Here is a 41,596-nt window from a genome sequence, read left to right as displayed (position 1 = left end):
ACTCAACGAGTGATCACGCCATTAGAAACGGTGTCTAAGTGAGCATGGTAACCGAATGGGCGGCAGCCCGGCTTTGTGGCAGGCGGCACAGCCGCTGCAGCCCGCCGAGACCCTGATCGCGTGCGTCGTGTCGCCGGGTTTCGACAACGCCGACTACCGCATCCTGTGACCGATGGCCCCGCCCGCTCACTCGGGCACCGGCGGCCCGTCGACATGAGGAACACCGCGTGAGACGACACCCCGCTCCGGCCGACAGCCGCGAAGCGGGGTGTATTCGATTCACACCGGTGTACTGGGCCACACAGGGGCGTGCGCATTCGGGTCAGTGTGCGCGCTGACCCAAGTTGGCTATGGCGCTTCCCATTTCGCGGGGTGAGTCTTTCGGTATCGCTTCCGTATTCGAAGGGGTCCGGCGCCCCACACGCCTTGGAGCGCACATGTCCAGCACACCTGAAACAGGAGAAGACCCCGAGGCGGCACCCCCCGGTTATCGGACCGCCGAAAGCATGGCGGGTGAAGAGGCGGTCACCGGGTTCGTCGACTCGCTCGATCCGGTCGGAGGCCACCTCGCCGACCTCGTGATCGAGACGGTTTTCGACAAGCTGTACCGCCGTCCCGGCCTGAGTCACCCCGAACGGGAGATGGTGACCCTGGCCGTGCTCGCCGCGCTCGGCGACACGGAGAGCCAGTTGACGCTCCATCTCGGCATCGCTCACCGCCTGGGGATCGCCCCGTCGAAGGTGATCGAGATCTTCGCGCACACCAGCGCCTACGCGGGATTTCCGCGGGCCCTGAACGCCGTCGAAACGGCGAAACAATTCTACGGGGAGCTAGGCGTTCTGCCCTTGGCGCAGAACCAGCAGGCACGGTGAATTCTCCCGCTCCCCCGGCACCGTTCCCAGCCGCAGCGGCATTTCCCACCTCGGCACCATTTCCCACCTCAGCACCATTTCCCACCTCAGCGGCATTTCCAGCCCCAGCCAAAGCCCCAGCACTGAAAGGTGCCTTCATGTCCGTACGGACCGCAATCCTCTTCCCCGGGCAGGGCGCCTATCTGCCAGGCGTCCTCGCCGAACGGGCGAATCGTTTCCCCAGGGCCGTCGAGGTGCTGGAGACGATCGACGAGGTGGTGACCGCCCGGGGCCACGAACCGGTCTCCGCGCTGCTCCTCGACCGGGACGCGCCCTCCCTCCAGGACCTCCTGGAGGGCGACAGCGACCGGCTGGACCTGGCGATCTACGCCACCAACGCGGTGGCGGCCGAACTGCTGGCCGGGCTCGGGGTGCGGGCCGACGTCCTGATGGGGCACAGCTTCGGCGAGTTCGCCGCGCTGTCCGCGGCGGGAGCGATCTCCGTCGCCGACGTCGCGAGCATGGCCTGCGCACGGATCGAGGCCTTCCGCCGGGCCGCGCCGGAGGAAGGCGGCCTGGTGGCACTGGACATCGCCGCGTGGCGGGCCGACCACCTGGTGGGTCTGCTGGACGAACCCGGGCTGCGCACAGCGATCGACAACGGTCCGGGCCAGACCGTCCTCTCCGGACCGCTGCCCTCCCTGAAGACGGTGGAGAAGACCGCGACGGAACTGGGCATCCGGGCCACCCGGCTGCGCGCCGGGTACGCCTTCCACAATCCCCTGCTGAACGACGCCGCGGACCTGTTCCGGCAGGCCACGGCGGACGTGGTGATCAGCGCTCCCCGCACGCCCGTGTTCTCCCCGATCCTCGGACGTCACGTCGTCGGCGCCGAGGACGCCCGCGAGGTCGTCGAACGGAACATGATCGCCCCGGTGCCGTTCTACGACGCGCTGCTCACCCTGTTCCGGCAGGGCACGCGGCTCTTCGTCGAGGCGGGTGCGCGGCAGGCGCTCAGCGGGATCGTCCGCTCCTCGCTTCCCACCGCGGCCGTCGCCGTCCCGCTGCTGCCGAGCCGCGGTGACCTGGACGGCATCGCGGCGGCCCTCGACGAAGCCGGTGTCCGCACCCGGTGGCAACCGGACGACCACCACGCACCGGGCGAGGCGGCAGACCCGCCGGAAACCGAACCGGCCCTCGCCGCCGAGGACGCGCAGTCCGGCGGACGGCCCGAGCTGCTGGGCGAACTGGCCGCGCTGTACGCCGACGACCTCGGATTCCCGGCCGAGATGCTCACCGCGGACATCGACCTGGAGGCGGACCTGGGCGTGGACTCGGCGAAGCAGACCGCGCTCTTCGAACGGGTCCGCCGCCAGTACCGCCTGCCGGACGTCCAGGGCGAACGCCGTGCCGAGGCGACCACGCTGGAGCGAATAGCGGAACTGGTCGAGGAACTGCGCCGATGACGGCCGCCGACGAATCCGACGAACTGATCGCCGTGGTGGGCATCGGAGTGGCCGTACCGGGCGCCGGCAGCCCCGCGGAACTGTGGCGGACGCTGAACGGAACGCGCGACGCCTTCAGCGAACCGGGTGACCGCTTCGACCTGCGCCACTTCTGGTCCGACGATCCGCACGAGGAGGACAAGACCTACGCGCGCCGGGCGGGGTACCTGCACGACCTGCGGCCGCACCCCGATCTGGAGAAGCTGGAGAAGGAGGAGGGCGACGGACCCGGCCGGGACGACGCGGAGCGGTGGCTGTGGCACGCGCTGTTCCAGGCCCGCGAACACGTCCGTACCGGCCCGGACCGCCCGTGCGCCGCGTACGTCGGCGCCTGGCCGGGCGGCAGTCAGAGTCTCGTCGAATCCGCGTTCGTGGACGCCGTCACCCGCCCGGTCGAGGACAGCGGGCAGGCCGAGCGGGTCCGGGCGGCGCTGCTCGCGCACTACCGGCACGCCCTGCCGCTGGCCGACGCGGCCACACCGGACGCGGTGGTGCGCAAGGTGTTCGCCCGGTTGCCCGAGCCGGTGACCGAGTCGTGCGTCGTGGACACCGCGTGCGCGTCCTCGCTCTACGCGGTCGATCTGGGAGCCAAGGCGCTCCTCGCCGGCGAGTGCGAGATCGCCTACTGCGGCGGCATCACCGTGGTGGATCCCACGATGGCGGTGATGTTCGCGAAGTTGAGCGGCCTGTCGCCGCGCGGCCGGGTGCGGGCCTTCACCGAGGCGGCGGACGGCACCCTGTTCAGCGACGGCGCGGGCATCGTCGCGCTGAAGACCCTGCGGCGGGCGCGGCAGGACCACGACACCGTGCACGGCGTGCTGCTCGGTTTCGGAGCGGCGGCGGACGGCCGCGGGAAGTCGATCTCCGCACCCAATCCGTCCGGTCAGCGCCGGGCGATCGAGCGCGCCCGGTCCGTCAACTCGCTCTCGTCCGGCCAGGTCGACTGGGTCATCGCGCACGGAACCGGCACCGCTGCCGGCGACCGGGTGGAGTCGCAGGTGCTGTCCGCTCTCGGACCGGCGTCGGGCCAGCTCTGCACCAGCAACAAACCCGTCTTCGGCCACACGGGCTGGACCGCCGGCGTCGTCTCCCTGATCCACGCGCTGCTGGGACTGCGGCACGGCTGGGTGCCGGCCCAGCTCGGCCGGTCCGAGGCCGTGGACGAACCCCCCGCCGGCCTGGACGTACCCGCGGGACCGGTGCGGTTCGGCCCCCGTCCCGGAGGGCGCCGCACGGTCGGGATCTCGGCGTTCGGCTTCGGCGGCACCAACGCCCACCTGCTGGTCGCCGACCGCGGCGAGGAGGCCGGCCTGCGCTCCGGGCCGCCGTCCCGGCCGGCCGGGACGGACCTGGTCCTGGTGGCGTGGGCGGCCCACCTGCCCGGCGACCCCGCCCCCGACGCCGTCCGCGACTGGCTGCGCGGCGCCGCGGCCGCTCCCCCGGCGTCGTTCCCGGACCCCTATCCCGCCGCGCGACCGTCCGAGGTGCGGCTGTCCGCCCGGACCCTGCCCGTCGTCGACCCCGCTCAACTGATGGGGTTGCAGGCCGCGGCGCGCCTCGTCGGGGAACACGGCGAACTCTGGTCGGACCTGCGCGAGACGACCGGGGTGATAGCCGCCCACACCGGCCTGCCGCGCGGACTCGTCGGCACCGCGGTGCGCTGCTACGCCCACGACGCGGCCGTGCTCCTGGGCCGGCCCGGCGCCGGGCCGGACTTCGCCGACGCCGCCGGACGGCTGGAGGCGACGCGCCGGCACTTCCCCGCCTGCACGGAGGACTCCCAGGCAGGCGTGCTGCCCAACGTCATCGCTTCGCGCATCGCCGCCCGGTACGACCTGCACGGTCCCACCCTCGCGGTGGACGCCGGCGTGGACAGCACCCTCACCGCGCTCCGGGTGGCCCGGAGATATCTGCGGACGGGTGAACTGGACCTCGCCCTGGTACTGGCGGTCAACGGCAACGCCACCCCGGCGAACGCGGCCGTGGCCGGAACCGGTACGACACCCCTCGCCGAAGGCGCCTTCCTCCTCGCGGTGACCACCGCGGACCTGGCCGAACGCCGGGGATGGCGGACACTGGCCCGGCTGTCCCTCACCGGGCCGATCGCCGGGGCCGGTACCGCGGCCGTACGGGCCGAGCCCGCACGCAGTTATCTCGCCGCGGAACACGCGGTCGCCCTGCTGCGGGCCGTGGAGTCGGGCGGGCCCGCGGTCCGGTTGCCCGGCCGCCACGACGACACGGTGCTGACCGTCTCGCCCGCCGGGACCCCGCGTCCGCCCGCTCCGCCCCCGGCCTCGCACCTGACGACGCGGTACACGCGAGGCTTCGTCCGCGCGGCGCCGCCCCCACCGGCGCCGTCGGCCCCCGGCCGGTCCACCGAGGCGTCCCTGCCGCCGCGAGGACTGCTGCTCGCGGAGTCCGCCGAAGCCGCGGCCCGGATCGAGGCCGAGGCGCGGGAGAGCGGCACCACGGTGTTCGTCCTGCCGGCCGGCGCCGGCGGGCGGGTGGCCGACCACGACCACGCCGCACTGCTCACGGCCGCCGATCGTGCCGCGCCGCACCTCACCGTGGTCGGTGACCTGCCCGGCCTGTCCCTGCACCGCGTCCTCGCCCTGCACGAGGCGACGTTCGTGGCGGTGCGGCGGCTGTGGCCGCGCTGGCGGCCGGACAGCTCCCTGACCGTCCTGCTGGGCGGCGCGACGCGGGCGAGGGCGGCCGTACCGGCCGCTCTGTTCGAAGGGCTGGTCAAGAGCGCGCGCTGGGAGCGGCCCGACGCCGTCGCGGTCGCCGTGACCACGGACGAGGCGGTGGACGGCGCGCTGCTGCACCGGGTGGCGGCGGAGCGTACCGGCGCGGCCATGCCCCCGCCGGTCGTCCGCCACCTGCGCGGCGAACGCTGGACCGAGGTCCTGCACCCCGCGCCGCTCCCGGACGCGGTACCGGAGTTCGACCTGCTTCCCGACGACTGCGTCGGCATCGTCACGGGCGGGACCAGCGGGCTGGCGCGGGAACTGCTCCGCGCGCTGCCGCCACGGTTGCGGCCACGCCTGTGGCTGCTGGGCCGCACCCCGATCGACGGCCCCGCACCGCGGGACGGCGGCACGGCCACCGGCGAACCGTACGCCACGACGCGGACCGACCTCGTCCGGCAGCTCCGGGAGGAACTGCCGGACCTGTCCACGCGGGAGGTCGTGGAGCACGCGGACGAGATCCTGCGCCACCGCGAGGTGCACCGTGCGCTGCGCGCCCTCGGAGCACGGTTCGGTGACGACCAGGTGCGGTACGCCACCTGCGACATGACCGACGAAGACCGGGTCCGGAACGTCGTCGGCCGGGTGCTGCGCGACGAGGGGCGGGTCGACTTCGTCCTGCACGCCGCCGGACAGGTGGCCTCGACACTGCTGCGGAACAAGTCACTCGACGCGTTCCGCGCGGTACGGGACACGAAGGTCCTGGGACATCACCACCTCGAAACCGCCCTCGCGTCCCATCCGCCGCGCCTGTGGTGCAACATCGGCTCCTACTCCGGGACGGCCGGTGCGCCCGGGGACACGGACTACGCGTCCGCCAACGCCTACCTGGCGGCCGCGGCCGAGGCCGCGACCGGGCCGGCGCAGGTGACCATCGGGTTCACCATGTGGCGGCAGACCGGTATGGGAGCCGACGACCTGTTCCAGGAACACGTCGCCCGCCAGGGGCAGTTCACTCCGATCTCCAGCGAGGAGGGCGCCGCGCAGTTCCTGGCGGAGCTGCGCGCGGCGCCGCTGGCCAGCGGTGCCGCGGTCTACCTCGGACCGGCCGAACGCGACCGGCTGCGGGAGCACCGGCCCGGCCTGGTCCGGGACGAACAGCCGCCGTGTCCCGCGGGCAGGCAGCGGCCCGCCTGGTGGAAGCGGCGCCCGGCGGACACCGGTGACGTGGAGTGGACCCACCTGGTGGACCCGGACCCGGAGCGCCACCTCCTCGACCACCTGGTCGGCGGGAAGCCGACCGTGCCGGCGACCTTCGTCCTGGACCTCGCCGCGCACGCCGCCGAGGCGCTCGTACCCGGCGCCGTCACGACGGGGTTCCGCGACGCCCGCTTCGACACCTTCATCCGTCCGTTCAGCCGCAAGGTGCCGGCCCCGCTGCGCATCCGCGCACGCGTCCTGCCGGACCGGCCGGGCGAGAGTGGCCCGCCGCGGACCGCGGTCGCGGTGAGCGTCCACTCCGACACCCTCGACCCGAGCGGCGCGCTGCGGCCGGGAGCGCTACGGCACTTCCAGGCCGTCGTACTGCTGGACCGGGACCGGCGGGAGAAACTCCCGCGACATCCCGCCCCCCGCCCGCGCTCGCCGGTTGCGGCGCGGGACGCGTACGCCGCGCCGGGCGCTCCGGTGTCCCTGCGCGGTCCCTTCCGCAACCTGTCGCACTGTCAGGTGGACGGCACGACGGCGTACGGCACCTGGACCCCCTCGCTGGCCGGACACCCCTGGCTGCGCACCCTGACCACGCCGGCGCTCTTCCTGTGCGCCGCCCTGCGGACGCTCGCCCTCAGGCCGGCGACCGCCGGTCACCAGCCGTTCTTCGTACCCCGGTCGATCGGGCACATCGAGCTGTCCACGGAGGGCGCCAACGACCACGACCTGCTGCTGCGGTACGGACACGGGCTCACGGTGTCGTCCGACGACGGCGGGACCTGCCGGGGCACCACGCCGGACGGGCAGGTGCTGACCCTGCTGACGGGGATCGAACTGGCCGACCTCGCCGGCCGGAGGGCGTCATGAGGGACTGGCGCTGTGTCGTCACCGGGGCGACCTCCGGTATCGGCAGGGAGATCGCCCACGGGCTCGCGGCCGCCGGCGCCGCGCTGGCTCTGGTCTGCCGCGACCGGGGCAGGGGCGAGGCCGTGGCGGCCGAGCTGGCCGGCTCCTGGCCGGACCCGGAGATCCGCCTGTTCGTCGCGGACCTCGCCGTCCTCGACGACGTACGCTCCGTCGCGCGGGAGATCCGCCGGCACTGGGACCGCGTGGACGTGCTGGTCAACAACGCCGGGACGCACGACGTCCACCCCTCGGTGAGCCCGGACGGGTTCGACCGGATGATCGCCACCAACCATCTCGGCCCGTTCCTGCTGACCCACCTCCTGCTCGACCCGCTCCGCGAGGGCGCCCCGTCCCGGGTCGTCACGGTGGCGTCCGAGGCACACCGCAGCGTCCTGCGCCTCGACCCGTACTCCTTCGCCGATCCCCGGCCGTACGGACCGCTCGGCTCATGGCACGTGTACGCGCGGTCCAAGCTGCTGAACGTGCTCACCACCCAGGAGGCGGCGCGGCGGTGGGCGCGGTACGGGGTCACCGCCCACGCCCTGTGCCCCGGCCTGGTGTCCACCGGGCTCGTCCGGAACATCCCCCTGGTGCCCGGGCTCCTCGCCCTCGCCGAACACACACCGCTGGTCCGCAGCCCCGCGCAGGGCGCACGGCCCGCCCTGCGGCTGGCGGGCGATCCGGAGTTCGCCCGCCGCGGCGGCGGGTTCCACTCCTGGATGCCGGTCGCCCGCCTGCTCCCGCCCGCGCCCCTGCGGCTCCGGCCGGCCTTGCGGCGCGCGGTCTGGGAACGCTCGGCGGAACTGGTCGGACTGCGCGACACCGACGCGTCCCCCGCGCACCGCCGTCCCGGCCGCCCTCCGGACCGCGGTCCGGACCGTACGGAGGTCACCGCTCATGAATGAGACACGTCCGGACGGCGGTTGGACCTCGCCCGGCCCCATGAACGGCACCGACACGCTGTTCTGGAGGCTCAGCAAGGACCCCCTGACACGTCCCCACGTCGCCTGGCTGTGGTTCCTGGAGAGCGCCCCCGAAGGGGACGCCTTTCTGCGGGCCTGCGCCGGGGCGACCCGCCGGCTGCCCCGGCTGACGCACCGCGTGGCGGAGGCACCGCTGCGCACGGGCCTGCCCGCGTGGACCCCGGACCCGGACTTCCGGCTGGCCCGGCACGCGCACCGCATGCGCCTGCCCGCTCGCGGAGGCCGGCGCGAGCTGCTGGACCTGGTCGAATGGAGGATGTCGGCGGCTTTCGACCCCCTCCACCCGCCGTGGGAGATCACCCTGGTCGAAGGCTATGAGACGGACCGGGCCGCCATCGTCCTGAAGTGGCACCACAGTCTCGGCGACGCGGTCACCATGGTGGCCGCGGTCCGTCGCCTGATGGCCGCCGACCCGCCCGGNCGGCCCGCCGCGCCGCCGCCCGGCTGCGGCCGGCCCGGCGCGGCGCTCGGCACCCCTGCCGCCCTGTCCCGTGCCGCGCACGGTCTGGCGCGGGACACCCGCACGGTGCTGCGGGAGGGGGTGCACGCCCTGTCGGTGCCGGGCGCCGCCGGTGGGGCGGCCCGGCTCGCCGGCCGTGTCGCCGCCCAACTGCTCCAGCCGGTGTCCCCGTCACCGCTGCTCGCCGAGCGCAGCTCCGCGATCCACTGCGACACGGTCACCGTCCCGCTCGCCGGGCTGAAGGCGGCCGGCCGGGCGGCGGGGGTGTCGGTGACCTCCGCGTACGTCTCGGCGGTGCTGGGGGCGTTCCACCGGTACCACGACCACCACGGGCTGGTCCGCGCCACCCTGCCGGTACTCGTCCCCATCAGTTTCCGGGAGCGGCACGAGACGGGCGCCGGCAACCTGGTGGCCGGCCTGCTGATCCCGGGGCCGATCGGCGACATGTCCGCGCGGACCCGCATGCTCCGCGTGCACCACGCGGTCACCGAGGCGCGCGGCACGGTGTCCAGAGGGGTCTTCGCGGTAATGGCCGACCTGGGCGCGCTCGTGCCCGGACCGCTGTACGCGCCACTGGCCCCGGCGCTGCTGCGCGCGGTCGACGTGGTGGTCACCAGCGTCCCCGGGCTGCCGGGCACCGCGCGGGCGGCGGGCGCACGGGTGGTGAACGCCGTGCCCTGGGCGCCGCGCGGCGGTGCGGCGGCCAACATCTCCATGGCCTCGCACGGCGACCTGTGCGGCATCGGCACGAACCTGGACCCGGCGGCCGTCACCGACCCGCGGCTCTTCCTGCGCTTCCTGGAGGAGAGCTTCGAGGAGACACTCGCCCACGCGTGACGCCCTCGGGGGCGGTCTTCGGCGTACGGCCGGAAGAACCCCGCGCACGGTACACACCATCCCGCCACCGGCGGCGCGCGACGCCGCGACGCCGGACGACGGCGGGGCGAACACTAGGAGAAACGGTGCGGCTCCCTCTGGAAACGGAACTGCCGGCGGAACGGATACGCCTGCTGCACACCCTGTCCACCCTGTCCGACGAGGTCTTCGAGTCGGGACCCACCCTCTGCGCGGGATGGTCGCCGCGAGACGTGCTCGGGCACCTGCTCGGGGTGGACCGCCTCCTCACCTTCTACCGTCCGTGGCGCCACCTCGCGGAAGTCAACCGGCGGCAGGTGCGGCGAGCCCGCGGGCTGTCCCGGGACCGGCTCATGGCCGAGGCCCGCGCCTGGGCCCGAAGGCCCGCCTGGAGCAGCAGGCTGGCCGCTCTGACCGCCCTGGGAGACCTGGCGGTCCACCATCAGGACATCGTGCGCGGCCTGGGCGTGGACCGCGACCTGCCGCTCTCCGTGCCGTCGTACATCCTCTGGGACGGAGCCATGCTCAGTAGCTGGTCCAACCTGCGCATCCTCAGGTACCGCGTGATCCCCACCGACGGACACCCCCCGCTCGGTCCGCCGGAAGCCCTGCGCCTGCCCGAAGTGCTGGGCGGCAGCGAGGCGTTGGGCATGTGGCTGGCGGGACGTGACAGCGTGGCCGGGGAGCTGCGCTTCACCTCGTCCGAGCCGGTGCGCCCCGGTCACCGGGCCGGCCGGCCGGTTGGGAGGGCGAGCCGGTGAGCCCCGAACCGATCGCCGCCCGGCGGGTCCTGGTCGACGGCGTCTCCACGCTCTACTACGAACACGGTGCGGGCACCCCGGTGCTTCTGGTGCCCGGCGTCGCGTCGAGCGCGCGCGACTGGTTCCCGGTGATGCGGGAACTGGGCGACACCTGCCGCGTACTGGCGCCGGCGCTTCCCGGGCTGGGCGGCACCGGCCCGCTGCCCGGCGTGGAACCGCCGCGGGTGGCGTCCTTCCTCGCCGGCTTCCTCAAGGCGCTGGGCGTCGACGGCGTCACGGCCGTCGGACACTCCTACGGCGGCCTCCTCGTCGCCGAACTCGCGCTCTCCCACCCCGAACTGGTGGACCGGCTGGTGCTGGTCGACGCCAGCGGTCTCGGCCGGGCGGCCCATCCGGCGGCCCTCGCGCTCGGAGTGCTGCCCGCCCGCGCGGCGGACCTGGTGTCGTGGCTCACGGCCGTACCCGGATTCGAGGCCGCCATGGCCCTCTCCAGCCTGCTGCTGCTCCGGCAGCCTTGGCGGGTCCCCCCGCAGACCTGGCTGGCCCAGGCGCGGCTGTCCGGTTCGCGGCAGGCCGTGCGGACCTCCTTGGAGGTCTTCCGGGAGGGCGCGAACCTCACCGGGCAGCGCCCCGGCATCCTCGTGGTGGACCGGCTCGCCGACATCCGGGTTCCGACCCTGGTCGTGTGGGGCGCCACCGACTGCCTGTTCCCGCTCTGGCAGGCACGGTCGGCGGTCCGTGAGCTGCCGAACGGCAGACTCGTGGTGCTCATGGGCGCCGGTCACGTCGCCCACCTGGACCGGCACACCGACTTCATGGACGCCGTCGGGCCGTTCGTGCGCGACCGCCTCGACCGGGTCCCCTGACGGCCACCGACGCACGGCGCGGAAGCCGCGGTGGAGAAACACGGACGAGAGGGAGGAACGCACATGACCGGTCCGGGCACGGGCGGCTCGGAGGAGCCGCCGCGACACCTCACCACCGGGGCCCGCGACGCCCCGTCCCGTGAGGAACGGCACGACGTCGTGATCGTGGGTTCGGGAGTGGGCGGCAGCATCGCCGCCTTCCGGCTGTCCCAGGCCGGCGTACGCAACGTGGTGCTGGAACGCGGGCGGCGCTGGCCCCTCACTCCGGCGGGCACGACGTTCCCCGCCTTTCCCTCGGTGGACCGGCGGCTCATCTGGCTGGACCGCGACTCCGCCCCCTTCACCGCGCCGCGCGCCTCGCCGTGGGCGCACCTCTTCAAAGCGGTCAGGTCGGCCCTGCCGCGGTCCACCGGGCTGCTCGACGTGATCGCCGAGGAGAACGCGATCCTGGTGTGCGGCGCCGGTGTCGGGGGCGGCACCCTGGTGTACGGGGGAGTGCTGGCGCAGCCCCGGCCGGAGGCTTTCCACCGGGTCTTCCCGGCGGAACTGGACTACGAGCGACTCGACCGGGTCCACTACCCCCGGGCGCGGCGCCGGCTGGGCGGGGCGGCGTTCCCCGAGGACCTGCTGGCCGAAGCGCCCTACCGGGCCCACCAGGTCTTCGACCGGGCGGCGCGCGCCTGCGGGCTGCCGACCACGAGAATCACCAGCACCTTCGACTTCGACGTCGTACGGGACGAACTGCGCGGTGTGCGGCCTCCGGCCGCGGTGATCGGCCAGTACCACTTCACCGGATGCGACAGCGGAGCCAAGCTGAGCGTGGACCGCACCTACCTGGCGCGGGCGGAGGCCACCGGCCGGACCCTGCTGCGTCCGCTGCACCGGGTGACCGGCCTGTCGCTGGACCGGTCGGACCGCTACCGGGTGGTCACCGAGCACCTGGCCGAGGACGGCACCGTGCGCGAACGCGTCGTCTTCCGCTGCGACCGGCTGATCCTCGCCGCCGGGGTGCACACTCCCCGTCTGCTGACCGCGGCCCGGGAGACCGGCGCGCTGCCGCGGCTGTCCGCCCGCGTCGGGGAGGGCTGGGGCGCGAACGGGGACCACGTCGCCGCGCTGCGGACCGCGGCCCTGCCGGCCGGTACGGTCCAGGGCGGCCCCTCCGCCACCATGGTGCACGACGCCGCCGGCACGGTCGGGGTGATGCACTCGCCGCTCACCACGCCGTTCGGCCTGGGTGGACTGGTCTGCCTGGGGATGGGCCTGTCGGACCGCTTCGGCACCTGGGTGGCGGCCCCGGACGGCCGCACCCGGCTCGTCTGGGACCCGGCCCACGAGGCCGGTGCGAGGGCACAGGTCGAGGACGTGGTGCGGCAGGTGGCCCGGCACCTGCCGGACGCGAAGGTGACCCCGTTGCGGACGTCGCGGCCGGTCACCGCCCACGCGGTGGGCGGCGTCCGGCTGGGCCGGGCCACCGACGCCCACGGCAGGCTGCACGGGTATCCGGGGCTGTACTGCCTGGACGGTGCGCTCATGCCGGGAAGCACCGGCGCCGTCAACCCCGCCCTGACGATAGCCGCGGTCGTGGAGTACTGCCTCGACCACCTCGTCACGGACTTCCTTCAGTGACCGGGGCGGCCGGCGGCGTCCTCCGGCCGTCGCCGGACCGCGGGGGTCGTCACGCGGTCCGGCGGTCGCCTCTCGTGTCGGAGCCCGCGTCCGTGTGGCGGCCGTCCGCGTGCGGGCCGTACCAGTCGAGGCACAGCACGGTGGCGTCGTCCTTCACCTCGCCGTGGCAGGCGTCGCTGACCGCGGCGACCAGGGCGCGCACCGCCTCCCGGGGGTGCTCGTCGGCGGTGGCGCGGATCAGGGCGGGCAGGTCCACGGACGCCGCCTCGCGTTCCTGCATGCCGTCGGTGTAGAGCACGAGGCGGTCGCCGGGGCGCAGGTCGATGTCCTGCACCAGGTAGGCGCCCTGGGTGACGACGCCGAAGGGCAGGTTGATGCGGAGCGGGACCTCCTCGACCTCGCCGTCGCGCAGCCGCAGCGGCCAGAGGTGTCCGGCGTTGACGAGCTGGGCGCCGGACCCGTCCAGGGCGACGCGCAGCAACTGGCCGGTGGCGAAGGTGCGCCGGCCGTGGTCGAGGAGGGCCTTGTGGGTCTGGCGGGCCTGTTCGGCGAGGTCCGCTCCGGCGCGGCGGGCGCCGCGGGAGGCGTTGACCACGAGGGTGGCCATCAGTGAGGCGTCGACGTCGTGGCCCATGGCGTCGGTGATGGACAGGTGCAGTATGTCCTGGTCGAGGCTGTAGTCGTAGGTGTCGCCGGCGATGTCGGAGGCCGGGACCAGGGCGCCGGCGAGGGCGAACTCGGCGGCTTCGCAGGAGGGTGCCGAGGGCAGGAGCTGACGCTGGATCTCGGCGGCCAGTGTGACCGTGGCGGTGCGGTTGCCCCAGTGGTAGAGGTCGGTGAACCGGCGGTCGGTGACGATGATGTACGCCAGCGCGTGCGCCGCCTCCGCGATCTCGTCCAGCGCGTCCGGTGCGACGTCGTCGAGGAACAGCTCCAGCACGCCTATGGCGTCGCCGCGGTTGGTGACCGGCGCGAGCACCCGCTCGCCCCGGTCGCGGCTCGGGGCCCGCACCAGCTTCTGGGTGCGCAGGACCTGGTCGTAGAGGCTGCCGTCGAGGGGGATACGGCTCCCGTGGCGGTCCTGGCGCGCCGCCGTCTCCTCGGTGACCCGGAGCAGTCGCCGGCCGACGACGTCGACGAAGAGGAACGACACGGACCGTGCGCCGAACCGGTCGCGCAGGTTGCGCGCCACCACGTCGAGGGAGTGCACGGGCGCGGCCGCCTCCGCCGCCGCCAGTACCTCGGCCAGTCCGGTCCGGTCACGCGTCACATCGGCCTCCACGGGCTCCACGGGTCTCCGACCCTCTTTCCCGCTGTCGCCTGAGCAATCGCGGCGGACCGTAGGGGACTCCGCCTCTCCTCCACCCGGGCGCGGGTCTGTGTGGCGTGAAGGGCCGGGCGGAGTGGTACCGGCTGGCGGGATAGATCGTACCCGGACGGCCCGGACGGTCGACGGCCCGTTCGGTCGACGCCCACTCCTTCGAGTGAGGCGGGAGCCCGGAGTGCGGGTACGCGCTCCGCCTCTCCGGGGTCCCGTTCCGCCCCCGCCCGGTGGCCCGGCGGGCGCGTGCGGCGACGCGCTCAGCGGGCGGTCAGGCCGACGCAGGCGCCCAGGCCACCGGCCCCGGCCAGGACGGCGCAGGCCCAGGCCGCGTGGCCCTTGAGGAGGGCGCGGCGGAGGTCCGCGTAGTGCCGCTCGTACTCCTGGCGCAGGTCGTCGGCGCGGGCGACCGTGTCGAGGAGCATCCGGCGGGTGAGGGCGGCGCGCCGGCGCACGTACTGCCGGGTGACGTCCTGTGCCTGTGCGCCGGTGAGCCAGGGCAGGCGCGCGCACAGTTCCTCGGCCTCGCGGCACGCCTCCTCGTGCTGGGCCCGCGCCAGCAGGTACCCCTCGGCCTCGGCGGCGACCGACGGGGGCCGGCCGCCGTGCGGGGGGCCGCCGTGCGGCTGTCCGCTCCGGCCCGTGATCAAGAGGGGTCCTGCTTGTGTCCGACGGGGTCGATCACGTCGCGCTGCCCGGTGTTCTCCTCCTGGTCCCGTTGTGCCAGGGCCGGGTGGTGGAGGTCGAAGGCCGGGGATTCGGAGCGGATCTTCGGCAGGGCGTGGAAGTTGTGGCGCGGCGGCGGGCAGGACGTGGCCCACTCCAGGGAGCGGCCGTACCCCCACGGGTCGTCGACCTTGACGCGCTCGCCGCGCTGCGCGGTCTTCCACACGTTGTAGAGGAACGGCAGGGTGGACAGGCCGAGCAGGAAGGCGCCGATGGAGGAGACGGTGTTCAGGGCGGTGAAGCCGTCGGCGGCCAGGTAGTCGGCGTACCGGCGGGGCATGCCCTCGGCGCCGAGCCAGTGCTGTACCAGGAAGGTGCAGTGGAAGCCGGTGAACAGCGTCCAGAAGTGCACCTTCTCCAGGCGCATGTCGAGCATGGTGCCGGTCATCTTCGGCCACCAGAAGCTGAAGCCGCCGAACATCGCGAAGACGATCGTGCCGAAGAGCACGTAATGGAAGTGGGCCACCACGAAGTAGCTGTCGGTGACGTGGAAGTCCAGCGGCGGCGAGGCGAGCAGGACCCCGGTCAGGCCGCCGAAGAGGAAGGTGACCAGGAAGCCGGCCGCCCACAGCATCGGTGGCTCGAACGACAGTGAGCCCTTCCACATGGTGCCGATCCAGTTGAAGAACTTCACGCCGGTCGGGACCGCGATGAGGAAGCTCATGAACGAGAAGAACGGCAGGAGGACGGCGCCGGTGGCGAACATGTGGTGCGCCCACACCGTCACGGACAGGCCGGTGATGGCGATGGTCGCGCCGATCAGGCCCGTGTAGCCGAAGATCGGCTTACGGGCGAAGACCGGGATGATCTCGCTGACGACGCCGAAGAACGGCAGCGCGAGGATGTACACCTCCGGGTGGCCGAAGAACCAGAACAGGTGCTGCCACAGGACGGCCCCGCCGTTCTCGGCGGCGAACACCTGCGCCCCGAAGCGCCGGTCGGCCTCCAGTACCAGCAGGGCCGCCGCCAGGACCGGGAAGGCGAGCAGCACCAGCACCGAGGTGAGCAGCACGTTCCAGGTGAAGATCGGCATCCGGAACATGGTCATGCCGGGCGCGCGCATGCAGATGATGGTGGTGATGAAGTTGACCCCGCCGAGGATGGTGCCGAAGCCGGACAGGGCCAGTCCCATGATCCACAGGTCGCCGCCGACGTAGGCGGTGCGCGTCGGACCGCTCAGCGGGGTGTACGCGGTCCAGCCGAAGTCGGCCGCGCCCTGCGGGGTGAGGAAGCTCCCCAGCACGATCAGCCCGCCGAAGAGGAACAGCCAGTACGAGAGCATGTTCAGCCGGGGGAACGCGACGTCCGGGGAGCCGATCTGCAAGGGCATGATCGCGTTGGCGAACCCGGCGAAGGTCGGGGTGGCGAAGAGCAGCAGCATGATCGTGCCGTGCATCGTGAACGCCTGGTTGTACTGCTCGCTGGAGACGATCTGCAGACCCGGCCGGGCCAGCTCCGCCCGGATCACCATCGCCAGCACGCCCGCGAACAGGAAGAACGCGAACGAGGTGATCAGGTAGAGGTGACCGATCTTCTTGTGATCGGTCGTGGTGAGCCAGGAGATGACCATCCGGCCCCTGCCGCGTCGCCCCTCCGCCGCGGGTACCGGAGAGAGTGGCTCGGTCGTTTGTGTCGCCATTGGTGTCCTCGATCACGGTGTGGTCGGGCGTGGCCCGGGCGGCCGCACGGCGCCTCGTGGCGGCGCCGGGCAGTGCGTGTCCGAACGCGAGGAAGTTAGTCCACGGTCCTGGCTCACGGCCCCGGCGCACGGCGCACGCGGGACCGAATGGCTGAGCGATGCATCCGTTCGGGCGCCTGGCCGGGACCGGCGAAACGTTTGGCCGCGCGGAACGGACGCCGGCGGGCGGGGACCGGGGACGCCGCGGACCGGAGCGGCTGTTTGTCCGCCGCTTCCGGGGGGACCCTGCGCCCATGAGCGAAAAGCCAGGCCGTCGCCGTGCGGGGCAGAACCGGATGCTGTGGCTGCTGGACGCCCTGGAGCGGGATCCCAGGGCGGACGCGGCGATCGACGTACTGACCCGGAGGGTACGGGCGCTGCCGCTCGGCCGGGCCCGGGACGGGCTGCACGGCAGATGGCTCGGCCATCCCGTGCACCCGCTGATGGTGCAGGTGCCGGTCGGTAGCTGGATGTCCGCCGCGGTCCTCGACCTGCTGCCCGGCCGGTCCCGGGAGGCCGGCGTCCTGGTGGGCGTCGGGCTGGCGGCGGCCGGTCCCGCCGCGCTGGCGGGGGCGGTCGACTGGGCCGAGCTGCACCGGGAGCAGACCCGGGTGGGGCTGGTGCACGCGGTGGCCAACACGGCGGCCGTGGGTCTGTACGGCGCCTCCCTCCTGTGCCGCCTCACCGGGCGGACCGGCGCGGGCCGGGCGTACGGCTTCCTCGGACTGACCGCGGTCGGTCTGGGCGGGATGCTCGGCGGTCACCTGGCCTACCGGCAGGCGTCCGGTGCCAACCACGTCGAGGAGGTGCCGCACGTCGTCGGGGAGGGCTGGCACCGCATCGGCACCGTGGACGAGTTCCCCGCCGGGCAGCCGGTGCGGCGCTCCGTGGACGACGTACCGGTCCTGGTGGTGCGCGAGATCGGCGGGACCTTCCACGCCCTTGCCGAGCGGTGCAGCCACCTGGCGGGACCGCTGTCGGAGGGCACGGTCGCCGACGGGTGTGTCCGGTGTCCCTGGCACGGCAGCGTCTTCCGGCTCTCGGACGGCTGGAACGTCGCGGGCCCGGCCACCGCGCCCCAGCCGGCCTTCGACACCCGCGTCGTCGACGGACGGGTGGAGGTCGCCCTGCGCCGCGCGGACGGGACCGGCATGGGCACGGGTCCGGGCGCGGGGACGGGGACGGGTGCGGATGCGGGCGCGGGTGTGGGTGCGGGGACGGATGAGGGTGTGGGGACGGATGAGGGCAGGGGTCATGGGCACAGCGGCTGACGGCCGTTTCGCGGACCGCCTCAGGCGGCGGCTGCGGCACACCGAGCGCACCTACGCGGCGGGGGAGGAACGCCCGCTGCGTGGTTACGCGGCGGCCATGGCGGTCTTCGGCGTCTATACGGCGGGCTGGGCGACGGTGGTGAGGCTGCGCGGGCGTCCGCTGCCGGAGCGGCCCGTGCCCTGGGACGTGGCGCTGACCGCGGTGGCGACCTTCCGGCTGAGCCGGCTGCTGAGCAAGGCGTCGGTGACCAGTCCGCTGCGCGCGCCCTTCACCACGTTCCAGGGCCCCCAGGGGCCGGCCGAACTGCACGAGGAGGCCCGCTCCGGAGCGGGCAAGGACACCATCGGTGAGCTGCTGACCTGCCCGTTCTGCATGAGCGTCTGGGTGGCCTCGACCCTCACCGCCGGCCAACTGCTCTGGCCGCGCGCCACCCGCACCACCATGGGGGCGCTCACCGCGCTGGCCGGCGCGGACGCGCTGCAGTTGACGTACAGCGCGCTGGTGGACAGGACGACCGGTGACTGACACCGGCGGAGCGGAGACCTGACGAGCGGAAGCCGGGGTGGACGGTGACGGCTGACGGGGCGGTGCGCCGGACCACCGGCCGGGTGGCCGGACGCGCCGCCGGGCCGTGGGACCGGCCCTGGCTCGACCGGCGGGCAGGGTCAGCGCAGGCTGAGGCGGGCCGTGACGCGTTTGCCGGCCGGCTCCGGATCGACGAGCAGGGCCGCGGTGACGGCCTCGACGATCTCCAGGCCGTGCCGGCCGACCCTGTCCGCGTCGGTCGCCCAGAGCACGGGGAAGGCCGGGTTGCCGTCCCGCACGATGATGTCCATGCCGTCGGCCCCGAGGCGCAGCTCCATCCGGACGGGACCTGGGGCGTACTTGCGGGCGTTGGTGACCAGCTCGCTGACGACCAGTGACGACAGTTCCCGCACCCGCGCGCTCACGTCGCGCCGGTGGTCGTCGCGGGCCCGGTCGAGAAAGGCCGCGGCGTGCCGGCGGGCCCGCGCGACGCAGCCGTCGTCGCCGTCCAGGTCGTACTCGGCACGGAGCAGGTACTCCTCCTGCTCGGTGCGGTCGCTGCCGTCGGTGTGGGGTCCCAACTGGCTTCGCCCTCATTCCCCGTATACGCGGGGTCCCAGTACCCGTCAGCGGGTCGGCCATGCCACAGCCGGCTCGGGCGGCCGGGCCCGCGGCCGGGGTTCACGCGCCCCAGCCGCCGCCGACCACCGTGCTCGCCAGGTAGGAGTCGCGCAGCGCCTTGCGCAGGCCGGGCACCATGCCGTCGTACCGCGCGGCGAGCGCCTTGAACGCGGGCTTGTGCGCGCGGCGCTCCTTGCCGGTGAACAGGCTCTTCACCTCGACCTCGGCCGCCAGCACCGCCATGGTCAGCTCGTCCGCCGGGAGCGCCGCCGGATCGAGGTCGCCGAGCGCGGCGTGCCGGACCCGCTCCTGAAGGGCGAGCACCTGCTGCGGATCGTTGACGGTGGCCCGGTCGACGCCGAGCCTGCGCAGCCCCTTCTCGTGCCGGACGGTGATCGTGCCCGCCGCGGCGAGCTGCTCGCGGACGGGCTTCTCGGCCCGGTGGGCCTTGTTGTGCACGTAGGAGAGCCAGCCCTTCGGCTTCTCGGGCAGTTCACGCCAGACCTCGGTGAGGAAGGGATCGTCCTGCGGTTCGGCGCCGGCGCGCGCGACCTTCCCTCCGTCGGCGCTGAGCGATCCGGCCAGGGCCAGTTCGGTCAGCGCCCCGGCGCGCAGCAACTGGCCGCGGCCCTGGAGGTCGGTGAGGGTGAACTTGTCCTTCTCCACGGTGTAGCAGAGCAGGTAGAGCTGCTGGGGCAGGGTCGGTGTCGTTCGCATGCCAGGTCCTCCGGGTCTTCGGTTCGGGACGGTCAGGTGAGTGTGGTGGGCGGCGGCGTGGCCGGGGTCCTCAGCCGCCGGGCCGAGCGCCGGGCCGCCCACAGGACCACCAGCAGGGCCAGGGCGAGCAGCGGGTAGCCCATCGCGATCTTCGCGAAGGCCAGCCGGCCCGTGGCGTCCTCGTCGTACAGCCACCGCTGTACGACGAACCTGGCCGCGAACACGCCCGCGAGGGCGAGGGTGGCGAGGTCGTAGTAGTGGCGGGAGGGTTTGTCCTCCAGCCAGGCGGTGCCGGTGCCGTTGAGCGCGCCCCAGACGAGGCCGGCCAGCGGGCGGCGGACGAGGACCGAGAGGAGGAAGACGCCGCCGAGGACGAGGTTCGACCAGATGCCCAGCAGGAAGAAGCCCTTGGCCGATCCCGTCTTCCAGGCGACGAACGAGGCGACCGCGACACCGAACAGGCCGGAGAGGGCCGGCTGCACCGGTTCCTTGCGTGCCAGCCGCAGCGCGCTGAGCGCGACGGCGACTCCGCAGGCGGTGACGATGGCGGGGGTCAGGCCGAGGGAGGCGTTGGCGAGCACGAAGGCCACGATCGGCAGCATCGTGTACACGAGCCCGGTGGCGCCGCCCATCTGTTCCAGCGGCGTCTGCTTCACCTTCGACGGAGCAGGCGTGGAGGTGGAGGTGGAGGTGGGATGTGCGGGTTCAGTCATGGTGTGTGATCAACTCGCAGATCGGAGTGAATGGTTCAGGGGGCGCCGACGGTCACGACCCGCCGTTCAGATGGCGGGCGAGGAAGCGGTCGGCCAGGTGGTACATGTCGATGTTGTTCTCCTGGTTCACGAAGCCGTGGCCCTCGTTCTCCTTGACCATGTACTCGACCTCGACACCGCGGGCGCGCAGGGCCTCGACGATCCGGTCGGACTCGGCCTTGACGACGCGGATGTCGTTGCCGCCCTGGACGACCATCAGCGGGGTGCGGATCCGGTCCACCCGGCTGAGGGGTGAGCGCGCCCACAGGTCCGCTTCCTGCGCGGGGTCGTCGGGGTTCCCGGCGTAGAGGTACCAGTTGTTGTGGAGCTGCGGCTTCACGAACTCCGGTACCGAGCGCAGGAAGGTGACGAGGTTGGAGATGCCGCAGAAGTCGATCGCGGCGACGAAGACGTCCGGGGTGAAGGTGACGCCGACCAGCGCGGCGTAACCGCCGTAGGAGCCGCCGAAGACGGCTATGCGGTCCCGGTCCGCGTACCCCTTCCCGACGGCCCAGTCGACGGCGTCGATGAGGTCGTCGTGCATCTTCCCGGCCAGTTCTCCGATGCCCGCCTTGAGGAAGGTCTTCCCGTACCCGGTCGAGCCCCGGAAGTTGACCTGGAGCACCGCGTAGCCGCGGTTGGCCAGCAACTGGGCGGTGGGGTCGTACATCCAACTGTCCCGGTGCCAGGGGCCGCCGTGGACCAGCAGCACCAACGGCAGCCCGGCCGGCTCCACCCCCAGGGGCAGCGTCAGATAGGAGGGCAGCGCCAGTCCGTCGCGCGAGGTGATCGTGACCGGTGTCCGCGGCGCCAGCGCCGCGGGGTCCAGGTGCGGGTAGGCCCGGAAGAGCAGGCGGCTCTCCCCGGTGGAGTGGTCGTAGAGGTGGGTGACACCGGGGTCGCGGTCGTGGGTGAAGCTGACGACCCAGCGCTGCCCGCTCTCGTCGCAGGACACGGCGGACAGGTCCCCCTCCGACAGTTTCTCCAGGTGCTCCAGCACCTCGGCGAAGTGCGGGTCCAGGGCGTGGATCACCTGGCGCTCGCCGAGGTAGCGCACCCCGAGCAGCTCTCCGGTGTGCCGGTCGAGGATGAGCGGCGAGGGCAGGGTGGGGAAGACGGAGGAACGGGGGTCCAGGTCGAGGTCCGGGTGGCCGTCGACCTCGCTCTGCGCGCCGGTGGCCAGATCGAGCCGGGCCAGCCGCTTGTGGTCGCCGTCCCGGTAGGAACCGACCCACACACCGGTGCCGTCCGGGGTGAGCTGGAACGGGTGGACACCCAGCGGGTGGTCGGCGCCGTCGAAGGCGGCGACCGGGCTGCGCTCCCCCGTCTCCGGGTCCAGCCGCACCAGTTCGATGTCACCACCGGACTTCCAGACCTGGGCGTACAGGTCGCCTCGGGGCGTGTACATCAGCCCGTCGACCTGGCCGGGGTTGCGCGCCAGCAGCGTCAGTTCGCCCGTGGCGATGTCGATCTCGTGGAGGTCGAACTCGACCGGGTCGCGGTGGTTCAGACGCAGGAGCGCCTTGCCGGGACGGGAGACCATCGTCTCGAAACCGATGGCCGCGGCCCCGGGGAAGGGGGTGAGGTCGACCGCCCCGGCCTCCGGGTTCTCCAGGTCGACGCGGTGGAGGTGCCAGTTCTCGTCCCCGTCGCCGTCCTGCTCGTAGAGCAGCCAGCGCGGGTCGTCCGTCCAGTGGTAGACGTGCACACTGCGGTGGTCGTCGGCCGTGACGCAGCGCGCCGGCTCCCCCGTGCCGAGGTCTTCCACCCAGACGTTGAGCCGGTCGCGCCAGGGCGCCAGATAGGCGATGCGGGTGCCGTCGGGCGAGATCGACGCGCCGACACGGGCGGGCGAGGCGAAGAGGTCCTCGACGGTGAGGTGCGGAACTCCGCGCGCGGCGGTGGACGTCTCGTGCGGAACGGTGGTCATGCGGACACTTCCTTCGTTCGTGGCATTGGGGTCGGTGCGCGCCGCGAGGCCGTGGCCGGGTGTTCTCAGGCGACCGGGTCTCCGACGACTCCGCTGGTGGCCGTACGGATCGCGTGGGCGTATCGGCGGGCGAGAGCCGGCACGTCGGTGGTCAGCCCTGCGGTGCCGTCGGCGCCGGCGCCGGCAGGGGCGGCGGCATTGGTGTCGGTGCCGATGTCGGCGAGGATGGCGGCGCCGATGTGCTCGTCCAGCACGCGTACGACGGACGCGGTGGCCGCGGCGTGCAGCCGTACCTCCAGATCGTCCGCCGGACGGCCGAGGCGGTCGCCGATGACCGCGCACATCTCGCGCTCGACCTGATCGCAGGCCATCAACCACGCGGTGCGGAGCGCCGGTTCGGTGTCGGCGAGCCGGATCATCTTCATCGCGAGTCGCTCGTCGGACAGGTCCACGGGCGGCGGCCGGTCCCGGAATCCGGCCAGTTCGGCGGCCAGGTGGTCTTCGAGGGAACGCTGCCGGGGCCAGCGGCGCAGCAGCGTCATCAGGGTGACGACGCCCTGCATGACGATCGGCTCGGCGCAGCTCTCCTTGCTGCGGAAGTGCCGCCAGATGGTCCGCGTCGACAGGCCCACGGCCGCGGCGATCTGGTCGCCGCTGGTGGCGGCCACTCCCTGGGCCCAGAACAGGCGCGCCGCCTCCCGGGAGATCTCCAGCCGCAGCCGCAGCCGCCGCTGCTCGCTCATGCCCCCGGGGCTGCGCTTCGTCGTCACCATGGCGCTTCGTCACCCTCTCCGTAGCCTGTCTCCAAACGACAGTATGTCACTTAGTGACACATGACAAGGAGATCCGGAGGCCTGGTTCGCCCTCACGAGGGGAGAATGGAGATCCGTAGTTCCCGACCGAGTCCGAAAGGTGGTCCCGTTGCAGCCAAATGGTGCCCCGTACGAAGGAGACGGCGCCGAGGAAGACGGTGCTGGGGCAGACGGCGTCCAGGAGGACAGCGAGGACTGCTCCGCGCGGTCGCCCCGGCGACGGGCCTACCACGCGCCCCGGCGTACCCAGGCGGCCGCGCAGACCCGGTCGGCCATCCTCGACGCGGCGACGCGGCTCTTCATCGACCACGGGTACGCGAAGGTGACCGTCGCCGACATCGCCCGGGAGGCGGGGACCGCCGTACCCACGGTGTACGCCAGCACCGGCGGCAAGACGGCCATCCTGACGCTCCTGATGGAGAACGGGGCGCGGAACCCGGCCGCGGTCGCGGCACTCGCCGCGGTGGGCGAGACCGGCCTGCCGCGCGAGGCGCTCGCCGCGGCCGTCCACGGCACCCGCCTGGACAACGAGCGGCACCACCGGCTGGTCCGGGTCATGGTCGACGCGGCCCACGCCGACGAGCACGCCGCCGCGGCCCTCTCCCGCGCCGACCGCGGATACCGCGAGGCCCTCGACGCCGTGACCGGCCGGCTGCGTGCACTGGACGCGCTACGGCCCGGCCTCACCCCCGCCCGCGCCACCGACATCCTCTGGTTCCACCTCGGCCACCAGTCCTGGTACGGACTGGTCATCGAGCGGGGCTGGTCCTGGGACACCACGGAGGAATGGCTCACGCAGCAGGTGACGACGGCTCTGCTGGCGTAGGGCCTGCCGTCAGGTTCCGGCCCGCCCCGCCAGCGGATTGGGCAGCGGCAGATAGCGTGCGTCGGCGCCGTCCGCGCCGGTCCAGCGCAGCAGCAGGTTGGTCTTGCCGGGCAGGGTGGCCGCGGTGAGCAGGGCGGTGGCCTCGGGGACGCCGTGCCGGGTGAGTTCGCGGCGGACGGCCGGCCAGGGGTCGAACCCCGGACGGCGTTCGGCGAGGGCGGCGGCGATCTCCGTGAGGTGGTTGACGACCAGGCAGTACACCAGCCGCTCCCAGCCCGCCTCGCGGGAGACCTCCGGCAGCAGCTTCACGCCCTCGGCGTCGCGGAAGAGGGCCTGTACGGGCGTTCCGTGGGCGTCGACCGCGACGAGGGTGTTCTGCAGATGGGCCTCCAGGACGACGCCGTGCCGGTCGAAGGCGGTGAGGGCCGGGGGTACCACCTGGGCCAGGTAGGCCGCCCACCAGAGGGCGGGGTCGGCCACCGCGTCCAGCGGGTTTCCCGCGAACCCCTCGGCGAGGGCGGCGGCGAGCAGCGGTGTCGCGCCGGGCAGCAGGGCGCCGCGCAGTCCGTCGCGGAGCAGGACGGCGAGTTCCTCGAAGGCGAAGGCCGCGGTGCGGTAGCCGTGGTCGCCGAGCCAGGCCGCCGGGCCGTCGTACGCCGTGAGGGCGGCGCCGGCGGCGGTGTCGGTGCGGCGCAGCCGGAGCAGGTCGTGGCGCCACAGCCGGCGCACGTCGTTGGTGATGCGCACGTCCAGGCTGAACTTCAGGAACAGGTCGCGCTCGGGCGCGTACACGGTGCGGATCGCGGCCGTCGGCCAGGCGGGGAAGGCGCTCTCACCGAGCCGCAGCAGGCGTCCGTCGGCGAAGGCCGGGGCGAGCGCGTCGCCGAGCAGGGCGAGCTGCCAGGGGTGGGCGGGCAGCAGCCGGTAGCCGGGCGGGGCCTCGCCGAGCGCGTCCAGGGCCGAGGTGTCGCCCTCCTCGACGACCGTGTCCGCGCGCAGCCCGAGCAGGGTCAGCGGGAAACGGGCGTGCGCCTCGGGGGCGTAGGGCAGCCAGGCCGCGGCCGGGCCGCCGCCGCGCGCCTTGGGCGCCGGGTGGTGGGGGTGTCCGGTGATCAGCGCCTGCTCGGAGCGCAGGTACGGGTCCTCGGGCGGGGTGGCCGAGGCGCGGGCCGCGAGCAGGGCCGCCACCGTGTCCCGGCTGTCGGTCATCTCGACGGGGAGGTGGGGGTTGGGCAGGCCGGTGTGGCGGCGCAGTTCCTCGGCGACGAGCCGCACCAGCTCGGTGTGGTCCACCCGGTGCCAGCCGTCCGGGGTGCGCACCTCGGGCTCGGCGGGGCGGCGCCCGCCGCGCACCCGCAGGTTCCGGCCGGTGCCCGGCAGCCGGTACACCGGCCGGCCGGCGGTGCCCGGCAGGGGCTGGGCCACCTCGCGCAGCAGGCAGTTGAGCAACGGCGCCGCCGCGTAGGCGTCGGCGCGGCGCGCGAGGTCGGCACGGTTCACGACGTCGTCACGGTGCGCGGCGTCGTGGCCGGCGGGCGGGGGCAGGACATCCACGCGTTCCACTCGTTCCCTACGGTCTGTCATGGGCGGAGAAGATCAGTATGTCTGTCCTCGTCACCTCCCGGTGACGCCCTGTCCGAACCCTAGGAGTCAGTCCGTGCACCGTCCCCCCACCGCCGAGGCCGAGGTCGCCGAGGAACTGGCCGCCCTGCGCCCCGGTCTCCTCCCCCGGTTCACGGCCGAACTGCCCGGTGCCCGCGCGGCCGTCCTGACCCGGTTGTGGCGTGCGCTCGCCTGCGAACCGCTGCCCTGGATCACCGGCCGCGACGTCGCCGGCGAGGACCTCGTCCTGCGGCTGCGCGACGGCCGCCGGCTCTCCGGCCCCCGCGCCGATCCGTACCGCACCGACGCCTACGTCACCGCCGTGAGGGGTGCGGAGGCGGTGTACGACGATCCGGCGCGGCTGATGACCGACCTGGCCGTACCGCACTCGGAGGGGTTCGCCGCGGAGCTGGGGCACAGTGTCGCGTCGATGGCGCTGTCCCGGGCGGGGAGCACCGTGCGCCCGGACGACTGGCCCGAGGCCGACTGGGAGTGGGAGCAGCGGGTGGTCGACGGGCATCCGTTCCACCCCAACTGCCGTTCCCGGCCCGGTTTCTCGGTGGCCGACCAGCTCGCCTACGGTCCCGAGCACGGGCCGGTGGTGGCGCTGGCCCAGGTGCCCGTTCCGGCGGCCGAGTGCCTGGTGACGGGGGTGTGGCCGGACAGCCTGCGCGGCGGGGGCCGGATCCTGCTGCCGGTCCATCCCTGGCAGGCGGCGCAGGTGCTGAAGCGGCCCGCCGGGAACGGGGACCGGATCGACGCGCATCCGCTGATGTCGCTGCGCACGCTCGCCGTGGACGGCGGGCCGCACGTCAAGACCGCGCTCAGCGCCCGGCTGACCTCCTCGGTGCGGGACATCTCCGTCGCCTCGATCGCCGCGTCGGCGGCCCTGTCGGCGTTCGGGGCGGAACTGGCGGCGCGCGGCGAGGGGCTGCTGCACGTCACCCGGACCCTGGGCGCGGCCACCGCGCACTCCCCCGACCTCGCCGCCGTACTGCGGGAGTCACCGGCCCGGTACGCGGGGCCCGGCGAGCGGGTCGTCCCGGTGGCCGCGCTGGCGACCACCTCGCTGCCCCGGCGGCCGGGCTGGACGGCCGCTCTCGCGCGGCTCGCCCTCCATGTCGGCCTGCGCGCCCTGGAGGCGGGCGTGGCCCTGGAGGCGCACGGCCAGAACCTGCTGGTGGTGCTCTCCCCCGAGGGCGAACCGCTGCGCCTGGTCTACCGGGACCTGGCCGACCTCCGGATCAGCCCGGCCCGCCTCGCCCGGCACGGCATCCCGGTGCCCGACGTCCCCGCCCGCATGGTCACGGACGACCCCGTGGCCCTGCGCCGCAAGCTGTTCGGCTCGCTGGTGGCCGGTGCGCTGGCCGGTGTCGCGGGCTCCGGGCCGGCCCTGCGGGAGGCGCTGGCGACGGCCGTACGGGACCTGCCGCGCACCCCGGACCTCGACGCGCTCGGCGCCGAGCCACTGCCCGCCAAGGCGCTGACGCTGATGCGGCTCTCCCCGGAGCGGAGCGGGGACCGGTGGGCGGAGCTGCCCAATCCGCTGCGTTCGGACAGGGGTTGAGGAGGGCGTCGCCCCGGGGCGTTTTGGAGTGCGGGAGGGGTGGTCAATAGGATCCGCCGATGATCACAAGTAAACGGCTGGCGGCGGGCGTGTGCGCCCTGCTCGCCGCGGTGACGGCCGGACTGGCCCTGCCGGCCCCGGCGAGCGCCGGTGAACCCACCGGCGAGGACGCGCCCAAGGTCGACCTGGTGCTCGATGTCAGCGGCTCGATGCGGACGCGTGACATCGACGGCGGGAGCCGGATGGCCGCGGCGAAGCAGGCGTTCAACGAGGTCCTCGACGCGACGCCCGAGGAGGTGCGCCTGGGCATCCGGACCCTGGGCGCCGACTACCCGGGCGACGACCAGAAGAAGGGCTGCCAGGACACCGCGCAGCTCTATCCGGTCGGGCCGCTGGACCGCACGGACGCCAAGACCGCGGTCGCGACCCTCGCGCCCACCGGCTGGACACCGATCGGTCCCGCCCTGCTGAAGGCCGCCGGTGACCTGGACGGCGGGACCGGCTCCAAGCGGATCGTGCTGATCAGCGACGGCGAGGACACCTGCGCCCCGCTGGACCCGTGCGAGGTGGCCCGCGAGATCGCCGCCAAGGGCATCGGGCTCACCATCGACACCCTGGGCCTGGTGCCCAACTCCACGATGCGGCAGCAGCTCAGTTGCATCGCCGAGGCGACCGGCGGTACTTACACGTCCGTGGAGCACGCCGAGGAACTGTCCGACAAGGTCAACCAGTTGGTGGACCGGGCGGCGGACCCGGTGGTGACGCCGGTCGCCACCGCGGGCGCGGACGCGTGCGCGAAGGCACCGGCGCTGAAGTCGGGCCTGTACACCGACCGCGCCGAGTCCGGGCAGCGGCGCTGGTACCGCGTCGACGTCGAGCCCGGCCAGGAGCTGCGCGCCTCGGTGAGCGTCGCCGCGGACCGGGCCGTGCGTCCGTCCTACGGTGTGCTGCTGCGGGCGGTCACCGCGCACGGCCGGGAGATCGTGCGCGGCGAGGCGGCGGGCGACGGCCGCACCGACGTGATCTCGACCGGGCTGCGGTACCCGAAGGCGGAGAGCGACGACGAGGACGCGGCGGACGAGGGGGCCGCCGAGGCGGTCTGCCTCCAGGTGAGCCACTCCTTCTCGGCCGCCTCGGGCGTGAAGACCACGCCCGGTCTGCCGCTGGAACTCACCGTGGACGTGGTGGACGGCCCGGGCGACGCCTCCGACGTGGCCTCCTTCGGCCTCGGACGCGGCTGGTGGCTGCTGGGCGCGCTGGTCCTCGCGGGCTTCCTCGCCGGCCTGGTGTGGGGCTGGATCTCCCGGTGGCGGGTAGCGGTCTGGAGGACCAACTGATGCGATGCGTACGAGTGGTGAGCGCGGCGCTGCTGGCGCTCGGCGTGGCCGCGGGCCCCGCGGCGGCCGACACCTCGCCGAGCCCCTCGGGGGACTTGGGCCGGGACTCCTCCGCGCCGACGCGGGCCGGCACGTCGTTCCGTACCGCGACGGAGATCGAGCAGGAGCAGCGGGCCACGGCGGACGGCGCCGCGGGCGACTACCTGTACTGGTCGTTCCCGGCGGACGCCGGGCAGCGGCCCACGGTGCGGGCGACCGTGAAGCTGCCGGACACGCACGCCGCCGAGACCTGGCAGGTCGACGTCTACGACGGCCTGCGCCGCCGGCAGTCCTGCCAGTGGGGCGCGCAGACCCGGACCGCCGCGGCGGGCACCTCCTCGGTGGAGCTGGCCTGTGTGCTGCGCACGGTCCGCGCCTGGTCCGAGCCGTGGGCGAACGACCCGCTGCCGGGCACGTACTACGTCCGGCTGACGGCCGTGCGCCTGCCCACCTCCGACCTCGGTCTGCCCGTCGGCACCGAGGTGCGGGTGGCGTCGCGGGACATGGGCGGCGCGGCGGCGGTGGACGGCTCACTGTCCGAGCCGCTGGTGCCGGGCGTGGCGGTCGCCTCCCGGGAGGACGGGGAAGGTGCGGGGGACGCGAGTGACCCGCCCGTGCTCTCCGCGATCGAGCCCGAGGACGGCTGGTCCTCCGGCTGGTGGTCCGACCGGTGGGTGTGGACGGCGGTCGGCGGCGCGCTGGCCGCGCTGGCGGGTGTCGGCGGGTACGCGCTGACCCGCGGCTCGGGACGTCCGCGGCAGGGGCCGCCGGGTTCACCCGGAGCCTGACCCGCACCCCGGAGTCCGGCCCCCCCCGGCACCCTCAAGGCCCGCCCCCGTGGCGGGCCTTGAGGTTTCTCAGCCCTCCCTGAGCGCCTTGGCCAGCGTGCCCTCGCCGGACACCTCGATGCGGCCCTCACGGACCGCGTCGGCGACGCTCGTCTCGCCCCGGCTGACGGCGGCCAGCGTGCCCGCGTCCAGGACCAGCCGGGCGTCGGGCTCGGCGGGGGCCGGGCCCTCCCCGTACACCGGCCCGTCCTGGGCACCGGCACAGAGGTGGAAGACCCCTCCGTGGAAGTCCCCCTCCGCCGGCCGCACTTCCACCAGACCCTCCCCCGCCCCCTTCAGCGCGCTCAGCAGCGGCAGCGCGAACCAGTGCGCCCGCACCGCGTCGGTGGGCCGCCGCTCCCCCAGCTCCCCCGCGCCCCACACCCCGAGGGCCTGGAGCACCGGCAGCAGCTCACGTCCGCGCGGCTTGAGTTCGTAGACCGAGGCGGCTCCCGGCGGGGGCAGCCGGCGCCGGGTGGTCAGCCCGTCGCGCTCCATGTCCTTCAGCCGCGAGGCGAGTACGTCCGTGCTGACGCCCGGCAGGTCCGCGTGCAGGTCGGTGTAGCGCCGCGGACCGGCGAGCAGCTCCCGGACGATCAGCAGGGTCCAGCGGTCGCCGACCACGTCGAGCGCACGCGCGGCGGAACAGTACTGGTCGTAGCTTCGGCGAGGTGACATGCGACGCAGTCTAGACAATGTGTTGGACTTTCCAAGCGACTACTTGGTAAAACCAAGCAACACCAGATACCGGAGGGGAATCCGCGCATGGAGTTCCGGCAGTCGAACAAGCTCAGCGAGGTCTGCTACGAGATCCGCGGACCGGTGATCGAGCACGCCGACGCGCTGGAGGAGGCGGGGCACAGTGTGCTGCGCCTGAACACCGGCAACCCGGCGCTCTTCGGTTTCGAGGCGCCCGAGGAGATCGTCCAGGACATGATCCGGATGCTGCCGCAGGCGCACGGCTACACCGACTCGCGCGGTGTCCTCTCCGCCCGCCGGGCCGTCGCCCAGCGCTACCAGACCCTCGGCCTTGAGGTGGACGTCGACGACGTCTACCTCGGCAACGGTGTCTCGGAGCTGGTCTCCATGGCCGTACAGGCCCTGCTGGAGGACGGCGACGAAGTGCTGATCCCGGCCCCCGACTTCCCCCTGTGGACGGCGGTGACGACCCTCGCGGGCGGCAGGGCGGTGCACTACCTCTGCGACGAGCAGGCCGAGTGGTATCCGGACCTGGCGGACATGGAGGCCAAGGTCACCGTCCGCACCAAGGCGCTGGTCCTCATCAACCCCAACAATCCCACCGGCGCGGTCTACCCCAAGGAGATCGTCGAGGGCGTCCTCGACCTCGCCCGCCGGCACGGCCTGATGGTCTTCGCGGACGAGATCTACGACCAGATCCTGTACGACGACGCGGTCCACCACTCGGCCGCGGCCCTCGCCCCCGACCTGGTGGTGCTCACCTTCTGCGGGCTGTCCAAGACCTACCGGGTGGCGGGCTTCCGCTCCGGCTGGCTGGTGGTGACCGGCCCCAAGCAGCACGCGCGGAGCTATCTGGAGGGCCTGACCATGCTGGCCTCCATGCGCCTGTGCCCCAACGCGCCCGCCCAGTACGCCATCCAGGCCGCGCTCGGCGGACGCCAGTCCATCCGTGAACTGACCGCGCCCGGCGGCCGGCTGCACGAACAGCGGAACACGGCGTGGGAGAAGCTGAACGAGATCCCCGGCGTCTCCTGCGTCAAACCCAAGGGCGCGCTGTACGCCTTCCCGCGCATCGACCGCGCGGTGCACCGCATCGAGGACGACGAGAGGTTCGTCCTGGACCTGCTGCTCCAGGAGAAGATCCAGGTGGTCCAGGGCACCGGCTTCAACTGGCCCGCACCCGACCACTTCCGCATCCTGACCCTGCCGCGCGCCGAGGACCTGGAGGCGGCGATCGGGCGGATCGGACGGTTCCTCGACGGGTACCGGCAGTAAGGGGTTTCGCGCCGCCCCGGCGGGACGGCCGTAGCCTGGGTGTCATGGGTGATCTCTTCCTCGTACGGCACGGCGAGACCGAGTGGTCGCGCTCCGGGCGGCACACCGGACTGACCGACGTACCGCTGACCGAGCACGGCCGGGACGAGGCGCGCTCGCTGGTGCCGCTGATCCGCTCCCACCGGATCGGCGCGGCCTTCGTCAGCCCGTCGCAGCGGGCGCGCGAGACGGCCGAGCTGATCGGCCTGCACGCGGTACGCGTCGACCCGGACCTGCACGAGTGGGACTACGGCGGCTACGAGGGCGTCACCACCGTCGAGATCCACCGGTCCCGGCCGGACTGGTTCCTCTTCACCGACGGGGTCGAGGCGGGGCCCGCGGACCACCCCGGGGAGACGCCGGACCGGGTCGGGGAACGGGCCGACCGCGTGCTGGCCAAGGTGGAGGCGGCGTTCGCGAACACCGAGGGCTGTGTGGTCCTGGTCGCCCACGGCCACTTCCTGCGCGTGCTCACGGCCCGGCACCTGGGGCTGCCGCCGGGCTCCGGCGCCCTGTTCCAGTTGGCCACGGGGACGCTGTGCCGCCTGGGCACCGAGCACGGGCGCCCGGTGATCGCGGCCTGGAATGTCAGACCCCCCGCCTAGTCTTCGGAGACAGAGCTGACAGAGCGCTGACGGACGACAGAGCCGGCAGACCCGCAGACCGGTGGGAGGGGGGCGCGGACCGTGACACGACCGCCGACCGCCGCGCAGTGGCGGGTCATCGACGCCGCCGATCCCGTCACCGGGCGGCTGAAGGGGACTCGGGCGCAGCTCGCCGCGCTGGTGAAGCGCGAGCTCGCCTTCCGGCATCCGCGTCCGCCGCACGACCACTTCCTGACTCCGGCCGGTCACCGGACACGGGAGGCCGGGCCGCCGGGGGTGGCGGCGGGCGGACCGGAGCGGGCGGAGCCGGCCACCGCGGCCGGCCTGCCCGACGTGTCCGACGGGGTGTTCGCGGCGCGCGTCGGGGGTGAGACCGCGGGGCCCGCCGGGCCGGTCCGGCTGCGGGAGGTGCGCGCGGCCTGGCAGGGGCTGCTGGAGCTGCGCCGGATGACCAGCGCGGACGGCGACACGGACCGGCCCTGCGACTGGGAGCGGGGACATCTGGTGCGGGCCGCCGCGCTCGCCCTGGAGGCGGCCGGACACCGCCCGGCGGACGGGGACACCGGCGGGGACGGGGGTGCGGGCGGGGACGGGTACCGGGTGCGGGCGACGCCGCAGCCCGACGCGGTCGCCGTGTACGTGCCGGACGCTCCCGCGCTGCGCGCCGCGGCGGCCACGCTGGAGGGGGCGGGCTGGCAGGTGGGTGAGTACACCGAGCCGCGGACGCGGACGCGGTATCTGCTGGCCTCGCCCCGCCGGGTGTGAGGAACATGTCAAGATCGGTCCATGAGTGAACCGTTTTCCGTTCCGGTGACCGTCCGCGGGTATGAGACGGACGTCCAGGGCCACCTCAATCAGGCCGTGTACCTCAACTACGCGGAGCACGCCCGCTGGTCGCTGCTGCAGGCGGCCGGGGTCGGCCAGAGCACCCTGGTGGGCCAGGGCGTGGGCCCGGTCTCCCTGGAGACCACCATCCAGTACCGGCGCGAACTGCTCGCGGGCGACGAGGTGACGGTGACCTGCGAGTTCGAGTGGGGTGAGGGCAAGACCTTCCGTATCCGGCAGAACATCCTCAAGGCGGACGGCACGGTGGCCGCCGAGATCACGGCGGTCAGCGGTCTGATGGACCTCAAGGCCCGCCGGCTCGTCGCGGACCCCGGAGGACACTTCCGGGCGCTGGCGACGGAGCCGGCGCTGTTCGGGCTGTAGGGCCTGTCCGACAGGCCCTGGCCGCGCCCGGCCGGCACCCGAGGGCGCCGGCCGCACGCGCGGCCCGGAGGTGTCCCGGGCCCGGGGATCAGTGCGCCGCCGGGGTCCGGGTCACCCCGCTCAGCTCCTCGCCCGCTTCCATCGGATGGGTCACGTCCTGGGCCTCGCGCTGCTTGCCGGTGTGGTTGAAGACCAGGTTGAGCGCCACGGCCGCGAGGCAGCCCGTGGAGATGCCCGAGTCCAGGATGATCTTCGCGTTCTCCGGGAACGCGTGGTAGAACTCCGGCGCCGCGATGGGGATGATGCCGACGGCCAGCGAGACCGCCACGATCAGGACGTTGTTGTCCCGCTCCAGGCCGGCCCGGACCAGCGTCTGGATACCGCTGGCGGCGACCGAGCCGAAGAGGACCACGCCCGCGCCGCCGAGCACCGGGCGCGGCACGACGGCGATGAGCGAGGCGGCCACCGGGCACAGGCCCATCAGGACCAGGAACCCGCCGCCGGCCGCGACCACGAACCGGCTGCGGATCCTCGTCATCGCCACCAGACCGATGTTCTGGGCGAAGGCGCTGCACATGAAGCCGTTGAAGAGCGGGCTGAGCGCCGAGCCGAGAGTGTCGGCGCGCAGCCCTGCGGCGATGGTCTTCTCGTCCGCCGGGCGCTCCACGATCTCGCCCAGGGCGAGCATGTCGGCGGTGGACTCGGTCATCGAGACGACCATCACCACGCACATGGACAGGATGGCGGCCACCTGGAACTGCGGCGCGCCGAAGTGGAACGGCGTCGGGAAGCCCACCAGGTCGGCGTCGGCGACCGGGCCGAAGTCGGTGACGCCGAACGGGATCGCGATCAGCGTGCCCGCGACCAGGCCGAGCAGGACGGCGATCTGCTTGACGAAGCCCCGGGTGAAGCGGCGCAGCAGCAGGACGACGGCAAGGGTGATCGCCGCCAGGCCCAGGTTGGTCGGCGAGCCGTAGTCGTCGGCCGTCGGGCTCGGGCCCTGTGCCCAGCCGAAGGCGACCGGCAGCAGCGAGATGCCGATCAGGGTGATCACCGTGCCGGTGACGACCGGCGGGAAGAAGCGGATCGCCTTGCAGAAGACGGGGGCGGCGAGGAAGCCGAGGAGTCCGGCGACGATGACCGCGCCGAAGATGACCGGCAGCGCGTCGGACTTGTCGTCGGTGGCGGCGACGACCGCGGTCATGGGGGCGACACCGGCGAAGGTGACGCCGTTGACGAACGGCAGCCGGGCTCCGATCTTCCAGATGCCGAGGGTCTGCAGGAAGGTGGCGAGGCCCGCGGTGAACAGGCAGGCGCCGGTGAGGAAGGTGAGTTCGGCGGCGGAGAGACCTATCGCCGCCCCCACTATCAGGGGTGGGGCGACGACTCCGGCGTACATGGCGGCCACATGCTGCAGGCCGGTCGTCGCCATCTTCAGCGGCGGGAGTTTCTCGTCTACGGGGTGGTCGGCCACGACGGCGTTCCTCCGGTCGGTTACACGTCGGCTCTGACGCGGGGGTCTGGGAGGTGGTGCGGATGCGCGTGCGAATGGTCGTGCGGGACCGGGACGGGTCGTACGGGAGGAGACGGTGACCGCTCCGGTGGCGTGCGCGTCCACGCACGCCCCGGAGACGGCCGCCGCGGACCCCGCTGGGGTCCACGGTTCCGGCCGGGAGCCGTCCCTCCCGGCCGGAGTTCAAGTGCCGTAGCTGACTACGGTGTTCAGCCTCGCGCGGCGATCCGGGCCAGGCGCTGTGCCTCGTCCCGGGTGGCGCGGGCGATGGCGTCCTCGTCGACGTTCAGGAGGCGGCTGTTCTCCACCACCGGCCTGCCGCCCACCAGGGAGAGGGTGACCGGCGCGGCCGCGCCGAGGACCAGCGCGACGACCGGGTCGGCGATGGAGGCGTGGGCGAGCGTGTCCATCTTCCACAGGACGAGGTCGGCGAGCTTGCCGGCCTCCAGGGAACCGATCTCCCGGGCCCGGCCCAGCACCTGCGCGCCGCCGTAGGTGCCCAGGCGCAGCGCCTGACGGGCGTCGAGGGCGGCCTCGCGGTGGGGGCCGAGGCGGTTGATGAGGAGCGCGTTGCGCAGTTCGGTGTGGAGTTCGCCGGACTCGTTGGAGGCGGTGCCGTCGACGCCCAGGCCGACGGGCACGCCGGCCGCGAGCATGTCGGGGACGCGTGCGATGCCCGCCGCCAGCCGGGCGTTGGAGGACGGGCAGTGCGCGACACCCGTCCTGGTGCGGGCGAACGCGGCGATGTCGGCGTCGTTCATGTGGACGCTGTGCGCCATCCACACGTCCTCGCCGAGCCAGCCCGTCGACTCGAAGTAGTCGGTGGGGCCCATGCCGAACAGCTCGTGGCAGAACTTCTCCTCCTCGACCGTCTCACTGCCGTGGGTGTGCAGCCGTACCCCCAGGCGGCGCGCCAACTCGGCGCCCTGCCGAAGGAGTTCGGTGGAGACGGAGAACGGTGAGCAGGGGGCCACGGCCACCTGCGTCATCGCGTCGAATGAGGGGTCGTGGTGCTTCTTGACGGTCTCCTCGGTCGCCGCGAGCGCCCCTTCGAGGGTCTCGACGGCGAAGTCCGGGGGCAGCCCGCCGTCCTTCTCGCTGCGGTCCATGGAGCCGCGGGCCAGCGTGAAGCGCACCCCCGTCTCGGCGGCGGCGCGGATGATCGAGCCGGAGAGGTCGCCGGAGCCCTTGGGGAAGACGTAGTGGTGGTCCATCGCCGTGGTGACACCGCCGCGGGCCATCATCGCCAGGGAGCCCCGCGCCGCCGCGTACGTCATCCGCTCGTCGATGCGCGCCCAGGTCGGGTAGAGCGCCACCAGCCAGTCGAAGAGGTTGTGGTCCGTCGCCAGGCCGCGGGTTATCCACTGGTAGAAGTGGTGGTGCGTGTTGACCAGGCCGGGCGTCGCGAGGTGGCCGGTGCCGTCGACACGGCGTACGACGTTCGCCAGGTCCGCCGGGGCCCGGCCGGCCCCGAGGGACTCGATCCGGTCGCCGGCGATCACGAGGTGTCCCGAGGCGTACTCGGTGTCGTGGGCGTCGACCGTCGCGATGGCGACGTTCTCGATGACGACGCGGTCCACCTCAGCGGCGGCGCGGTCCGCCGAGGGGACGGAGGGAGCGGTGGGGGTGGCGGTGGGGGCTGCCGAAGGGCGGGCGGGGTCTGCCGGAGAAGGTGCCATGGTGCTTCCTTCATGGGGTGGTGGCGATGTGGGCACGGCAGGACCCTAGGAGGATTTGAGTGCCGGGGCGGTGCGGCCCCGGGTGCCGAGATGGTGGAAGAACAGGTTGAGCGAGACCGCGGTGAGCGCGCCGGCGCTGATGCCGGAGCCGAGGACGGTCTGCGCCCAGGCGGGGAAGTCGGCGTAGAAGGTGGGCGCGGCCAGCGGGATGATGCCGGCGCCGAGCGCCACCGCCACCAGGATGATGTTGGAGCTGTCTTCGAGGCCCGCCTCGGACAGGGTACGGATGCCGCTGACGGCGATCGAGCCGAAGAGCACGATGCCCGCGCCGCCGAGGACCGGCATCGGGACCAGGGAGACGACCGCGCCGAGGACCGGGAAGGCGCCGAGGACCAGCAGGGCGGCACCGGCCACGGCGACGACGTAGCGGCTGCGGACCCGGGTGAGGGAGACGACGCCGACGTTCTGTGCGAAGGCGGAGGTGGGGAAACCGCCGAAGACCGGGCCGATCAGGGTGGCGAGGCCGTCGGTGCGCAGGCCGCGGGTGATGACCCCGGCACCGGCGCGGCGGTCGCAGATCTCGCCGAGGGCGAGCATGCTCGCGCTGGACTCCGTCATCAGGACCAGCATCACGATGCACAGCGACAGGATCGCCGCGGGCTGGAAGACGGGGGCGCCGAAGGCGAACGGCGTGGGCAGGGCCGCGACGGGCGCCGAACCGAGCGCCTCGAAGTCGGCCATGCCGAAGGGGATGGCCGCCAGGGTGCCGGTCAGCAGGCCGAAGAGGAGCGCGACCTGCCGGAAGAACCCTTTCCCGAAGCGTTGCATCAGCAGGATGACCGCGAGGGTGAACGCGGCCAGCGCGAGGTTCGCCATCGAGCCGAAGCCGGCGGCGGTGTCGTCGCCGCCCTGCGCCCAGCCGACCGGTACCGGCATCAGCGTGACGCCGATGAGGGTGATGACCACGCCGGTGACCAGGGGCGGGAAGTATCTGAGCAGCCGCCCGAAGAACGGGCCGACGGCGAGGCAGAAGACCCCCGCGACCATCACCGCCCCGTACACGGCGGGGAGTTGGTCGCCTTTGGCGTTGGTCTCGGCGATGGCGAGGATGGGGGCGATACCGGCCGAGGAGGCGGCGTTGACGAACGGCAGGCGGTTGCCGACGAAGCCCTTGACGCCGAGAGTCTGGAGCAGGGTGGCGACGCCCGCGATGAGCAGGCTCGCGGCGATCAGCCGGGTGCGGCCCTCGACGTCGAGTCCGCAGGCCTGGCCGATGATGAGCGGAGGGGTGACGACACCCGCGTACATCGCGGCGATGTGCTGGAGCGCGGCGGGGACGAGCCGCGAGGGGTGGAGCTTCTCGTCCACCGGGTGCACGGACGTGACGGCGTCCTCGATGTGCTCCGGCGGGGTGGAACAGGGGGCTTTGGCCGGCCCCTTTGCTGGCTGTGCCATGGTGTTCCCTCCGGTGTGGCGCGTCCCCGGCCCCGGGGGGCGGGGCCGGGGACGCGCGTCCCGCGTCAGAGGTTGGTCATGTCGACCGGGATTCGGGCCTCGCAGCCGTCCCGCAGAACCGTGGCCTCGATCAGGCCGTAGGGGCGGTCGGCGGCGAAGTAGACCGCACCGTCGGCGGTGTCGTTCTTGAGTCCGAACGGTTCGAGGTCGACCAGGAAGTGGTGCTTGTTCGGCAGCGAGAAGCGGACCTCGTCCACCTCGCTGCGGTGGGTGATGATGCGCGAGCCCATCTGGTACAGCGTCTGCTGCAGCGACAGCGAGTAGGTCTCGGCGAAGGCGTGCAGCATGTGCTTGCGCACCTGCTCGTACGACTTCTCCCAGTGCGGCATCTTCTGCTCGTCGTCGGTCCAGTTGAACCGCCAGCGCGCGGCGACCTGGGTGGCCAGGATGCGGTCGTACGCCTCCTGGAGCGTCGTGTACTTGTCCTTGACGTAGCCCCAGAACTCGGAGTTGGTCGAGTTCATCACGACGAGGTCCTTCAGGCCGGAGATCACCTCCCACTGCGTACCGTCGTAGGTGATCTGGGTGACCCGGGTCTCCTGGCCCTGGCGGACGAAGGAGTGCTTGACCTCGTCGGCGCCGATGAACCGGGAGTTGGCGTCGGAGGTGGCGATCCGCTCCCAGGAGTACTCCTCGATGCGGATCCGCGCCTGGTGGATCGGCTCCTGCGAGGTGACGAAGTGGCGGGCGAGGTGGATGCCGAACTGCTCGGCGGACTCGATGCCGTACTCCTTGGCGAACGCGAACACCGTGTTCTTGGTGGTGTCGGTCGGCAGGACGTTGGCGTTGGAGCCGGAGTAGTGGACCTCCTCCATGTCGCCGGAGAGGGCGACGGAGACGTTCAGGTCCTTGATGTGGTGGGTGGCGCCGTCCCGCGTGATCTTGACGACTCGGTTCTCGGCCTTGCCGTACTGGTTCTGGCCCAGGATCACAGGGCGAGCAGGGCGGGAAATGTCTGCCATCTTTAGCTAGCTCCCTCGGTAAACGGAGTAGCCGAACGGGTTGAGCAGCAGCGGTACGTGGTAGTGCTCGCCGGGCTTCACGGCGAACGTGAGGGTCACCTCGGGGAAGAACGCACCGCTGTCCCGACTCGCGGGGGCGTCCTGCTGCACATCGGCTCGCGTGGTAACGGATTTCTCGAAGTACGCCTCGACCGCGAAGTCGAGCCGTACGTGGGTGGTGCCCTCCGGCAGGGCCGGCAGGTCCTTGCACCGCCCGTCCCGGTCGGTCGCGGAGCCGCCGAGGTCCTGCCATCCGGCCTCGCGCCCGGCGCGGGCGGCGAGACGGACGGCGACGCCCTCGGCGGGGCGGCCGACGCTGGTGTCCAGGATGTGCGTGGACACGGAGGCGGTCGTACTGGTGCTCATGCGCGGGCGTCCTCTTCGACGAGTCGGGAGAGCCGGATACGGTTGATCTTGCCCAGCTCGGTGCGGACGGTCTCCCGTTCCCGCTCGGGCGAGTTGCCGATCCGCTCGCGCACCGCGTCCCGCATCTGCTCGCCGGTCCGGCCGGTGGCGCAGATGAGGAACACGTGCCCGAACTTCTCCTGGTACTCCAGGTTCAGTTCGAGCATCTCCGTCCGGAGCCGGTCGGAGGCGCCGGCCATGCCGCTCTGTTCCCGGGCGGACGTGGGGTCGCCGGGCTCGGGGCGGCCGATCGGCGGGTGCCCGGCCATCGCCTCCGCCAGGTCCTCGGCACTCAGTTCGGCCATGGCGGCGTCACTGACCGCGTACAGATCCCCGGCGCCGGCATAGGGGCGGGCGGCGAGGAGCCGCTCCCCCCACGCCGCGGAGGCGCAGACTTCGCGCAGGGCGCTGCGGGCCGCGTCCTCGTCGAGAGCGTTGAATCGGGCCAGACCCGGCGGCGTGGTGGTGGACGTCACGGGAGCCTCCGTGGCCTTGTGCTGAACGGGCGTGCCGATAGCTAACGCGCTCGGAAACGACGCGTCAACAGTTTGTTGAAAATTCGGCGTTACAGAAGCCGCCGTCCGACGGCACGGACGGCGGCTCGGGTACGGGGCTCGGACACGGGCTCGCGCGCGGGGCTCGGGGGCTCGGGTACGGGGCGGCCGCGCCGGTCAGACGCCCTTGTCGCGGTTGAGGTAGTTGTAGACGGTGAACCGGCTGACGCCGAGCGCGCTCGCCACCGTCTCCACCCCGTGCCGCACGGAGAAGGCGCCGCGCGCCTCCAGGTTCCGTACGGCCTCCTGCTTGGCCCGGCGGTCGAGGTCGGCCAGCGGCCCGCCCTGCCGGCGCTCCATGGCGGCCAGGATGTGGTCGAGGGAGTCGGCCAGTTGCGGCAGGCGCACGGCGACGACCTCGGCGCCCTGCCAGGAGAGGATCACGTCGTCCCGGCCGGCCTCGTCGGGCGGCACCAGCTCGGCGCCGATCGCGTCGACGAGGGGCTTGACGGCGGCGAGGAAGGGCTCGTCGGCGCCGCCGGTCACCGCTCGCCCTCTCCGACCACGTTGACCTGGAGCGAGATACGGGTGGCGCCCGCTTCGAGGGTCCGCCGGAACAGGGCGTCCAGGGCGGTGAGCACCGCCTCCGCGCGGCCCTCCGCGGTGTTGCCGAACGGGCCGACGTCCACCGCGTCCAGCGCCGCGCTCTCGATCACCTCGCGGGCGACCAGCGCGTGGGCGGGCGCCTCGTCCAGGTCGAAGGGCTCGGTCGTGAACTCCACTCTCAATCGCACCCGGTCAACCTAACGCGCGGGCGGCCGTTCGCGCCGCCCCCTCTTGACAAGGCGGACCGCCCGGCGGCAATCTTCCAATAAGCAGAAAACAACTTCCGTAATACGGAATAGCAACCACGGAAGGGAGCGTCGGCCCGCATGCCCGGTCTCTCGCTGGACGCAGCCGCAGAGCAGCGCTTCACCGTCAATCTGTCGATCCTCTTCACGGAACTCCCGCTCCTGGAGCGCCCCGCGGCCGCCGCCGCGGCCGGCTTCAACGCGGTCGAGCTGTGGTGGCCCTGGATCGACTCCGCCACCCCCGAGCGGTCCCGGCTCGACGCCCTGAAGGCGGCGATCGAGGACGCGGGCGTCCGGCTCACGGGCCTGAACTTCTACGCCGGGCGGCTTCCCGGACCCGACCGGGGCGCCCTGTCGGTCCCGGGCGAGGAGTCCGACCGCTTCCGCGCCAACATCGACGTGGCCGCCGATTTCGCCGCGTCGCTGGGGTGCGGGGCGCTCAACGCGCTCTACGGCAACCGCGTCGAGGGCGTGGACCCGGCCGAGCAGGACGCGCTGGCGCTGGAGAACCTGGTGCTCGCCGCGCGGGCCGCCCACCGGGTCGGCGCGATCCTGCTGATCGAGGCCCTGAACCAGCCCGAGTCGCCGCGGTACCCGCTGGTGTCGGCGCCGGCCGCCGTCGACGTCGTCGACAAGGTCAACGCCGCGACCGGCCTGGACAACGCCCGCTTCCTCATGGACCTCTACCACCTGTCCATGAACGGCGAGGACCTGCCGTCGGTGATCGAGCGGTACGCCGCGAGGACCGGCCACGTCCAGATCGCCGACAACCCGGGCCGCGGGGCCCCCGGCACGGGCTCGCTGCCGCTGGAGGAACTCCTCGGCCTGCTGCGCGAGGCGGGTTACCGGGGCTGGATCGGCCTGGAGTACAAGCCCGGCGACGGTTCCAGCGCCGAGTCCTTCGGCTGGCTGCCCCACGCCGCCCGCGCCGCCCGCGAGTCCCGCGAGTCCCGCTGACCGACCTCCGCATCCCCGCATCCCCGCATCCCCGCATCCCCGCACCCCGCACCCCGCACCCCGCACCGAGAGGCACCCTCACCATGA

Annotated in this window: 39 protein-coding genes (1 of these 39 cut by a window edge); 21 read left to right on the top strand and 18 right to left on the bottom strand. The window is 73.2% G+C overall.

Annotation, left to right across the window (positions count from 1 at the left end; all coding sequences use genetic code 11):
* The first annotated feature begins 55 nt into the window (after positions 1-55).
* The 9 genes from ABEB00_RS25995 (at position 56) to ABEB00_RS25955 (ending at position 12,715) form a co-directional block, all read left to right on the top strand.
* On the top strand, positions 56-169 hold the full coding sequence (locus ABEB00_RS25995) for a cupin domain-containing protein (RefSeq protein WP_345622649.1): 114 nt from the start codon (positions 56-58) through the stop codon (positions 167-169).
* A gap of 268 nt (positions 170-437) precedes the next feature.
* Complete coding sequence (locus ABEB00_RS25990) at positions 438-872, top strand: carboxymuconolactone decarboxylase family protein (protein WP_345622648.1); 435 nt, start codon at positions 438-440, stop codon at positions 870-872.
* A 137-nt stretch (positions 873-1,009) separates the two neighbouring features.
* Entirely contained in the window at positions 1,010-2,317 is a 1,308-nt protein-coding gene (locus ABEB00_RS25985) for an acyltransferase domain-containing protein (protein ID WP_345622647.1), read from the top strand.
* Positions 2,314-7,122: an SDR family oxidoreductase gene (locus ABEB00_RS25980; RefSeq protein ID WP_345622645.1), complete on the top strand. Its 4,809-nt coding sequence runs from the start codon at positions 2,314-2,316 to the stop codon at positions 7,120-7,122. Before ABEB00_RS25985 ends, ABEB00_RS25980 begins: the two co-directional genes overlap by 4 nt.
* The gene (locus ABEB00_RS25975; RefSeq protein ID WP_345622644.1) at positions 7,119-8,066 is read left to right on the top strand and encodes an SDR family NAD(P)-dependent oxidoreductase; all 948 of its coding nucleotides are present in this window, start codon (positions 7,119-7,121) and stop codon (positions 8,064-8,066) included. The genes ABEB00_RS25980 and ABEB00_RS25975 overlap by 4 nt, the downstream gene beginning before the upstream one ends.
* Complete coding sequence (locus ABEB00_RS25970; protein WP_345622643.1) at positions 8,059-9,441, top strand: wax ester/triacylglycerol synthase domain-containing protein; 1,383 nt, start codon at positions 8,059-8,061, stop codon at positions 9,439-9,441. Before ABEB00_RS25975 ends, ABEB00_RS25970 begins: the two co-directional genes overlap by 8 nt.
* 125 nt (positions 9,442-9,566) lie before the next feature.
* Positions 9,567-10,220, top strand: a complete 654-nt coding sequence (locus ABEB00_RS25965; protein WP_345622642.1) for a maleylpyruvate isomerase family mycothiol-dependent enzyme — start codon at positions 9,567-9,569, stop codon at positions 10,218-10,220.
* Positions 10,217-11,086: an alpha/beta fold hydrolase gene (locus tag ABEB00_RS25960; RefSeq protein ID WP_345622641.1), complete on the top strand. Its 870-nt coding sequence runs from the start codon at positions 10,217-10,219 to the stop codon at positions 11,084-11,086. The genes ABEB00_RS25965 and ABEB00_RS25960 overlap by 4 nt, the downstream gene beginning before the upstream one ends.
* 63 nt (positions 11,087-11,149) lie before the next feature.
* A complete protein-coding gene (locus ABEB00_RS25955; protein ID WP_345622639.1) occupies positions 11,150-12,715 on the top strand; it encodes a GMC oxidoreductase in 1,566 nt (521 codons plus the stop codon).
* 49 nt (positions 12,716-12,764) lie between these two features.
* Here the strand turns inward: ABEB00_RS25955 and ABEB00_RS25950 are convergent, their stop codons facing one another.
* The 3 genes from ABEB00_RS25950 to ctaD form a co-directional block, all read right to left on the bottom strand.
* The gene (locus tag ABEB00_RS25950; protein ID WP_345622657.1) at positions 12,765-13,985 is read right to left on the bottom strand and encodes a PP2C family protein-serine/threonine phosphatase; all 1,221 of its coding nucleotides are present in this window, start codon (positions 13,983-13,985) and stop codon (positions 12,765-12,767) included.
* Positions 13,986-14,296: 311 nt separating this feature from the next.
* The gene (locus ABEB00_RS25945) at positions 14,297-14,686 is read right to left on the bottom strand and encodes a hypothetical protein (protein WP_345622638.1); all 390 of its coding nucleotides are present in this window, start codon (positions 14,684-14,686) and stop codon (positions 14,297-14,299) included.
* Positions 14,683-16,401, bottom strand: coding sequence for an aa3-type cytochrome oxidase subunit I (gene ctaD, locus ABEB00_RS25940; protein WP_486389434.1), 1,719 nt, complete (start codon positions 16,399-16,401; stop codon positions 14,683-14,685). Before ctaD ends, ABEB00_RS25945 begins: the two co-directional genes overlap by 4 nt.
* A gap of 293 nt (positions 16,402-16,694) precedes the next feature.
* Between ctaD and ABEB00_RS25935 the strand changes: the two genes are divergently transcribed.
* Positions 16,695-17,711: a Rieske (2Fe-2S) protein gene (locus tag ABEB00_RS25935; RefSeq protein ID WP_425586567.1), complete on the top strand. Its 1,017-nt coding sequence runs from the start codon at positions 16,695-16,697 to the stop codon at positions 17,709-17,711.
* Entirely contained in the window at positions 17,695-18,237 is a 543-nt protein-coding gene (locus ABEB00_RS25930; RefSeq protein ID WP_345622636.1) for a DUF1360 domain-containing protein, read from the top strand. Before ABEB00_RS25935 ends, ABEB00_RS25930 begins: the two co-directional genes overlap by 17 nt.
* A gap of 140 nt (positions 18,238-18,377) precedes the next feature.
* Here ABEB00_RS25930 and ABEB00_RS25925 read toward each other — a convergent pair whose 3' ends face one another.
* The 5 genes from ABEB00_RS25925 to ABEB00_RS25905 all read right to left on the bottom strand — a co-directional run bounded on the left by ABEB00_RS25925 (position 18,378) and on the right by ABEB00_RS25905 (position 23,030).
* Complete coding sequence (locus tag ABEB00_RS25925) at positions 18,378-18,818, bottom strand: ATP-binding protein (protein ID WP_345622635.1); 441 nt, start codon at positions 18,816-18,818, stop codon at positions 18,378-18,380.
* Positions 18,819-18,918: 100 nt separating this feature from the next.
* On the bottom strand, positions 18,919-19,575 hold the full coding sequence (locus tag ABEB00_RS25920) for a GOLPH3/VPS74 family protein (protein WP_345622633.1): 657 nt from the start codon (positions 19,573-19,575) through the stop codon (positions 18,919-18,921).
* A gap of 32 nt (positions 19,576-19,607) precedes the next feature.
* Positions 19,608-20,288, bottom strand: a complete 681-nt coding sequence (locus tag ABEB00_RS25915; protein WP_345622631.1) for a DUF3159 domain-containing protein — start codon at positions 20,286-20,288, stop codon at positions 19,608-19,610.
* A gap of 52 nt (positions 20,289-20,340) precedes the next feature.
* Positions 20,341-22,257: an alpha/beta fold hydrolase gene (locus ABEB00_RS25910; protein WP_345622630.1), complete on the bottom strand. Its 1,917-nt coding sequence runs from the start codon at positions 22,255-22,257 to the stop codon at positions 20,341-20,343.
* Between the two features lie 65 nt (positions 22,258-22,322).
* The gene (locus ABEB00_RS25905) at positions 22,323-23,030 is read right to left on the bottom strand and encodes a TetR/AcrR family transcriptional regulator (RefSeq protein WP_345622629.1); all 708 of its coding nucleotides are present in this window, start codon (positions 23,028-23,030) and stop codon (positions 22,323-22,325) included.
* A 148-nt stretch (positions 23,031-23,178) separates the two neighbouring features.
* Here ABEB00_RS25905 and ABEB00_RS25900 point away from each other — a divergent pair, with 148 nt between their 5' ends.
* Entirely contained in the window at positions 23,179-23,895 is a 717-nt protein-coding gene (locus ABEB00_RS25900; RefSeq protein ID WP_345622628.1) for a TetR/AcrR family transcriptional regulator, read from the top strand.
* A 9-nt stretch (positions 23,896-23,904) separates the two neighbouring features.
* Here ABEB00_RS25900 and ABEB00_RS25895 read toward each other — a convergent pair whose 3' ends face one another.
* Positions 23,905-25,479 (bottom strand): IucA/IucC family protein, encoded by a 1,575-nt coding sequence (locus tag ABEB00_RS25895; protein WP_345622627.1) that lies wholly within the window; start codon positions 25,477-25,479, stop codon positions 23,905-23,907.
* A gap of 73 nt (positions 25,480-25,552) precedes the next feature.
* Here ABEB00_RS25895 and ABEB00_RS25890 point away from each other — a divergent pair, with 73 nt between their 5' ends.
* The 3 genes from ABEB00_RS25890 to ABEB00_RS25880 are packed head-to-tail and all read left to right on the top strand — an operon-like array spanning position 25,553 to position 29,228.
* Positions 25,553-27,064: an IucA/IucC family protein gene (locus ABEB00_RS25890; RefSeq protein WP_345622626.1), complete on the top strand. Its 1,512-nt coding sequence runs from the start codon at positions 25,553-25,555 to the stop codon at positions 27,062-27,064.
* Positions 27,065-27,123: 59 nt separating this feature from the next.
* Entirely contained in the window at positions 27,124-28,401 is a 1,278-nt protein-coding gene (locus tag ABEB00_RS25885) for a VWA domain-containing protein (RefSeq protein WP_345622625.1), read from the top strand.
* A complete protein-coding gene (locus ABEB00_RS25880; RefSeq protein WP_345622623.1) occupies positions 28,401-29,228 on the top strand; it encodes a hypothetical protein in 828 nt (275 codons plus the stop codon). Before ABEB00_RS25885 ends, ABEB00_RS25880 begins: the two co-directional genes overlap by 1 nt.
* A 69-nt stretch (positions 29,229-29,297) precedes the next feature.
* Here the strand turns inward: ABEB00_RS25880 and ABEB00_RS25875 are convergent, their stop codons facing one another.
* Positions 29,298-29,945 carry a winged helix-turn-helix transcriptional regulator gene (locus ABEB00_RS25875; protein WP_345622622.1) on the bottom strand — a complete coding sequence of 216 codons (648 nt, stop codon included), beginning with the start codon at positions 29,943-29,945 and terminating at the stop codon, positions 29,298-29,300.
* A gap of 87 nt (positions 29,946-30,032) precedes the next feature.
* Between ABEB00_RS25875 and ABEB00_RS25870 the strand changes: the two genes are divergently transcribed.
* From ABEB00_RS25870 to ABEB00_RS25855, 4 genes are all read left to right on the top strand, one after another.
* The gene (locus tag ABEB00_RS25870) at positions 30,033-31,241 is read left to right on the top strand and encodes a pyridoxal phosphate-dependent aminotransferase (protein WP_345622621.1); all 1,209 of its coding nucleotides are present in this window, start codon (positions 30,033-30,035) and stop codon (positions 31,239-31,241) included.
* Positions 31,242-31,285: 44 nt separating this feature from the next.
* Positions 31,286-31,885 (top strand): histidine phosphatase family protein, encoded by a 600-nt coding sequence (locus tag ABEB00_RS25865; RefSeq protein ID WP_345622620.1) that lies wholly within the window; start codon positions 31,286-31,288, stop codon positions 31,883-31,885.
* A gap of 81 nt (positions 31,886-31,966) precedes the next feature.
* Positions 31,967-32,650 (top strand): hypothetical protein, encoded by a 684-nt coding sequence (locus ABEB00_RS25860; protein WP_345622619.1) that lies wholly within the window; start codon positions 31,967-31,969, stop codon positions 32,648-32,650.
* Between the two features lie 21 nt (positions 32,651-32,671).
* Positions 32,672-33,094, top strand: a complete 423-nt coding sequence (locus ABEB00_RS25855; protein WP_345622618.1) for an acyl-CoA thioesterase — start codon at positions 32,672-32,674, stop codon at positions 33,092-33,094.
* Positions 33,095-33,182: 88 nt separating this feature from the next.
* On the opposite strand, the gene ABEB00_RS25850 is transcribed toward ABEB00_RS25855, so the two are convergent.
* From ABEB00_RS25850 to ABEB00_RS25815, 8 genes are all read right to left on the bottom strand, one after another.
* Positions 33,183-34,568, bottom strand: a complete 1,386-nt coding sequence (locus ABEB00_RS25850; protein ID WP_345622616.1) for a nucleobase:cation symporter-2 family protein — start codon at positions 34,566-34,568, stop codon at positions 33,183-33,185.
* Between the two features lie 248 nt (positions 34,569-34,816).
* A complete protein-coding gene (locus ABEB00_RS25845; RefSeq protein ID WP_345622614.1) occupies positions 34,817-36,286 on the bottom strand; it encodes an 8-oxoguanine deaminase in 1,470 nt (489 codons plus the stop codon).
* Positions 36,287-36,331: 45 nt separating this feature from the next.
* Entirely contained in the window at positions 36,332-37,741 is a 1,410-nt protein-coding gene (locus ABEB00_RS25840; protein ID WP_345622612.1) for a nucleobase:cation symporter-2 family protein, read from the bottom strand.
* Between the two features lie 65 nt (positions 37,742-37,806).
* The gene (gene pucL, locus ABEB00_RS25835; RefSeq protein WP_345622611.1) at positions 37,807-38,763 is read right to left on the bottom strand and encodes a factor-independent urate hydroxylase; all 957 of its coding nucleotides are present in this window, start codon (positions 38,761-38,763) and stop codon (positions 37,807-37,809) included.
* A 6-nt stretch (positions 38,764-38,769) separates the two neighbouring features.
* Positions 38,770-39,168: a hydroxyisourate hydrolase gene (uraH, locus tag ABEB00_RS25830; protein ID WP_345622610.1), complete on the bottom strand. Its 399-nt coding sequence runs from the start codon at positions 39,166-39,168 to the stop codon at positions 38,770-38,772.
* Positions 39,165-39,683 (bottom strand): 2-oxo-4-hydroxy-4-carboxy-5-ureidoimidazoline decarboxylase, encoded by a 519-nt coding sequence (uraD, locus tag ABEB00_RS25825; RefSeq protein ID WP_345622609.1) that lies wholly within the window; start codon positions 39,681-39,683, stop codon positions 39,165-39,167. Before uraD ends, uraH begins: the two co-directional genes overlap by 4 nt.
* Positions 39,684-39,878: 195 nt before the next feature.
* Positions 39,879-40,247, bottom strand: coding sequence for a helix-turn-helix domain-containing protein (locus tag ABEB00_RS25820; RefSeq protein ID WP_345622608.1), 369 nt, complete (start codon positions 40,245-40,247; stop codon positions 39,879-39,881).
* On the bottom strand, positions 40,244-40,495 hold the full coding sequence (locus ABEB00_RS25815) for a YkoF family thiamine-binding protein (protein WP_345622607.1): 252 nt from the start codon (positions 40,493-40,495) through the stop codon (positions 40,244-40,246). Before ABEB00_RS25815 ends, ABEB00_RS25820 begins: the two co-directional genes overlap by 4 nt.
* Positions 40,496-40,633: 138 nt before the next feature.
* On the opposite strand from ABEB00_RS25815, the gene ABEB00_RS25810 reads away from it, so the two are divergent.
* Positions 40,634-41,509, top strand: coding sequence for a TIM barrel protein (locus ABEB00_RS25810; RefSeq protein ID WP_345622606.1), 876 nt, complete (start codon positions 40,634-40,636; stop codon positions 41,507-41,509).
* Positions 41,510-41,592: 83 nt separating this feature from the next.
* Positions 41,593-41,596, top strand: partial view of a 2-hydroxy-3-oxopropionate reductase gene (locus ABEB00_RS25805; RefSeq protein ID WP_345622605.1) — the start only. 890 nt of this gene lie beyond the right edge of the window; 4 of the gene's 894 nt are visible here — the first part of the coding sequence; its start codon is at positions 41,593-41,595; its stop codon lies off the right edge, out of view.

This window comes from Streptomyces ziwulingensis, assembly GCF_039542605.1.
In the GTDB taxonomy this organism is placed as follows: domain Bacteria; phylum Actinomycetota; class Actinomycetes; order Streptomycetales; family Streptomycetaceae; genus Streptomyces; species Streptomyces ziwulingensis.
This window is presented reverse-complemented; position numbering and strand designations above follow the sequence as displayed.

What these genes read in the sequence shown, in the direction of transcription:
- ABEB00_RS25995 (WP_345622649.1), top strand. Translation starts at nt 56, where the DNA reads ATGGGCGGCAGCCCGGCTTTGTGGCAGGCGGCACAGCCGCTGCAGCCC.
- ABEB00_RS25990 (WP_345622648.1), top strand. Translation starts at nt 438, where the DNA reads ATGTCCAGCACACCTGAAACAGGAGAAGACCCCGAGGCGGCACCCCCC.
- ABEB00_RS25985 (WP_345622647.1), top strand. Translation starts at nt 1,010, where the DNA reads ATGTCCGTACGGACCGCAATCCTCTTCCCCGGGCAGGGCGCCTATCTG.
- ABEB00_RS25980 (WP_345622645.1), top strand. Translation starts at nt 2,314, where the DNA reads ATGACGGCCGCCGACGAATCCGACGAACTGATCGCCGTGGTGGGCATC.
- ABEB00_RS25975 (WP_345622644.1), top strand. Translation starts at nt 7,119, where the DNA reads ATGAGGGACTGGCGCTGTGTCGTCACCGGGGCGACCTCCGGTATCGGC.
- ABEB00_RS25955 (WP_345622639.1), top strand. Translation starts at nt 11,150, where the DNA reads ATGACCGGTCCGGGCACGGGCGGCTCGGAGGAGCCGCCGCGACACCTC.
- ctaD (WP_486389434.1), bottom strand. Translation starts at nt 16,401, where the DNA reads ATGGCGACACAAACGACCGAGCCACTCTCTCCGGTACCCGCGGCGGAG.
- ABEB00_RS25935 (WP_425586567.1), top strand. Translation starts at nt 16,695, where the DNA reads ATGAGCGAAAAGCCAGGCCGTCGCCGTGCGGGGCAGAACCGGATGCTG.
- ABEB00_RS25930 (WP_345622636.1), top strand. Translation starts at nt 17,695, where the DNA reads ATGGGCACAGCGGCTGACGGCCGTTTCGCGGACCGCCTCAGGCGGCGG.
- ABEB00_RS25920 (WP_345622633.1), bottom strand. Translation starts at nt 19,575, where the DNA reads ATGCGAACGACACCGACCCTGCCCCAGCAGCTCTACCTGCTCTGCTAC.
- ABEB00_RS25915 (WP_345622631.1), bottom strand. Translation starts at nt 20,288, where the DNA reads ATGACTGAACCCGCACATCCCACCTCCACCTCCACCTCCACGCCTGCT.
- ABEB00_RS25910 (WP_345622630.1), bottom strand. Translation starts at nt 22,257, where the DNA reads ATGACCACCGTTCCGCACGAGACGTCCACCGCCGCGCGCGGAGTTCCG.
- ABEB00_RS25905 (WP_345622629.1), bottom strand. Translation starts at nt 23,030, where the DNA reads ATGGTGACGACGAAGCGCAGCCCCGGGGGCATGAGCGAGCAGCGGCGG.
- ABEB00_RS25895 (WP_345622627.1), bottom strand. Translation starts at nt 25,479, where the DNA reads ATGACAGACCGTAGGGAACGAGTGGAACGCGTGGATGTCCTGCCCCCG.
- ABEB00_RS25885 (WP_345622625.1), top strand. Translation starts at nt 27,124, where the DNA reads ATGATCACAAGTAAACGGCTGGCGGCGGGCGTGTGCGCCCTGCTCGCC.
- ABEB00_RS25880 (WP_345622623.1), top strand. Translation starts at nt 28,401, where the DNA reads ATGCGATGCGTACGAGTGGTGAGCGCGGCGCTGCTGGCGCTCGGCGTG.
- ABEB00_RS25875 (WP_345622622.1), bottom strand. Translation starts at nt 29,945, where the DNA reads ATGTCACCTCGCCGAAGCTACGACCAGTACTGTTCCGCCGCGCGTGCG.
- ABEB00_RS25870 (WP_345622621.1), top strand. Translation starts at nt 30,033, where the DNA reads ATGGAGTTCCGGCAGTCGAACAAGCTCAGCGAGGTCTGCTACGAGATC.
- ABEB00_RS25865 (WP_345622620.1), top strand. Translation starts at nt 31,286, where the DNA reads ATGGGTGATCTCTTCCTCGTACGGCACGGCGAGACCGAGTGGTCGCGC.
- ABEB00_RS25855 (WP_345622618.1), top strand. Translation starts at nt 32,672, where the DNA reads ATGAGTGAACCGTTTTCCGTTCCGGTGACCGTCCGCGGGTATGAGACG.
- ABEB00_RS25845 (WP_345622614.1), bottom strand. Translation starts at nt 36,286, where the DNA reads ATGGCACCTTCTCCGGCAGACCCCGCCCGCCCTTCGGCAGCCCCCACC.
- ABEB00_RS25840 (WP_345622612.1), bottom strand. Translation starts at nt 37,741, where the DNA reads ATGGCACAGCCAGCAAAGGGGCCGGCCAAAGCCCCCTGTTCCACCCCG.
- pucL (WP_345622611.1), bottom strand. Translation starts at nt 38,763, where the DNA reads ATGGCAGACATTTCCCGCCCTGCTCGCCCTGTGATCCTGGGCCAGAAC.
- uraH (WP_345622610.1), bottom strand. Translation starts at nt 39,168, where the DNA reads ATGAGCACCAGTACGACCGCCTCCGTGTCCACGCACATCCTGGACACC.
- ABEB00_RS25810 (WP_345622606.1), top strand. Translation starts at nt 40,634, where the DNA reads ATGCCCGGTCTCTCGCTGGACGCAGCCGCAGAGCAGCGCTTCACCGTC.